The organism is Streptomyces sp. NPDC006691, from assembly GCF_042869955.1.
Lineage (GTDB): Bacteria > Actinomycetota > Actinomycetes > Streptomycetales > Streptomycetaceae > Streptomyces.
Map to the genome: position 1 here is coordinate 1 of NZ_JBIAGW010000027.1, position 57671 is coordinate 57671.

Here is a 57671-nt window from a genome sequence, read left to right on the forward strand (position 1 = left end):
GGCACGGACACCATCCCGCCCCTGCCCGACAACTCACGAATGGCGACACTCCGCAACGCCACGACACGAGCGGCATCCCGCAGAGACAGCACACCCGCCACACACGCCGCAGCGATCTCCCCCTGACTGTGACCCACCACAGCCGACGGCTTCACACCCCCCGCCTGCCACACCGCAGCCAGCGACACCATCACCGCGAACAACACCGGCTGAACCACATCCACCCGGTCAAACCGGTCCCCGCACAACTCCTCAAACAGGTCCCACTCCACGAACTCCGAGAGCGCGTCCGCGCACTCCCGCATGCGGTCCCCGAACACCGGGCTGGAGTCCAGCAGCTCACGCGCCATCCCCGCCCACTGCGAACCCTGCCCCGGAAACACGAACACCGGACGCGCCGAGCCGACCCGGGCCCGCCCGGTGACCACTCCGCCGGCCGCGCCATCGTCCGCAGCCAGCCGCTCAAGCCCGGCGAGCAGTTCCTCACGATCCCGCCCGACGACAACACCCCGGTACTCGAACCGCGCCCGCGAAACCGCCAACGACCAAGCCACATCACCCAGTTCAAGACCGGCATCGGCCAGCAGAAGCTCCCGCATCTGCCCGGCCTGCGCCCGAAGCGCATCCCCACTCTTGGCCGAGAGGGCCAGCGGCACCACGCCCGCCACCACCGCCGGAGCGGCAGCTCCCTCCGTCTCAACGGGAGCCGACTCGTCGACCGCAGGAGCCTGCTCCACGATCACATGCGCGTTCGTCCCACTCATGCCGAAGGAGGAGACACCCGCGCGCCGAGGCAGCCCCGGCTCCCGCTCGGGCCAGTCCCGCGCCTGCGTGAGGAGTTCGACGGTGCCTGCGGACCAGTCGACCTCGGAGGTCGGGCTGTCCACGTGCAACGTCTGCGGAAGGACACCCGCCCGTATCGCCATGACCATCTTGATGACACCGGCGACGCCGGCGGCCGCCTGCGTGTGCCCGATGTTGGACTTCAACGAGCCCAGCCACAGGGGTTGTTCCTCCGAGTGCTCCTTGCCGTAGGTGGCAATGACGGCCTGGGCCTCGATGGGGTCGCCGAGCGTGGTGCCCGTACCGTGTGCCTCGACGGCATCCACATCACCCGCCGCCAGACCCGCGTTCGCCAGCGCGGCCCGGATCACACGCCGCTGGGAAGGGCCGTTCGGCGCGGTCAGGCCGTTACTCGCGCCGTCCTGATTGATCGCGGAACCCCGCACGACCGCAAGCACCCGATGGCCAAGGCGCCGCGCATCCGACAACCGCTCCACCAGCAGCATGCCGACGCCCTCGCCCCAGCCCGTGCCGTCCGCCGCCTCCGCGAACGCCTTGCACCGGCCGTCCGCCGCGAGCCCGCGCTGACGGCTGAACTCCACGAAGGTCTCCGGCGACGACATCACCGTCACGCCGCCCGCGAGCGCCATCGTGCACTCGCCGTTGCGCAGCGCCTGGCCCGCCAGGTGCAGGGCGACCAGGGACGACGAGCATGCCGTGTCGACCGTCACCGCCGGGCCCTGGAGGCCGAGGACGTAGGAGAGGCGGCCGGACATGACGCTGGTGCTGTTGCCGGTGAGCAGGTGCCCCTCGACGCCTTCGGGGGCCTGGCGGACACCCTCGCCGTAGCCCTGGTAGCCGGAGCCCACGAACACGCCGGCGCGGGTGCCGCGCAGGGTGGCGGGGTCGATGCCCGCCCGCTCAAAGGCTTCCCACGCGGTCTCCAGGAGGAGCCGCTGCTGCGGGTCCATGGCCAGGGCCTCGCGGGGCGAGATGCCGAAGAACACGGCGTCGAAGTCGCCCGCTTCGTGCAGGAAGCCGCCGTGGCGGGCATAGAAGGTGCCCTGCTTGTCCGGGTCGGGGTCGTAGAGGCCGTCGAGGTCCCAGCCGCGTCCATCGGGGAGTTCGCCGATGGCGTCGGCGCCGTCGGCGACGAGCCGCCACAGGTCCTCGGGGCCGCGTACGCCGCCGGGGAAGCGGCAGCTCATACCGACGATCGCGATGGGCTCTCTGGAAGCCGCCTTGAGCTGCTGGTTCTGCCGTCGCAGCCGCTCGGTCTCCTTCAGAGACGCGCGCAGCGCTTCAACGACCGTGTCCGAAGGCCTCGTCATGTCCGGCTCCACATCCGTGCTGCGTGAATTCGTGCGGCGTAACTGCGGGCTGCGTCAGGAATCGCTGTTGTCCAGGGCGAGCTGGATCAGGTTGTCCACGTCCATGGCGTCGATCGAGGCGTCCGCGTCGTCGTCATCGGCCGGGGCCGGCGCTGTATCCGGGCTCGCGTGCTGCGCGGCGAGGCGCAGGACGGCGTCCATCAGACCTGCCTCGCGGAGGCGGGCGATGGGTACGGACGCGAGAGCCCTGCGGACTTCGGCGTCGGCTTCGGTGTCCGCCGGGTTGTCGTCCCCGTCACCAGATCCGGCCGCGGAGTCGGGCAGGAGCTCGGCGAGGAGTTGCAGGGACAGTTCCCCGGGGGTCGGGTGGTCGAAGACGAGGGTGCTGGGCAGGCTCAGGCCGGTCGCGGCGTTCAGGCGGGTGCGAAGTTCGACGGCGGTCAGCGAGTCGAAGCCGAAGTCCTTGAACGCGCGGTCCTCGCGGACGGCCTCCGTGCCCGTGTGCCCGAGTACGGCGGCGACCTCCTCGCGTACCAGCTTCAGTACGGTCCGCTCGCGCTCGTCGGCCGAGGCCGCGGCGAGCCGCTCGGCCAGGGCGGCCGCGGCGTCGCCAGTTCCGGCCCCGTCGGCCGAACGCGCGCCGGATACGCCCGACGCGGCGTCGAGGGCCCGGCGGGCGTCCGGCAGGTCGTCGAGCAGCGGGCTCGGCCGCCGCACCGTGAAGGCCGGGGCGAACCGCTCCCAGTCGACATCGGCGACGGTGACCAGGGCGTCGCGGACGCCGAGCGCATGCCGCAGTGCGGCAACGGCCGACTCGGGCCGCATGACGGGCAGGCCCCGCTTGCGCAGGTGCGCCGCCGCCTCGTCGTCCCCGGCCATGCCCGAACCGGCCCACGGCCCCCAGGCCACCGACGTCACCGCACGCCCCTGGGCCCGGCGGCGTTCGGCGAGCCCGTCGAGGAAGGCATTGGCGGCCGCGTACGCCGCCTGGCCGCCGCTGCCCCACACGCCCGCGATGGACGAGAACAGCACGAACGCGTCCAGCGGTGTGCCACCGAGCAGTTCGTCCAGGTGCGCCGCGCCCGCCGTCTTCGCCGTGACGATCTCGGCGAAGTCCGCCGGTCCCGTCTCGTCGATCATGCGGTCCTGTCCCAGGCCCGCCGCGTGTACGACGGCGCTCAGCGGCGCGTCCGCGGGCATCTCGGCCAGCAGCCCGGCGAGCGCGTCCCGGTCGGCCACGTCGCAGGCGGCGATGGTGACCTCGGCGCCCAACTCCTCCAGTTCGGCGCGGAGTTCGGCGGCTCCGGGCGCGTCGGGACCGCGCCTGCTCGTCAGTACGAGATGACGCGCGCCGCCGCCCGCGCACCACCGCGCTACGTGGGCGCCGAGGGCGCCGGTTCCGCCGGTGATCAGTACGGTGCCGCGCGGCTCCCAGCGCCCGGCGGGAGCCGCGCTCCTGGGCGCGCGCACGAGGCGGCGTACGAGGACTCCCGAGGGGCGGACGGCGAGCTGGTCCTCGGCGAAGTCCTCCGTGGCGGTGCGGGAGAGGAGGGTGGTGAGGTGGGTGCGGGCAGAGGCCGGGACGGCCCCTGTGGCCTCGGGGAGGTCGATGATGCCGCCCCACACCTCCGGGTGCTCCAGGCCCACGACCCGCCCGAAGCCCCATGCCTGCGACTGCGCGACACCGCGCACGGACTCGGCGGCGCCTACGGACACCGCGCCGCACGTGGCGATCCACAGTCGTCCACCGACCTCGGCGTCGACGACGGCCTGCGTCAGGGCGAGGGTCGCGGCCATGCCGCGGGTGAAGGATGCCGACTGGGCGAGGGACCCCGAGGGCTCGTACGAGCGCTCGTCCAGGGCCAGCAGGGACAGCACGCCGGCGAGGGGAGCGTCCAGGACCCGCAGGAGCTTCGTCATCTTCGTACGATCGGCGGCCTCGTCCCCGACGACCACGCGCTGGACCTCCGTACCGGCGGCGGCGAACGCCTCCTCGGCGGCCGCGCACCACGGGTGTTCGGCGGCCCCGGCCGGGACCACCAGCGCCCAGGCGCCTTGGAGTGCCGGACCGGCGCCTGGTGCCAAGCCATCAGGCAGCGGCTTCCACGTGATCTGGTAGCGGAGGGCGTCCACCTGCTGCTGTTCCTGCTGCCGGCGCCGCCAGGACGCGAGCGCGGGCAGCACCGACTCAAGGGGCGCGTCCTGGTCGAGCTCCAGCGTCTCCGCAAGGCCTTCGAGGTCCTCACGCTGGACGGCCTCCCAGAACTCCGCGTCCACGCCGGCGCCCTGGCCTTCGGCCGCGTCGGACTCCTTCGGCTGCGGCCAGTAGGTCTGGTGCTGGAAGGCGTACGTGGGGAGGTCCACGCGGCGCCGGGACTCGACCGGGGCGTACAGCGGGGTCCAGTCGACCTCGGCCCCGCGTACGTGGAGCTGGGCGAGGGCGGTCAGGAAGGTGTCCGGCTCCGGGCGGTCCTTGCGCAGGGCACCGACCAGACCCGCTTGCGCGCCCGGGTCGGTGAGCGTGTCGTGCGCCATCGCCGTGAGCACGGAATCCGGGCCCAACTCAAGCAGCGTCGACACACCTTGGGCGGTAAGAGTGGTCAAGCCGTCGTGGAAACGGACCGCCTCACGGACGTGACGGACCCAGTACTCGGGATCCTTCAGCCGAGCCGACTCGGCCAGTTCACCAGTCACGTTGGAGACGACCGGCAGCTTCAGGTCCTGATACGTCAGGCCCCGCGCGATCTCGCGGAAGTCGTCGAGCACCGGGTCCATGAGCGGCGAGTGGAAGGCGTGCGAGACCTTCAGCCACCGCACCTTCCGCCCCTGGCTGCGGAGTGTCCCCTCCAGGCCCTCCAGAACCACGCGGTCACCGGACAGGACCACCTGCGAGGGGCCGTTGACAGCGGCCAGGCCGACCCGATCCGTGACACCTTCCAGCAGCGGCAGCACATCGGCCTCCGCCGCCTGCACCGCCAGCATCGCGCCACCCTCAGGCAGCGACTGCATCAACCGCCCGCGCGCAGCCACCAGTTGGGCCGCGTCCTCCAACGACCACAGCCCGGCTATGTACGCAGCCGTCAACTCACCGATCGAATGACCACCGACGATCTCGGGCCGCAACCCGAACGACTCGGCGAGGCGATACAGAGCCACCTCGACGGCGAACAACGCGGGCTGCGCATACCCCGTCTGCTCCAACAACCCGGCATCCGCACCGAACACCACATCCTTCAGCGGCCGGTCCAGGTGCCCGTCCAAGTGGGCGCACACCTCGTCCAGCGCATCCGCGAACACAGGGAACACCTCGTACAACTCACGGCCCATACCAAGCCGCTGACTGCCCTGACCGGTGAAGACCACACCGAGACGACCCTCAACCACCGACCCCGACACCACACCCGAACCACCGCAGGCGACGGCCACAAGCCCGGACAGGAACTCCACCCGCTCCCGACCCAAGACCACAGCACGGTGCTCATGCACAGCCCGGCCCGACAGCAACGACCAACCCACGTCGACTGGCGCGAGCTCATCGCGCTCAGACACGTACGTACGCAACCGCCCGGCCTGTGCTCGCAGCGCCTCCGCGCTCCGGCCCGACACCAACCACGGCATCGCACTGGACAGAAGGTCCGTTTCAGCGGACTCAGAAGGTTCTGCCACCGGCACCTGCTCCACGATCACGTGAGCATTCGTGCCGCTCACGCCGAACGACGAGACACCCGCGCGACGCGGCGCGCCGTCCGCCCGCTCGGCCCACTCACGAGTCTCCGTCAGCAGCTCGACCGAGCCCGCCGCCCAGTCCACGTGCGTGCTGGGGGCGTCCACGTGGAGTGTCGGCGGCAGCGTCCCGTGGCGCATCGCCATGACCATCTTGATGACGCCCGCGACACCGGCGGCCGCCTGGGTGTGCCCGATGTTCGACTTCACCGATCCCAGCCACAGAGGCCGGTCGGCAGCCCGCTCCTGCCCGTAGGTCGCGAGCAGCGCTTGCGCTTCGATGGGGTCGCCCAAGGACGTGCCGGTGCCGTGTGCCTCGACGGCGTCGACGTCGGCGGGCGTGAGGCGGGCGTTGGCGAGGGCGGCGCGGATGACACGCTGCTGGGACGGTCCGTTCGGGGCGGTGAGCCCGTTGCTCGCGCCGTCCTGGTTGACGGCGGAGCCACGCACGACGGCCAGGATCTGGTGGCCGTTGCGCCGGGCGTCCGACAAGCGCTCCAGCAACAGCAGGCCGACACCCTCACCCCAGCCGGTGCCGTCGGCCGCCTCGGCGAACGCCTTGCAGCGGCCGTCGGCGGCCAGGCCGCGCTGGCGGCTGAACTCGATGAAGGCGCCCGGCGTGGACATCACGGTCACGCCGCCCGCGAGGGCCACGTCGCACTCGCCCTGGCGCAGCGCCTGCGCCGCCAGGTGCAGGGCCACGAGGGCCGACGAGCAGGCCGTGTCGACGGTCATGGCGGGGCCTTCGAGGCCGAAGGCGTACGACAGGCGGCCGGAGACCACGCTGGCGGCGTTGCCCGTGCCGATGTAGCCCTCGGCACCGTCGGGCGCGTCCTTGAGGAGGTCCAGGTAGTCCTGGCCGTTGGTGCCCGCGAACACGCCGGTGCGGCTGCCGTGCAGCGTCGACGGCGCGATGCCGGCGCGCTCGAACAACTCCCACGCGGTCTCCAGGAGGAGCCGCTGCTGCGGGTCCATGGCGAGGGCCTCGCGGGGCGAGATGCCGAAGAAGTCCGCGTCGAACCCGGCCGCGTCCGGCAGGAATCCGCCCTGCCGGGCGTAGGTGGAGCCAGGCGTCGCCGGGTCGGGGTCGTACAGCGTCCCCATGTCCCAGCCACGGTCGGCGGGGAACTCCCCCAGTGCGTCGACGCCGTCCGCGACGAGCCGCCACAGGTCTTCCGGTCCGCGTACGCCGCCGGGGAAGCGGCAGCTCATCGACACGATCGCGATGGGCTCGTCGTCGGCCGCCGTCCCCGTGGACGTCGGTATCACGGCGGCGCTGTCGGTGACGTCGGCGGTGAGGAGGTGTCCGGAGAGGTAGTCGGCGACGGCGCGCGGCGAGGGGTGGTCGAAGACCAGCGTGGCCGGGAGGGTCAGGCCGGTCGCGACGCCGAGGCGGTTGCGGAACTCGACCGAGGTGAGCGAGTCGAACCCGAGTCCCTTGAACGCGCCGTCCCCGGGTACCGCCTGCTTGCCGCCGTGTCCGAGCACGGCCGCCGCCCGAGTCCGGACGAGGTCGAGCAGGGCCCGCTCGGCGTCCGGGCGGGACAGGGCGGCCAACTGCTGTTTCAGGGGCGGGGTTTCGGTGTCGTCCGCGCTGGTGGGGTGTGCCGTGCGGGCGGCTGCCACCTCTGGCAGGTCGTCGAAGAGGGTGCTGCGGCGGGTCGCGGTGAAGCCGTCCGTGAAACGGTCCCAGACGACGTCGGCGACGACGAGCGCGGCCGCCTCCCGAACCGGCACCGGGCTATCCGCGTGACCGCCTTGCGCCGCCGCGTGGAGTGTCGCCCTGCGTAGTGCCTCGGTGGCGCGTGCGGGGTCCATGACCGGCAGCCCGGCCTGGCGCATCCGCTCCTCGGAGCCGTCGGCGGCGGCCATGCCCCCACCGCCCCACGGTCCCCAGGCGAGCGAGACGGCGGGCAGTCCGGCGGCGCGCCGCCGTTCGGCGAGGGCGTCGAGGAAGGCGTTCGCGGCGGCGTAGTTGCCCTGGCCGGGCGCTCCCACGGTGCCGGTGAGGGAGGAGAAGAGGACGAAGGCGGTCAGGTCCGCGTCGCGGGTCAGCTCGTCCAGGTGGCGGGCCGACTCCGCCTTCGCGCGGAACACGGAGGCCATCCGGTCCTCGGTCAGGACGTCGAGCACGCCGTCGTCCAGGACTCCGGCCGTGTGGAAGACACCGGTCAGCGGCGCGTCGCCGGGAATCTTGTCCAGGAGGCGTGCCAGCGCGTCCCGGTCCGCCGCGTCGCACGCTGCGATGGTTGCCCGTGCCCCCAACTCCTCCAGTTCGGCCCTGAGTTCGGCGGCGCCGGGTGCGTCGGTGCCACGGCGGCTCGTCAGCACGAGGTGTTCGGCGCCCTCGCGTGCCAGCCAGCGCGCGACGTGCGCGCCGAGGGCACCCGTGCCACCGGTGACGAGTACCGTGCCGCCGCCCGGGGACCACTCCCCCGCCGACCCGCCGGACACGTCCACGTCGCCGAAGGGCGCGCGTACCAACCGGCGTACGAACACGCCCGACCCGCGCACCGCCACCTGGTCCTCGCCCGATGCGGCCGCGAGGACCTGCGCGAGCCGCAACGCCGCGCGGGCGTCCGCCGTCTCGGGCAGGTCGACCAGGCCGCCCCAGCGCTCCGGGTGTTCGAGGGCCGCGACGCGGCCCAGGCCCCACACCGCCGCGCCGTCCGCATCGGCGGTGGCGTCCGAGGCGCCCACGGAGACGGCGCCGCGCGTCGCCACCCACAGCGGCGCGGCCACGTGCGCGTCGCCCAGGGCCTGGACGAGGGCGAGGGTGCGGAGCACTTCGGCCGGGACGGACTCGCCGTCGACGGCGTGCGTCTTCGAAGGCTCCGGCGTCGGCCCGCAGGCCGGCAGGGACAGGACTCCGGTCACGGAGATGCCCTGGCTCTCGCCGTCGTCCGAGAGGGCATCCCTCAGCTTCTCCAGGAACACGGTTCGGTCCGCGTCCTGTGGCTCAACCCGCAGCACACGCGCCTGCGCCCCGCTCCGCTCCAGCGCCCGTACGGAGGCATCGATCCACGGCTCCGCCTCGTTCCCGGCGGGTGCCACGACCAGCCAGGTGCCCGTGAGCCCGGGTCGCGCCACCTTGGCGAGGGGCTTCCATGCGATGCGGTACTGCCAGCGGTCCAGTTCGGACTGCTCGTGCCGCTGCCGCCGCCATGCCGTCAGCGCGGGCAGCACCGACCGGAACGGCGCCTCCTCGTCGACCTCCAGAGCGCCCGTCAGCGCCGCGAGGTCTTCATCCTCGACGGCCTTCCAGAAACTCGCGTCCACGGCGTCGGCGCCGTCACCCGCCGCAGCCACCGCCGCCTGCTCCAGCGGGTTGAGCCAGTAGTGCTGGTGCTGGAAGGCGTACGTGGGCAGGTCCACGCGGCGTCGGGACTCGACGGGGGCGTACAACGGGGTCCAGTCGACCTCGACGCCGCGCACGTGGGCCTTGGCGAGGGCAGTGAGGAAGGTGTCGGTTTCCGGGCGGTCCTTGCGCAGGGCACCGACCAGACCCGCTTGCGCGCCCGGGTCGGTGAGCGTGTCGTGCGCCATCGCCGTAAGGACGGAATCCGGGCCCAACTCAAGCAGCGTCGACACACCTTGGGCGGTAAGAGTGGTCAAACCGTCGTGGAAACGGACCGCCTCACGGACGTGCCGGACCCAGTACTCGGGATCCTTCAGCCGAGCCGACTCGGCCAGTTCACCAGTCACGTTGGAGACGACCGGCAGCTTCAGATCCTGATACGTCAGGCCCCGCGCGACCTCGCGGAACTCGTCCAGGACCGGGTCCATCAACGGCGAGTGGAAGGCGTGCGAGACCTTCAGCCACCGCACCTTCCGCCCCTGCCCACGAAGGATCTCCCTCAGGCCCTCCAGAACCACGCGGTCGCCAGAGAGCACCACCTGGGCGGGGCCGTTCACGGCCGCCACACCGACACGGTCTGCCGTGCCGTCCAGTAGGGGCAGCACGTCGGCCTCCGCCGCCTGCACGGCCAGCATCGCGCCACCCTCAGGCAGCGACTGCATCAACCGGCCCCTCGCGACCACCAGTTGGGCCGCATCCTCCAACGACCACAGCCCGGCCACGTACGCAGCCGTCAACTCGCCGATCGAATGGCCGCCGACAAGCGCCGGCCGCACTCCGAAGGACTCGGCAAGACGGTACAGGGCCACTTCCACCGCGAACAGCGCGGGCTGCGCGTAGCCCGTCTGCTCCAGCTGCCCGGCGTCCGTGCCGAACATGACGTCCTTGAGCGGGCGTTCCAGGAGGCCGTCCAAGTGGGCGCACACCTCGTCCAGCGCGGTGGCGAAGACGGGGAACGTCTCGTACAACTCCCTTCCCATGCCGACGCGTTGACTGCCCTGGCCGGTGAAGACGACCCCGAGGCGGCCCTCGGCGACCGCGCCCGAGACGACTCCGGGCCCGTCCGACGCCAGCGCCTCAAGGCCGGTCAGGAACTCTTCCCGGTCCCGGCCGAAGACGACCGCGCGGTGCTCGTGCAACGCGCGGGCCGACAGCAGAGTCCAGCCAGCGTCGACGTAGTCGAGGCCGTCGCTCCCCGCCACGTGCTCCCGCAGCTTCCCGGCCTGCGCGCGCAGCGCCTCGGCGCTGCGGGCCGACACCAACCAGGGAAGCTTGCCGGACAGAACGTCCCTCTTAGCGGCAGCAGTTGCATCCTCCACCGGCACCTGCTCCACGATTACGTGGGCATTCGTGCCGCTGACACCGAACGACGACACACCCGCACGACGCGGCACGCCACCCTCTCGCTCGGCCCACTCCCGGGCCTCGGCCAGCAGCTCAACAGCCCCCGCCGACCAGTCCACATGCGAGTTCGGCCGGTCAACGTGCAGCGTGCGAGGCAGCACGCCGTGGTGCATCGCCATCACCATCTTGATGACACCCGCGACACCGGCGGCCGCCTGGGTGTGACCGATGTTGGACTTGACCGAGCCGAGCCACAGCGGCTCGCGGTCGCCGGACGGGCCGGCCGGCCGCTCCTGTCCGTACGTGGCGAGCAGGGCCTGCGCCTCAATGGGGTCGCCGAGCGTGGTGCCCGTGCCGTGCGCCTCGACGGCATCCACGTCGCGCGCCGCCAGGCCCGCGTTCGCCAGCGCCGCGCGGATGACGCGCTGCTGGGCGGGACCGTTCGGGGCGGTCAGACCGCTGCTTGCGCCGTCCTGGTTGACAGCGGTGCCGCGTACGACGGCGAGGACCTGGTGGCCGTTGCGGCGGGCGTCCGACAGGCGCTCAAGGACAAGGAGTCCGACGCCCTCGCCCCAGCCGGTGCCGTCGGCGGCCTCCGCGAACGCCTTGCAGCGGCCGTCGGCCGCGAGGCCGCGCTGGCGGCTGAACTCCACGAAGGTGTCCGGTGTGGACATGACGGTCACGCCCCCCGCGAGCGCGAGGGTGCACTCGCCGTTGCGCAGGGACTGCGCGGCCAGGTGCAGGGCGACGAGCGAGGACGAGCACGCGGTGTCAATGGTGACGGCAGGGCCTTCGAGACCGAAGGTGTAGGAGACGCGCCCGGAAGCGATGCTGCCCGCGCTGCCGTTGCCGAGGTAGCCCTCGAATTCCTCCAGGCCCTCGGGGTTGCTGAGGATGCGGTTGCCGTAGTCGCCGTACATGACGCCGACGAAGACGCCCGTCCGGGAGCCGCGAACGGACAGCGGATCCACGCCCGCCCGCTCGAACGCCTCCCAGGTGGCTTCGAGGAGCAGACGCTGCTGCGGGTCGATGGCGAGGGCCTCGCGTGGGGAGATGCCGAAGAAGGCCGGGTCGAACTGTGCCGCGTCGTGCAGGAAACCGCCCTCGCGCGCATAGCTCTTGCCGGGGCTCGTCGGGTCGGGGTCGTGGAGGTCCGCGTCCCAGCCCCGGTCGTCAGGGAAGGGAGAGATCGCGTCCCCCCCGTCGGCCACGAGCCGCCACAGGTCTTCCGGTCCGGCGACCCCGCCGGGGTAGCGGCAGCTCATCGCGACGATGGCGACGGGCTCCCGGCTCACGGACTCGGCGTCCTGTAGACGCTGCCGGGTCTGGTGCAGATCCGCGGTAACTCGCTTGAGGTACTCGCGGAGTTTCTGCTCGTTCGCCATTTCGGTGCGACTCCTTCAACGCAGAGGGCCGACACCATCACATCGGCGGGAGGGCAGGAGCAACAACCCCTACCCTCCCCCTACGGACCCTTTATGAATTTCTACGAACTGCCCGCGGATTGCCGTGGCGGTGTCGGGCGGCAGTTCCGTGGGATTGCTTCAGGAGACGCCGAGTTCGTTGTCGATGAAGTCGAACATGTCATCGTCGTCGGCTTCTTCCAGCTTGTCCGCGACGGCTTCGGCGGCCAGTCCGTCAGCTCCGCCAGGCTCCGCGGCGTCCAGCCTGCCGAGCAGCGCCCGCAGCCTGCCGCGCACGGCAGCACGTTCGTTGTCGGACGGCGGCCCCGCGGCCAGTGCCGCTTCCAGGCCCGCGAGTTCGGCTACCACGCCTCCGGGGCGTGCCCCCACGGAACTCTCCGCCGCCGCGCCGCCGGCTTGCGGCAGGCTCTCGTCCAGATAGGAGGCGAGCGCCGTGGGCGACGGATAGTCGAAGACGAGGGTAGCGGGAAGACGCAGCCCGAAGAGGGAGTTGAGCCGATTTCGGAGTTCCACCGCGGTAAGCGAATCGACGCCCAATTCCAGGAATCCCCGGGTGGCGCCGACCGCCTCCGGCCCGGAATGGCCGAGCACCGTCGCCACATTTCCGCGCACTGCATCGAGCAGTGCACGCTCGCGGTCCGCTCCCGAAAGTCCCGCCAATTTCTTGACGAGGGCAGGGGTAGCGGGGTCCGCGCCGTTGGCCGCCGCCGGGTTTCCGGAGCGTGCTTGCGCCCTGTCGACGCGGCGGGCCGGGGTGCGGACCAGTTCCGAGAAGACGGGCTGTACGCCGTCGGGGCCCGCCGCGGCCCGCAGGGCGACGGCGTCCAGGCGGAGCGGGACGAGGGTCGCCGGCGCTTCGGGCGCGGTCAGGTTCTGGTCGGTCACCGCGATGTCCAGGAGGGCGAGGCCCTCGTCCGTGGACAGTGCCGCCACACCGCCCCGCGCCATGCGGCCAAGGTCCGTACCGTCCAGCTTGCCAGTCATGTCGCTGTCCTGCGCCCAGAGTCCCCAGGCCAGGGAGGTCGCCGGGAGGCCCTGAGCGCGGCGGATGCCGGCCAGGGCGTCCAGGAGGCTGTTGGCGGCCGCGTAGTTGGCCTGCCCCGGGCTGCCGAGCACCCCGGCGGCGGAGGAGAACAGCACGAAGGCGGACAGGTCGAGGCCGGCCGTCAGCTCGTGCAGGTGGAGTGCCGCGTCCGCCTTCGGACGCAGGACCGTGTCCAGGCGCTCGGGCGTCAGGGACGTGACGATGCCGTCGTCCAGGACTCCCGCCACGTGCACCACCGCTGACAGTTCGCCGCCGGCCTCGTCCAGGAGCGCGGCCAGCGCGTCACGGTCAGCGACGTCGCACGCGGCCACGGTGACCTTGGTACCCGCCGCTTCCAGTTCCGCGCGCAGTTCGTCCGCGCCCGCGGCGGCGTTGCCCCTGCGGGAGACCAGGAGGAGGTCCCGTACGCGGTGGTGTTCGGCGAGATGCCGCGCCACCACGCGCCCGAGGCCGCCGAAGGCGCCGGTGACAAGGACGGTGCCCTCGCCGTACGGGGAGGCCGCGGTTTCGCCGGCCGGTGTGGCGGACACCCTGGCCGTCGGTCGCGTCAGTCGGGGGACCCATACCGCGCCCTCCCGCACGACCACTTCGGGCTCGCCCGCGGCCAAGGCGGCGGCGAGCGCCGGGGCATCGATCGGGTTCGCGCCCGTACCCAAGTCGGCGCCTGGAGCCATCTGCGCGTCCACGAGGACGAAACGTCCCGGATTCTCCACCTGGGCGGAGCGCACAAGGCCCCACAGTGCCGCGCCCGCGGGGTCGAGGTCCGCGCCTGTGCCCTCGGTGTGGGCAGCGCCCCGCGTCACGACCACGAGCCGCGCGCCCTCGAACCGCTCGTCGGCCAGCCATGCCTGCACCACGCCCAGCGCCTCGGCAAGGAACGCGGAGACATCTTCCGGCCTTACGAGGGGACGTACGAGGGGACGTACGAGCCCTTGGGAATCTGCGGCCGACGGCCTGTCCACTGGCGACGGCCGGTCCACCGGCCACACCACCGTCGTCGGAAGCTCCTCCCCCGCTTCGAAAGCCGCGCCCAACGCCGCCAAATCCGCGAACGACCGCGCCCCTGGCACCAGCCCGCCGCCGCCGAGCACCGCCAGCGGCACCGGCTCGGCGGGAGCGGCGGGCTGCCGCTTCCACTCGACGTGGAACATCGAGTCACGGAACGTCCCACCACCGAGTCGGTCGTCGGAGACCGGGCGCGACACGAGCGAGTCGACGGTGGCGACCACCTGGCCGGTCTCGTCCGCCAAGGTCAGGGTCACGGTGTCCGCTCCCGCACTGCTGAGCCGTACGCGGACGGTCGCGGCGCCTGCCCGGCGCAGCCGGACTCCGCTCCAGGCGAAGGGCAGCCCCAGGCCCTGGCGTTCGTCGTCGCCGTCCTGCCGCCGGGGCAGGAGCAGGGTGGAGTGCAGCGCGGCGTCCAGCAGCGCCGGGTGCAGGGTGAAGGCCGCGGCGTCTGCTGCCTCTTCCTCCGGCAGGGCGACTTCGGCGAAGACCTCGTCGCCGCGCCGCCAGGCCGCACGCAGGCCCTGGAAGACCGGTCCGTAACCGTATCCCGTCTCGGCGAGACGGTCGTAGAGGGAGTCCGCGTCATCGATGGGCTCGGCATCCGTCGGCGGCCACTGGGCCAGGCCGCCTTCGGGCTCCTCCTCATCGGCTTCATCCGGCGCGGAGGACAGGAATCCGGCGGCGTGGCGGATCCACGGTTCCTCGGGATCGCCCTCCTCCCGGGAGTGCACACTCACTGCGGATCGCCCGTTCTCGTCCGCCGCTCCGACACTGACCTGGAGCTGTACGGCGCCACGCTCGGGCAGCACGAGGGGCGCGGCCAGCGTCAGCTCCTCAAGGACCCCGCACCCGACCTCGTCACCGGCGCGTACAGCGAGTTCCACGAACGCCGTACCCGGAAGCAGCACCCGCCCCGCCACCGCGTGATCGGCCAGCCACGGATGCGTGGCCACCGACAGGCGACCGGTCAGCAGGTGGCCGCCCGTGTCCATCAGTGGTACCGCCGCCCCGAGCAGCGGGTGCCCGGTCGGCACAAGCCCGGTCGCCGACACATCACCCACGGCACCGGCGCCCGCACGCGGCCAATAGCGCCGCCCTTGGAAGGCGTACGTGGGCAGGTCCACGCGGCGGCGGGACTCGACCGGGGCGTACAGCGGCGCCCAGTCGACCTCGATCCCGCGCACGTGGAGCTGGGCAAGGGCGGCCAGGAAGGTGTCCAGCTCCGGGCGATCCTTGCGTACGGCGGCCACCAGGCCCGCCTGCGCGCCCGGATCGGTGACGGTGTCGTGCGCCATCGCCGTCAGGACGGAGTCAGGGCCGAGCTCAAGGAGCGTCGACACGCCCTGCGCGGTGAGGGCGGTCAGACCGTCGTGGAAGCGGACCGCCTCACGGATGTGGCGGACCCAGTAATCGGGGTCCTTCAACTCGTCGGCAGTGGCGAGCTGCCCGGTCAGGTTCGACACGACCGACAGCGCCGGGTTCCGATACGTCAGGCCCTCCGCCACACGCCGGAACTCGTCGAGCACCGGGTCCATCAGCGGCGAGTGGAAGGCGTGCGAGACCTTCAGCCACCGCACCTTACGGCCCTGCCCACGAAGGATCTCCTCCAGGCCCTCCAGAACCACGCGGTCACCGGACAAGACCACCTGCGAGGGGCCGTTGACAGCCGCCACACCGGCCCGGTCTTCCATGCCCTCCAGCAGCGGCAGCACATCGGCCTCCGCCGCCTGCACCGCCAGCATCGCACCACCCTCAGGCAGCGACTGCATCAACCGCCCCCGCGCAGCCACCAGTTGGGCCGCATCCTCCAACGACCACAGCCCGGCCACATACGCAGCCGTCAACTCACCGATCGAATGACCACCGACAAGCGCCGGCCGCACCCCAAACCACTCGGCAAGGCGATACAGAGCCACCTCGACGGCGAACAACGCGGGCTGCGCATACCCCGTCTGCTCCAAAAGCCCGGCATCCCCACCGAACATCACGTCCTTCAGAGGCTGGTCGAGGTGCCCGTCCAAGTGGGCGCACACCTCGTCCAGCGCATCCGCGAGCACAGGGAACACCTCGTACAACTCACGGCCCATACCAAGCCGCTGACTGCCCTGACCGGTGAAGACCACACCGAGACGGCCCTCGGCAACCGACCCCGAGACCACACCCGAACCACTCCCGGAAGCCAACGCCTCCAACCCGGACAGGAACTCCTCCCGCTCCCGGCCGAAGACCACGGCACGGTGCTCATGCACGGCCCGGCCAGACAGCAGCGACCAACCCACGTCAACGGGCTTGAGCTCGGCGCGTCCGATCACGTGCTCGCGCAGGCGGTCGGCCTGTGCCCGCAACGCCTCCGCGCTCCGGCCCGACACCAACCACGGTGTAGCGGTGGGTAGAGCTCTCGTCGCAGCAGACTCAGTTGCTTCCGCCGCCGGCACCTGCTCCACGATTACGTGGGCATTCGTGCCGCTGACACCGAACGACGACACACCAGCGCGACGCGGCATGCCCTCCTCGCGTTCGGACCATTCGCGTGCCTCGGCCAGCAGCTCAACACCCCCCGCCGACCAGTCCACATGAGAACTCGGCCGGTCAACGTGCAGCGTGCGAGGCAGCACGCCATGGCGCATCGCCATCACCATCTTGATGACACCCGCAACACCGGCGGCCGCCTGCGTGTGACCAATGTTGGACTTGATGGACCCAAGCCACAGCGGCTCGCGGTCGCCGGACGGGCCGGCCGGCCGCTCCTGTCCGTACGTGGCGAGCAGGGCCTGCGCCTCGATCGGGTCGCCGAGGGTGGTGCCCGTGCCGTGCGCCTCGACGGCATCCACGTCACCCGCCGCCAGACCCGCATTCGCCAACGCGGCCCGGATCACCCGCTGTTGGGACGGCCCGTTCGGGGCCGTGAGCCCGTTGCTCGCGCCGTCCTGGTTCACCGCGGAACCCCGTACAACCGCCAGAACCTCGTGCCCGTTGCGGCGGGCATCCGACAACCGCTCAAGGAGGAGCAGACCGACGCCCTCGCCCCAACCCGTCCCGTCCGCCGCCTCCGCGAACGCCTTGCAGCGGCCGTCGACGGCAAGGCCGCGCTGGCGGCTGAACTCCACGAACGTGTCGGGCGTGGACATCACCGTGACACCGCCCGCAAGGGCCATGTCGCACTCGCCCTGGCGCAGCGCCTGCGCGGCCAGATGGAGAGCCACGAGGGACGACGAGCACGCCGTGTCGACCGTCACCGCCGGGCCCTCCAGGCCGAACACGTACGACAGTCGGCCGGAGACGACGCTCGCCGCGTTGCCGGTGCCGAGGTAGCCCTCGCCTCGGTCGGGGGCGGTGCGCAGGATGCCTTCGTAGTCCTGGCCGTTGGTGCCGGAGAAGACGCCGGTACGGCTGCCGCGCAGAGTGGCGGGGTCGATGCCCGCACGCTCGAAGGCTTCCCACGCGGTCTCCAGGAGGAGGCGCTGCTGCGGGTCCATGGCGAGGGCCTCGCGCGGCGAGATCCCGAAGAAGTCCGCGTCGAACTCGGCCATGTCGCGCAGGAATCCGCCCTCGCGGACGTAGCTCGTCCCGGCGTGGTCGGGATCCGGGTGGTAGAGCGCGTCCACGTTCCAGCCGCGGTCGTCCGGCATGTCGCCGATGGCGTCCTTGCCGTCGTGGAGCAGCCGCCACAGGTCCTCCGGGGAGCGTACGTCGCCGGGGAAGCGGCAGCTCATCGCCACGATCGCGATCGGGTCGCCGTCCACCGGCGCGGCCGGGGCTTCGGCGTCCGAGGCGCCCTGCGGGATTGGGCCTTCGAGGAGTTCACCGCGCAGGAATCCGGCGAGGGCCGCCGGTGTCGGGTGGTCGAAGACGAGGGTCGCGGGGAGGTGGAGTCCGCTGGCGGCGCCGATGAGGTTGCGCAGTTCGACCGCGGTCAGCGAGTCGAAGCCGAGGTCCTTGAAAGGTCGGGTGGCGTCCACGGTCTTGGTCGCGGGGTAGCCGAGTACCGTGGCCACGCGCTCGCGCACGAGGTCGAGGAGCGCGCGCTCGCGTTCCGCGGCCGGCAGCGTCGCGAGTTGATCCACCAGGGAGGACGGGGTCGCTCCCCGCCCCGATCGACGATCCGGGCCGGTGGTCGACACCTCCGTCGATACTGGCGGGCCGGTGAGCTGGTCGAAGAGGTGGCAGGGGCGTGCCATGGCGTAGGTCGGCGCATACTGGTCCCACTCGACGTCGGCGAGGGTGATCGCGGCGGACTCCGCCACCGAGTCCGCGGCCGCGGCCGCGAGGAGCGCGCCCATCGCGGCGACGGCCAGGTCCGGTGCCATCGGGGGCATGCCGCTGTCGCGCACCCGCTGCTCCACCACCCCGCCGTCGACCGCCATGCCGCCGCCGGCCCACGGTCCCCAGGCAAGCGACAGGGCGGGCAGGCCGAGTGACCTGCGGTGCTCGGCGAAGGCGTCGAGGAAGGCGTTCGCGGCGGCGTAGTTGCCCTGGCCGCCGATGCCCAGGGAGCCCGCGACGGACGAGAAGAGCACGAAGGCCGTCAGGTGGTCGCTGTCACGCGTCAACTCGTGCAGGTTCAGGGCCGCTTGGGCCTTGGGACGGAAGACCGTGGCGAACCGTTCGGCGGTCAGGCCGTCGAGAATGCCGTCGTCCAGCACACCGGCCGTGTGGAACACCCCGGTCAGCGGCACGTCCTCAGGAATCGCGTCCAGAACTCGGGCCAGGGCCTCCCGGTCCGCCACGTCGCATGCCGCGACAGTGACGCGTACGCCCATCTGCTCCAATTCCGAACGGAGTTCGGCTGCCCCGGGGGCGTTGGGACCGCGACGGCTCGTCAGTACGAGGTGCTCGGCGCCCACACCTGCCAGCCAGCGCGCGACGTGCCCGCCGAGCGCACCGGTACCACCGGTGACCAGTACCGTGCCCCGCGACGACCACTCCGGGGAGCGCCCCGAGGACAGCCCTGGCCGCCGCTCCCCCGTCGCCATGTCAGCCAGGGGCGCACGCACCAACCGGCGTACGAACACCCCGGATCCGCGCACCGCCATCTGATCCTCGCCGGACGGCCCGCCCAGGGCGTCCGCCAGCCGCAGCCCCGCCCGCTCGTCGGGGTGCGCAGGCAGGTCGACGAGCCCGCCCCACCGCTGGGGCTGTTCCAGGGCCGCCACCCTTCCCATGCCCCACACTGCCGCCTGCACGGGCGCCGCCAGGCGGTCCGAGCGGCCCGTGGTCACCGCGCCGCACGTGGCGGCCCACATCGGTGCCGCCACATCCGCATCGCCCAAGGCCTGGAGGAGTACGAGTACTCCCTCAAGGCCCGCAGCGACGGTCGGGTCGGCCGAACCTTCGGAGTCGTCGAGGGCCAGCAGCGAGAGCACTCCCTGGGGGTGACCGACGCCCGACTCGACCTGCTCGACGAGGAGGTCACGCAGCTTCCCGGCCAACACCTCGCGCCGGGCCTCGTCACGACCCACCGCGATCCGGACCACCCGCGCACCGCGTTCCTCCAGCCCGGCGGCCGCGGCGGCCACCCACGGATGCGCGCCCTCGTCGGCCGGGGCGACCACCCACCACGTGCCGTCGAAGGTTGCCGACGCGAGGCCCGCCAGCGGCTTCCAGGACTCGCGGTACATCCACCGCCCGACCGTGGACGTCTTACGCCGCTGCCGTCGCCAGGACGAAAGGACCGGCAGGACCTCCTCCAGCGCACCACCCCTGACATCACCCTCCGCGCCCAACTCGGCGCTCAAGGACTCCAGGTCCTCCCGCTCCACGGCCTCCCAGAAGCGGGCCTCCACCTCGTCGACACCGACGCCGTCCGCACGGGCGGGGGAGTCTGCGGAGGTCGCCGCCAACTCCAGCCAGTAGTGGTCGCGTTGGAAGGCGTACGTGGGCAGGTCCACGCGGCGTCGGGACTCGACCGGGGCGTACAGCGGCGCCCAGTCGACCTCGATCCCGCGCACGTACGCCTTGGCAAGAGCGGTCAGGAAGGCGTCCGCTTCCGGCCGGTCCTTGCGCAGCGCGGCGATCAGGCCCGCCTGCGCAGCCGGGTCGGTAACGGTGTCGTGCGCCATCGCCGTCAAGACGGAATCCGGGCCCAGCTCCAACAGGGTCGACACACCTTGGGCGGTAAGAGTGGTCAGACCGTCGTGGAAGCGCACGGCCTCCCGGATATGCCGGACCCAGTACTCGGGGTCCTTCAACTCGTCGGCAGCGGCGAGCTGCCCGGTCAGGTTAGAGACGACCGGCAGCTTCGGTTCCTGATACGTCAGCGCCTCCGCGACCTTGCGGAAGCCGTCGAGCACCGGGTCCATCAACGGCGAGTGGAAGGCATGGGACACCTTCAGCCACCGCACCTTGCGTCCTTCGCCCCGGAACATCTGTTCCAGGCCCTCCAGAGCCTCCCGCTCACCAGAGAGCACCACCTGGGCGGGTCCGTTCACGGCCGCCACACCGGCCCGGTCTGCCATGCCCTCCAGCAGCGGCAGCACGTCGGCCTCCGCCGCCTGCACGGCCAGCATCGCGCCACCCTCAGGCAGCGACTGCATCAACCGGCCGCGCGCAGCCACCAGTTGGGCCGCATCCTCCAACGACCACAACCCGGCTATGTACGCAGCCGTCAACTCACCGATCGAATGACCACCGACAAGCGCCGGCCGCAACCCGAACGACTCAGCCAGGCGATACAGAGCCACCTCCACCGCGAACAACGCGGGCTGCGCATACCCCGTCTGCTCCAACAACCCGGCATCCCCACCGAACACCACATCCTTCAGCGGCCGCTCCAGGTGCCCGTCCAAGTGGGCGCACACCTCGTCCAGCGCATCCGCGAACACCGGGAACACCTCGTACAACTCACGGCCCATACCAAGCCGCTGACTGCCCTGACCCGTGAACAGAACCCCGAGACGACCCTCAACCACCGACCCCGACACCACACCCGAACCACCGCAGGCGACGGCCTCAAGCCCGGACAGGAACTCCACCCGCTCCCGACCCAAGACCACAGCACGGTGCTCATGCACAGCCCGGCCAGACAGCAACGACCAACCTACGTCGACTGGCGCGAGCTCATCGCGCTCAGACACGTACGTACGCAACCGCCCGGCCTGCGCCCGCAGCGCCTCCGCGCTCCGGCCCGACACCAACCACGGCATCGCACTGGACAGAAGGTCCGTTTCAGCGGACTCAGAAGGTTCCGCCACCGACGACTGCTCCACGATCACATGCGCATTCGTCCCACTCACGCCGAACGACGACACACCCGCACGACGCGGCACGCCACCCTCCCGCTCGGCCCACTCCCGAGCCTCGGCCAGCAGCTCAACACCCCCCGCCGACCAGTCCACATGCGAACTCGGCCGGTCCACGTGCAAGGTCTGCGGCAGGACGCCGTGGCGCATCGCCATCACCATCTTGATGACACCCGCGACACCGGCCGCCGCCTGCGTGTGACCGATGTTGGACTTGATGGACCCGAGCCACAGCGGCCGGCCGTCCTCAGGACGGTCCTGGCCATACGTGGCGAGCAGGGCCTGCGCCTCGATCGGGTCGCCGAGCGTGGTGCCCGTACCGTGCGCCTCGACGGCATCCACGTCACCCGCCGCCAGACCCGCGTTCGCCAACGCGGCCCGGATCACCCGCTGTTGGGACGGCCCGTTCGGGGCCGTGAGCCCGTTGCTCGCGCCGTCCTGGTTTACCGCGGAACCCCGTACGACCGCCAGAACCTCGTGCGCATTGCGCCGCGCATCCGACAACCGCTCAAGGAGGAGCAGACCGACGCCCTCGCCCCAGCCCGTCCCGTCCGCCGCCTCCGCGAACGCCTTGCAGCGGCCGTCGACGGCCAGGCCGCGCTGGCGGCTGAACTGCACGAACGTGTCCGGTGACGCCATGACCGTGACACCGCCCGCAAGGGCCATGTCGCACTCGCCCTGGCGCAGCGCCTGCGCCGCCAGGTGCAGGGCGACCAGGGATGCGGAGCAGGCCGTGTCGACGGTCACCGCCGGGCCTTCGAGACCGAAGGCGTACGAGAGGCGGCCGGACATGACGCTGACGGCGTTGCCGGTGAGGACGTGGCCTTCGATGTCCTGGGGGACGGTGGAATTGCGGGAGATGTAGTCGTCGCCGTTGGAGCCGACGAAGACGCCGGTGCGGGTGCCGCCCAGGGTCGTCGGGTCGATTCCCGCACGCTCGAAGAGTTCCCAGGAGGTTTCCAGGAGGTGGCGCTGCTGCGGGTCCATGGCCAGGGCCTCGCGCGGCGAGATGCCGAAGAAGTCGGCGTCGAACTCGCCCGCGTCGCGCAGGAATCCGCCTTCGCGGACGTAGGTACGGCCCGTGCGGTCGGGGTCCGGGTCGTACAGCTCGGCGAGGTCCCAGCCGCGGTCGGCGGGGAACTCGCCCATGGCGTCGCGGCCGTCGGCGACCAGGCGCCACAAGTCCTCCGGGGAGCGTACGTCGCCGGGGAAGCGGCAGCTCATCGCCACGATCGCGATCGGGTCGCCGTCGTCCGGAGGGGTGTCGGCGGCAGCCCTGGGGGCGCTTGGGGTCGTCTGCGCGGCACCGAAGGCCTCGTCGCCCAAGTAGGCGGCGAGGACGGTCGAGTTGGGGTAGTCGAAGACCAGTGAGGCGGGCAGGCGCAGGCCGCTGGCGGCCTGGACGCGGTTGCGGAGTTCCACGGCGGTGAGCGAGTCGAAGCCCAGCTCGCGGAACGCGCGGGCGGGGTCGATGGCGTCGGGCGCGGAGTGGCCGAGGACGGCGGCGGCCTGGGCGCGTACGAAGGTGACGAGGGCGGCGTCGCGTTCCGCGGCGGGGAGCGGGACGAGCCGTCGTATCCAGTCCGGGCCGGTGACGCCGGCGGCGCCGGAGGGGTCCGCGGTGCCGCCGTCCGCCGGGTCGGCGGTCAGCCGCCGCACTTCGGGGATGGCGTCGAACAGCGGGTTGGGGCGGGCGGCGACGAAGCCCGGCAGGAACGTGTCCCAGTCGACGGCGGCGATGACGACGTTGGCGTCGCCGCGTTCGACGGCGTCCCGCAGGGCGGCGACCGCGGGCTCGGGCGGCATCGGCGGCATGCCGTCGCGCCGTGCCCGGTCGGAGCGTACGGCGGTGTCGGCGAGACCGGCGCCGTCCCAGGTGCCCCAGGCGATGGAGGTCGCGGGCAGTCCGTCGGCGCGGCGCTGTTCGGCGAGGGCGTCGAGGTAGGCGTTGGCGGCGGCGTAGTTCGCCTGGCCGGCGCTGCCGAGGGCGCCGGACGCCGACGAGTACAGGACGAAGGCGTCCAGGTCCAGGTCGCGGGTGAGTTCGTGCAGGACGGCGGCGGCCGGAGACTTGGGGCGCAGCACATCGTCGAAGCGTGCGGGAGTGAGGCCGTCGACGATGCCGTCGTCCAGGACTCCGGCGGTGTGGACGACGGCAGTGAGGGGTGCGTCGGCGGGTATCCGGTCCAGGACGCGGGCCAGCGCCTCGCGGTCCGCGACGTCGCACGCCGCGACGGTCACCCGTGCGCCGTGCCCCTCCAGTTCTGCGCGCAGCTCGGTCGCTCCGGGGGCGTCGAGGCCGCGGCGGCTCATGAGGACGAGGTGCGCGGCGCCCTCGCGGGCCAGATAGCGCGCGACGTGGCCGCCGAGCGCGCCCGTCCCGCCGGTGACCAGGATCGTGCCCCTCGGCGTCCATCGGGTGTGCCGGGTGAGGTCGGCGCCCCTCGCCTCTCCCCTGAGGAGGCGGCGTACGAAGACTCCGGAGCCGCGCACCGCGAGCTGGTCCTCGGCGCTGGTACCGGCCGCAGCGAGGATGCCGGTGAGGCGGGCGCCCGCGCGGGTGTCGTAGGAGAGGGGTACGTCGACGAGTCCGCCCCAGCGGTCGGGGTGTTCGAGGGCGACGGTCCGGCCGAAGCCCCACAGGTGGGCCTGGGCGGGGTGGTCGAGGCGGTCGCTGCGGCCGGTCGACACGGCGCCCTGGGTCAGGGCCCACAGGCGGGCTTCGGACCCGGTGTCGCCGAGCGCCTGCACCAGCGCGACGGTGGCCGCGAGCCCGGCGGGCACGGCGGAGTGGTCGTCGAGGGGGGTTTCGTCGAGCCCGAGCAGCGAGACGATACCGGCGAACGGAACGTCGGCGGACGCGTCACCAGCAATCCCCGCGTCGCCGGCCACCTCCCGCAACCGCTCCGCCAGCGCCGCACGCGTCACCGGTCCCGCGCCCACGCTCAACCGCACCGGCTCGGCGCCCGAGGCGCCCAGCGCGTCGACGACCCCCGTGGCCCACGGGTGATCTCCCGCGCTGTCGGGCACCACGATCAGCCACCGCCCGGACAGTCCCGCCGACGTCAGGCGGCTGCCCGGCAGCGGCTGCCAGGCGACGCGGTGGCGCCAGCTGTCGATGACGGCGCGCTCACGCCGCTGCCGCCGCCACGCGGAGAGGCCGGGCAGCACCTCACTGAGCGCGCCCTGTGCTGCACCGTCGAAGGTTTCGCCGAGGGTGGAGGTCAGTTCGTCGACGTCCTCGCGTTCCACGGCGTCCCAGAAGCGGGTCTCGGCGGCGTCCGCGGCAGCCGGGGTGCCGCCACCACTGGACGTCCTCTCCTCGGTCAGCCAGAAGTGGCGGCGCTGGAAGGGGTACGTGGGCAGGTCCACGACCGTCCGCTCGCCCGGGAAGAGGGCGGACCAGTCCGGCTCCGCGCCCCGGACGTGCGCCTCGGCGAGGGAGGTGAGCAGGCGCCGGGCGCCGCCCTCGTCGCGGCGGAGGGAGCCGAGGGTGGAGGCGGGGCTTTCGGCGTCGTCGATGGTGGCCTGGACCGGGACGGTCAGGACCGGGTGCGGGCTCATCTCGATGAACAGGTCGTGGCCTTCGGCGAGGAGGCCGCGCGTTGCGTGCTCGAAGAGGACGGTCCGGCGCAAGTTGCGGTACCAGTAGTCCGCGTCCATGAGGGTGTCGTCGGCCAGCCAGTCGCCGGTGAGGGTGGAGTACAGCGGCACGTCGGGCGAGCGGGGCGCGACGGGGGCGAGGACTCGCGCCAGGTGCTCCTCGATGGCTTCGACGTGCGCGGAGTGCGAGGCGTAGTCGACGGGAATGGTGCGGGCGCGGATGTCGCGGGCCACGCACTGCGCGACGAGTTCCTCCAGGGCCTGCGAGGCGCCGGAGACGACGACGTGCGCGGGGCCGTTGACGGCGGCCACGGAGAGGTCGTCGCCCCACTGGTCCAGGATGGTGCGCACCTGCTGCTCGGGCAGGGGTACGGAGACCATGCCGCCGCGCCCGGACAGTTCGAGGATGGCCTGGCTGCGCAGCGCCACCACCCAGGCGGCGTCCTCCAGGGACAGCGCGCCCGCGACGCAGGCGGCGGCGATCTCGCCCTGGCTGTGGCCGACCACGGCCGCGGGTTCGACACCGGCCGCACGCCACACGGCGGCAAGCGACACCATCACGGCGAAGAGGACCGGCTGGACGACGTCCACGCGGTCGAAGTTGTCGCCGCTCAGCTCGTCGAACAGGTCCCACTCCACGAACGGGCCGAGCGCGTCCCCGCACTCCCGCATGCGCTCCTCGAACACCGGGCTGGAGTCGAGCAGTTCACGAGCCATGCCCGCCCACTGCGACCCCTGCCCCGGGAACACGAAGACGGGACGGACGCCGCCGCTGCCGGTGCTGCCCAGCGCGCGCCCGGACACCACCTGCGCGGCCGGCCCACCGGACGACACCACCTGCCCCGCCGTGGCGTCGGCCGCCGCCAACGCCCCGAGCCCGGCGAGGAGTTCCTCCCGGCCCCGCCCGACGACGACACCCCGGTGCTCGAACCGCGACCGTGCCACCGCCAGCGACCAGGCCACATCCTCCACGCCCAACTCGTCGTTCGCGAGCAGGTGTTCACGGAGCCGCCCGGCCTGCGCCCGCAGCGCCTGCGGAGTCTTCGCCGACAGGGCCACGGGGACGAGGCCCGCCACGACCGCCGATGCGGCGCTTCCGGAGGACTCGCCCTCCGAGTCGGCGGCGGACACCGGCTCCTCGGCAGGCGGCTGCTCGACGACGACATGCGCGTTCGTACCGCTCATCCCGAACGACGACACGCCCGCGCGCCGCGGCGCGCCGTCGGCCCGCTCGGGCCAGGCCCGCGCCTCGGTCAGCAGTTCGACGGGGCCCTCCGACCAGTCCACGTGCGAGCTGGGCTCGTCCACGTGCAGGGTCTTCGGCAGCAGTCCCTGGTGGATCGCCTGCACCATTTTGATGACGCCGACGACGCCCGCGGCGGCCTGCGTGTGGCCGACGTTGGACTTCAACGAGCCGAGCCACAGTGGCTCCTGGCCCTCGGGCCGGTCCTTGCCGTACGTGGCGATGAGGGCCTGGGCCTCGATGGGGTCGCCGAGCGTGGTGCCCGTACCGTGCGCCTCGACGGCGTCGACATCGGCGGGCGAAAGGCCCGCGTCGGCGAGGGCGGCACGGATGACGCGCTGCTGGGAGGGGCCGTTCGGGGCGGTCAGACCGTTACTCGCGCCGTCCTGATTGACGGCGGAGCCTCGCACGACCGCGAGCACGCGGTGGTCGTTGCGGCGCGCGTCGGAAAGCCGCTCCAGGACGAGCATGCCGACGCCCTCGCCCCACGCCGTGCCGTCCGCGGCCTGCGCGAAGGGCTTGCAGCGGCCGTCGGCGGCCAGGCCGCGCTGGCGGCTGAAGGCGAGGAAGGAGCCGGGGGACGCCATGACCACGGCGCCGCCCGCGATCGCGAGGGCGCACTCGCCCTGCCGCAGCGCCTGAACGGCCAGGTGCAGGGCGACGAGGGAGGACGAGCAGGCCGTGTCGACCGTCATGGCCGGGCCCTGGAGGCCCAGGGTGTAGGCGATGCGTCCGGAGGCGACGCTGGCGGCGGTGCCGGTGACGAGGTAGCCCTCCAAGCCGTCGGCCGCGTCGCTGAGGCGGGGACCGTACTCCTGGGTCTCGGCGCCGACGAAGACGCCGGTGCCGGAGTCGCGCAGCGTGGCGGGGTCGATGCCCGCGCGTTCCAGGGCCTCCCAGGAGGTCTCCAGGAGGAGGCGCTGCTGCGGGTCCGTGGCGAGGGCCTCGCGGGGCGAGAGGCCGAAGAAGTCCGCGTCGAACTCGCCCGCGTCGTGCAGGAATCCGCCCTCGCGGACATAGCTGGTGCCGGGCCGGTCGGGGTCGGTGTCGTACAGGGCGGAGAGGTCCCAGCCGCGGTCGGCCGGGAAGTCGGAGATGGCGTCGACGCCGTCGGCCACCAACTGCCAGAGCGCTTCGGGGGTTTCGACGCCGCCGGGCAGCCGGCAGCTCATGGCGACGATGGCGATGGGCTCGTCGTGGACGCGGCGGGCCGCCGCGGGAACGTACGCGGCGTCGGCGGTGTCGAAGAGTTCGGCCCGCAGATGGCGGGCGAGCGCATCGGCGCTGGGGTGGTCGAAGACGGTGGTGACAGGCAGCTTGAGGCCGGTGGCCCGCTGGAGGCGGCGGTGCAGCTCCACGGCGGTCAGGGAGTCGAGTCCCAGATCCAGGAAGGGGCGGGACAGATCGCCGGCCGGTCGCTCGCCGTCGGCGCCGCCGCCGCCGAGGACCGCGGCGACCTCACCCGCGACAATGGCGCGAAGCCGCCGTTCCTGTTCCGCGCGCGGGCGGCCTTCGAGGGTGTCGCGCAGATCCTCCCGGGGCGGCCGGAACTCCGCTGGAGTCTCCGGGTGGAGCTCCGGGTGAACCGCCGCGGGAGATTCGTCTGCGAATTCCTCGAAGTCGCTCATTGTTCCACTCCGTAGCACCGGCCGTGATGGCTATCAGAAATTCCCTGACTGTACTTCGGGTAAATTCACCGGCCGCGCTTCAGAACACCGCAGAATTCCTGGCCGCACTTCAGATAAATTCGCCCACAATACCGTGGCAGGCTAACAGCGCGTTCCCCGTCCCCCTACCCCTAACCAGCCCCTATGGGGCCGGTGCCGCGGGCGGAGACAGGGGTGTTCGGGAAAGGCAGCCCGGCTTAGGGTCGAGCACGTGGAAAATGCCGTCCGGGTTGAGAATCTGGTGAAACAGTACGCTTCCGACGCACGCCGCGTCGTCGACGGCCTGAGCTTCGATGTGTACAGGGGCGAGGTGTTCGGCCTGCTCGGCCCCAATGGCGCGGGGAAAAGCACCACGGTGGGCATGATGACCACCCGGGTGCGGCCGACCTCGGGCGACGTCGTCATCGGCGGCGTGGACGTGATCGCGCGGCCGAGACAGGCGAAGCGGGTGCTTGCGGTGGTGCCGCAGCGCAACAACCTCGACCGGTCGCTTTCGGTGCGTCAGAACCTGCTGTTCCACGCCACGTACCACGGCATGCCGCGGGCCGAGCGGCACACACGGGCCGATGAGCTCCTGGAGCAGATGGGCCTGGCCGACTACCGCAAGTCGAAGGTCGACGACATGTCCGGCGGTCAGGTGCAGCGCGTGATGATCGCGCGTGCGCTGATGCACCGGCCGAGCGTGCTGTTCCTCGACGAGCCCGCGACCGGACTCGATCCGCAGGCGCGGCTGTTCGTGCACGAGCGGGTCGTCGAACTCTCCGGGCGCGGTGTGACGGTGGTCGTCACCACCCACGACATGGACGAGGCCGCCAAGCTCTGCGACCGCGTCGGCATCGTCGACCGGGGCACCCTGCTGGCCCTCGACACCCCCGAAGGCCTGGGCAAACTGCTGCCCGCTCACTCCACGCTCGCCCTGACCGTGGAATCGGCGCAGGGCCCGGCGCCAGTGGCGAAACTACTCGCGGACCTTCCCGGGGTCCGCCAGGTCGATGAAGTCGACCCGGACGCAACGCCCGTGGACGGTTTCCGGTTCCGCCTCTACACGGACATCGAACCGGTGGCGGCGCTGCAGCCCGCGCTCGCGGCGCTGACGGCCGCGGACCACCGGGTGACAGACGTCGGCGTCGGAAAGGTGTCCCTGGAAGACGTCTTTCTCCATCTCACCGGAAAGAACCTGCGATGACTGCGACGACCGCGACCGAAGCACCCGCCGCGGAAATCGCTGCCGCACCGGCCACGAGCCAACTGCACACCTTCGGCGCCATCCTGTGGCGCGATGTCTTCGTCGCCCTGCGGCAGTTCCCGACGTTCATCGGACAGGCCATCATCCAGCCGTTCTTCACGCTGTTCGTGTTCGGCGTGCTGCTCAGCAACGCGGGATATGTGCACGGCAACTACAGCGCCGTCCTGCTGCCCGGTGTGCTGGCCCTCAACGGATTCCTCGGCGGCATGCAGAACACGGCACTGCCGCTCGTCGTCGATTTCTCGTACACGCGGGAGATCGAGGACCGGCTGCTCTCACCCATCTCGCTGCGCCTGGTGGCCGTGGAGAAGATCCTCTTCGGTGCGCTGTACGGATTCGTGGCATCGCTGCTGATGACGCCGGTCGGCATGATTCTCCTGGACCTGTCGTGGCCGATCAGCAAGACCGTGCCTGCCCTCGGGATCGCGGGGCTCGGCGCGCTCGCCGGTGCGTCGATCGGCCTGTGCCTGGGCACGTCGGTGAGCAGCGACAAGGTGGACGTGATGTTCACCCTCGTCCTGATGCCACTGCTGTTCACGGGCTCCACGCAGTTCCCGCTGGTCGCGCTGGACGAGGTGCGCTGGTTCCAGGTGATCTGCGGCGCCAATCCGCTGTCGTACGCCAGTGAGGGCATGCGGGCCGTGACGTCCCCGAATGTGGAGCACGTGCCGCTGCCGATCACGCTGATCGTGCTCGTCGGCTCCGTCTGTCTGTTCGCGGCGGTGGGGATACGCGGGTTCCTGCGGCGCGCGCAAGCGTGAGACGTACACGGACGCGAGAAGGGCCCCGGAGCGGCCAACGGGATGCGACTCCGGCGGGGATCTCGGCACCCGCCAGCACCGCAGGAACAACGGCTTCGGTCGCGACGACTTCCCCCTCGACGTCGACCGCCGGCAGGTCACCTGCCCGCAGGGCGAGACCGGCGCGGGACGGCACGGCCCCTACCCGACATCCTCGCCCACCGCGGCACCTCTGATCGTGGCACGGTTCACCGAGAGCCCGTGCCGTCCCTGCCCGGTCCGCATCCACATCCGCATCCGCATCCGCTGCACGACCACCACCGACAGCGCCCGGAGTGTGGGCTTTCCCCCGCGAGAACTCCGTGACCTGCAACTCCGCGTCCGCGCCGAGCAGCAGACACCCGAATGGCAGGCCCGCTACGCGGTCCGCTCCGGAGCGGAAGGCACCATCGACGAGCTCGCCCACGGACACGGCACGCGCCGCTGCCGCTGCCGCTACCGCTACCGCTACCGCTACCGCTACCGAGGACAGCACAAAACCCACCTACAGCCCGAGTGCACAGCCATCGCCGCGAACATCGAGCGCCTCAGCCGACGGCCGCCGACCGGAGAACCACCTCCGGCCCGGCCGCCGACCGCCTTCCAGAACTTCCTGGACCAGCACGGAATCACCCGGCCGAGGTCCTGGCGATCCGCCGGACACTGAGCAGACCGCCAAGCTCCCCGACAGAGTCAGCACCCGGTCAACACCCGCTCCGGGGCCGTTCTCGTCCTTGGCGTACTCAGTCCTCGGGCAGCTCCATGGGCGCGAGCTCCGCGAACAGGTCCCCAGGGCCGGGGTTCAACGGCATGGTGGCGCCGCCGAGATGGCGCTGGACGCCCCAGAGGGCGTTGAGGCCGGTCGTCACGGCGCCCTCGGCGAAGCCCGCCGTCCAGGAGACGTCGTCACCGGCGAGGAAGAATCCGCGCTGGGTCCGCGCCAGGTCCTCCTGCATGAAGTGGGTGAACAGCCGCCGCTGGTAGCGGTAGTGGCCCGGCAGGTTGGCCTTGAAGGCGCCCTGGAAGTGCGGGTCGGTCTCCCAGGTGATCGTGCGCGGAGGCGCGATGACGCGGGAGCGGATGTCGACACCGGGGTAGATGCCGGCGAGCGCGTCGAGGACGCCGTCCAGGCGCTCCTCGGGCGTCAGCGGGGCCATCTTCAGGGAGTCGTCGTTCCAGGTGTACGACAGGCACATGACGCCGGGGCGGTCCCGGCCCTCGTCGAAGAGGTAGACGCCACGGGGCATACGGTCGGTGAGCGTCGTACTCATCACGTCGCGGCCGGTGAGCGGGTCGCGTTCGCGCCAGAAGGGGCGGTCGACGAGGACGAACAGCTTGGACGAGCCCATGTAGTGGCTGCGTTCCACCGCGGTCCACACAGGCGTGGGCAGCAGTGCCTGGTCGCAGCGGATGTTGGTGACGAGCGTCCGCTTGTGCGGGGTGAAGACGGCCACCGGGAAGGCGCTGGCCGTGCCGTTCCTGTCGTGGACGGTGATGCCGCGGGCGGTGCGCTCGATGCGGGCGACGCCGCCGCGCGGGCCGCCGCGGTGCAGGGTCTCCAGGGAGGTGCCGGCGGGCCAGTGCACGAGGTCGTCGGGCGTGTGGGACCAGAGCCGCTGGGGAAGCTGCTGGGAGCCGCCGACGACGAGCCGGTGGTCGTCCTCGGCGCCGGTGTAGACGACGCGAAGGATCTCCAGCATGGAGTTGGGGAAGTCGGTGTCCCAGCCGCCGGCGCCGAAGCCGACCTGCCCGAATATCTCGCGGTACTTGAAGGACTGGAAGGACGGCGAGCGGGCCAGGAAGCCGTAGAAGGACTCGTCGTCCAGGGCGCGCACCAGCGGGTTCCAGATGGCCTTGATGGCGGCGGTGTCGCGGCGGCGGATCGCGTCGTTCATGGCGAACAGCTCGGCGTGCTCCTGGAGGGTCTTGTCCCAGGCCATGCCGACTTCCTGGTAGATGTCCGGGAGTTCAGCGGCGTGCCGGGCGTAGTGCCGGGTGCCGTTGAGGGCGACGACGGTGCTGCCGCTCGCGGCGGTCAGCGGGTTGGGGAAGGGCCGCGTCCGGAGGCCGACGAGATCCAGGTAGTGCCGCAGTGCGGTCGCCGACGCGGGGAAGCGCATGGCGCCGAGCTCGGCCACGGCGTCCGGGCCGCCGTCGAAGGCCGCCGAGCGCATCCGGCCGCCCACCTGCCCGGCCTCGTAGACCACGGGGCGCAGCCCGAGGCGCATGAGCTCGTAGGCGGTGACGAGGCCCGATATGCCCGCCCCGATCACCGCGACGGGCGTCCCGAACTCGCCTTCCGGAATTTCGCCGAGGCCGTGCGGACTCGCCAGCCATTCGTCGTACGCGAAGGGAAAGTCCGGGCCGAGCATGGTGATGGAATCTGTTGTTCCGAGACGCGAACTGCCGTTGAGGGCAACCAACGGATACTCCTCTGACCGTGGTGGAGGCCGGCCCGGGGTTACATTGCAGACGGCCGCGGTGAACCGGGCTGCGGCAGCAGGAGAAGGGTCCGCGATCGGCACGGCCGAGCCTCGCCCCGTGGGGCCGGTTGGATCCGCGAATCGCCCTCGAATCGACGGCACGTCTGACGGTGCCCTTGATTATGGCGACGGCCGCGGGGCGCTCGGATACCCCTCAACGTCCCCTTACGCCTCCTACGTTGCGCAGGGGCGTCGCCTGGTCCGTGCGGTCGCGCCGGGAGGGAGGGCCGAAGATTCGTGCGCCACGAAATGAGTACTTTAGTAGCCAAGTCTCGATCCTGAAGACAGTACGAAAGGCAGCGGAAACCTTGAAATGATCTAAGGTGTCCGCACCGCGCGCCCCCACAGTCCCCGCGTGCCCGCACCCAGCACCATTCGCCAGAAAGGGAAGACTCCATGCATTCAGGGTCGGACGGCCGGAGGTTCGCGGTGCATGACCACCGGCCGGGTGCCACACCCGGCGGATCTCCGCCGGAGCCCATGGCCCTGGAGGTGCGGCGCACGGCGGACGAGGCGTCCGGAGCCCTCGACGCCCGCGCGGCACGCCCCCTGCTGATCGAGCCCCACGCGTGCGTGGCGGCGGTCTCCGACGACAGCGCGGCGGACCGGTTCCTGGCCCGGCTGCTGCGCGGCGACATGCCGGGACGTTCCGTGTCGGTGTACGGCGTGGACGTGCGCGCCGACCGCGCGGCCGTGCAACGGCTGGTCGGCGTGGTGTCCGTGGGCATGCCGCTGCCCGAAGTCCCGGTCCGTGACGCGTTGATGACGGCGGGTAGACACAAAGGACTGTCCCCGGAGACTACGTCGCAGCGCACGGCGGACTTGACGGATGTGCTCGGCCTGCGGGCGGTCGAGCACGCCGCCACGTCCGGCCTCTCCCCCGGCCAGCGCTGCCGCGTGGCCCTCGGCTGCGCGCTGCTGCACGTACCGAAGCTGCTGCTGCTGTGTCGGCCGCTGGACGAGGTGGACAGCGCGTCGGAGAAGATCATCTGTCGTGTGCTGAGCCACTATACGGCGTCGACCGGGACCGCGGTGTTCTCCACCCGGTCCCGGTCGACCGCACACCGCATCGCGGGCCGGGTGTTCTCGGTCCACGACGACGAGGTGTGCTTCACGTGCCCGCGTCCCCACTGAGGGCGGCGGTCGCGGCCTGCCGGGCCCTCGGCACGCCGTGTCCGCGGCTCAGCACGCGGAATCGGCTCAGCACGCCGTGTCCGCGAGCAGGTCGTGCGGCAGGTCCTTGCGGCGCGTAACGTTCAACTTCCGGTAGACACGCGTCAGATGCTGCTCGACGGTGCTGACCGTGATGAACAGTTTCCGCGCTATTTCGCGGTTGCTGTGCCCGAAGGAGGCCAGGGAGGCCACGCGCCGCTCCGCGTCGGTCAGTTCCTCCGAGGGGCAGCTCTCCCCGTCCCGCGCGGGGCGATCCGGTGTGCTCACTTCACCATCGGTGTACGGCAGGAGGTGTTCGCACAGCGACTCCGCCCCGGCATCGCGGGCGATGCGCCAGGCCCGCCGCGCCATCATGCGGGCCTGGCCCAGCTCGCCCAGGGCGTGGTGGGAGCGGCTGAGAGCGCCGAGGACCCGCACCAGTTCGAGCCGGTCCTCGCACTCCTCCAGTTCCTCGATCGCCTCGTGCAGGGCCTGGTGGTGCCGCCGCAGTCCGGCGACCTCGGCGAGCACGCGCAGCGTCAGCGCGCGCGTACGGGACTGCCCCGAGCCGCACTTGGAGAGCTGTTCCTTGACGAGCCGATCGGCCTCGGCCTCGCCTCCGGTGCGCAGGTGCATCTCGGCGGCCTCGGACCGCCACGGCACGAGTGCCGGCTGGTCGATACCCCAGCGCGTCATCAGCTCGCCACACGTGAGGAAGTCATCGAGGGCCGGGCGGTCCCTTCCGGTGGCCGCGTGGAGCTGGCCGCGGGCGTGCAGCAGTTCCAGGCCGTAGCGGGTTTCCGGGGGGCCGTCGGAGACGTGGCGGTCCAGGTAGGTCATGGCCTGCTCGTACTGGCCCATCGCTGTGTGCGCGGAGACCAGAGTGGCGAGGACCGAGCTGATGCCGACGCCCCAGCCGAGCGGTGTCATCCACGACAGCGCGTTGGTGCCGTAGCGGACGGCGTCGACGGCGTTGCCCTGGCGCAGCGCGATGTTGGCTCTGAGCGCGGACAGGGGTGCCTGCCAGCCGGGGCCGCCGAGCTTGGTGGCTTCGCGCAGCAGCGCGTCGCACCAGTGCGCGGCGCGGGTGAGCCGGTCGGAGTAGATGAGGGTGGACAGGGAGCAGGTGAGCGCCTCCAGATTGGCGTCGCTCAGCGGAGTGCCCTGCAGGACGGTCTCGGCGAGGTCGGCGGCGTGCTGGTTGACGCCTCGGGTGAGGACCGCGTTGAGGGCGGCGCCCGCGCGGCTGCGCGGGCCGTGGCCGCGCGCCGCCGTGAAGTCGGCGGGGCCTTGTGCGGCGGGCCAGTTGTCGGCGCCGACGCGTTCGCGCAGGGTGGGGTAGGTGGTGCGCACCGCGCCGGTGGCCAGGTAGGCCGCGACAGCGGAGGGACCTTCGTACGCGTCCTGGCACTTGCGGACGATTTCGGCGGCCTCGTCGAACCTGCCCTGCCAGAGCAGCCCGGCGAGGAGCACCGGCACGGCCTGCTCGCTGAGCCAGCCCTCGTCGAACGCGGCGCGCAGCGCGGCCAGGTGGGGTCCGAGGGTGGAGGGGCTCACCCGCCAGACACAACGGGTGAGTTCGGCCAGGATCTCGCTGCGGCGTGCCCCCCGCGGGCAGGCCTGGTCGGCGAGTTGGAGGCAGGCGATGGCGAGCGAGACGTCTTCGTCGCGCCGGGCACGAGTGGCGGTCTCCCAGAGTGTGTCGAGGGATTCGGCGTCGGTGACTTCGCCGGCGGCGACGATGTGCCGGGCGACGACGGGCGGTTCGGCGCCGCCGCGGCGCAGCAGGACGGCCGCGCGGCGGTGCAGGGCGAGGCGGTCCTCGCGGGTGAGGTCGTTCAGGACGGCCGTGGTGGCCACGGGGTGGCGGAACGTTCCTGCCTGGGTCAGTCCGGCGGATTCGAGAGCGCGTCGGCTCAACGCGACGGTCTCGTGGTCGAGTTCGAGCAGTCCGGCGAGTGAGGCGTCGGACGCGGCGTCGTCCAGGATCGCGAGGCCGCGGGCCACGGCGAGGACGGCGTCGTCGCCGCGGTGCAGGCAGCTGAGCACGGACTGCCGGTAGGCGTCGCCGACGGTGAGGGTGTGCAGGGCGGGCAGGGAGGTGTCGGAGCTGGGGCCGTGGGCGAGGATGTCGTGGGTCAGGGCGCGGATGAGGAGCGGGTTGCCGCCGCTGATCCGGTGGACGTCGGGGGCGAGGTGGCGTGCGGTGGCCTCGTCGACGTGGTCGCGCAGCATTTCGGCCGTGGCCCGCTCGCCGAGGGTACCGAGCCGCAGTTGGGTCAGGCGCGGGTGGCGCAGCAGTTCCGCGCTGAACATGGGCCGTTCCGCGTGCGGTCCGGTGCGCAGGCCGAGGACGATCACCACGGGCTTGGCCCGTAGTTCACGCATCACGTGCTGGAGGCATTGCAGGGACGGGATGTCGGCGTACTGGACGTCGTCGATGAGGACCGCGAGGGGGCCGCCGCCGGCCATGGCGTGCAGGGCGGCGGTCAGTGAGCGCATCACATGCGCGCGTACGTGCTCCTCTCGCTCGCTCGCGGGGTCGCGCAGCATCGCGGTGAACCGGGCGTCGTCGAGGAGGCGCTCCACGCGCTCGGCGGCACCGCTCTCTCGCTCCTCCAATTGGTCGGTACCCAGGAGCAGTTGGCCGAAGAGCGCCATAGGGGTCCGACGCTCGGCTCGTAAACCCGTCGCCTTGAGGACCGTGAGGCCGCGCGCCTCGGCCTGCTCAGCGACGCCGTTGAGGAGCTCGCTCTTGCCAGTGGCCACTGGCCCTCTCACCACGACGACCCGGGAGGGCCGTTCGGCACTGCGCCCCAGAACCTCCTCCAACAGAGCCCATTCATCGACTCGCTCGACCAGGCTCATAGTGTATTTCCTCCCCGTAAGAAAATTTCACAAACTACCCTGGTTGCATTATTCGCATAACGCACTCAACAAGTTATTCGCATGACGCACCCATCAAGTAACCAACTGGAGCCGCTTTGCAGGATACCAGGGCATATTCCTGATATCCTGACCGACGGCTTCTCGCGACCCCCGAGCAACAACACAACTATGACTGAATCTTGACGGCGAGGTAGCCCCGAAAGAAGCGAGCCCACCCTCCAAATCCATGACGACTCGCAACGTTCAGCCCTCCCCACTCCGGCCTCGGGTGTGGTATTGAACGCGACGCCGGCCTCATCCACATGCGGAACTTTGAATTCCAATTAAAGAGAAGGCGAAGAGGAATCGGCCATACCGGTCTACGTGCGGAGATCATCAAGCCACCCTGTCCGGAAACACCCAGGCCACGCGCTCACCCGAGGATCTCACCCGAGGATGTGACGGGTGGGATCACGCCGACCGCCACCGCCCCTCAACACCGCCTGGACACACGCCCGTCGGCCTCCGAGCCGCCCCTCCGGACCCTGCCCGGGGTCCGCTCCGCACTCCTCCTCGGTGCCCCAGTCGGGCACCTCGCCCCCCTCCGAGGGCAGCGCCCTTAAGGATCCGTTGGGCGTTGGCGGCGGGGGGAAAGTCCCGCCGTGAGTCGCCGAAACCGTGAACTGAACACAATCCAACGGCAATATGACGTCGAAATTCACCAAGGAAGTCCAGAGCGTTCTGGGCGCCCCGGCCGCGCCCCGGCGGTGAACCCTGCCCGAAGTCAAGGGGCGTGCCGGTACGTGCACCTGCAGGGTCTGCCAGATACGTCACATTGTTACGCCCCCGTTTCGGGCACGGTCCGTTCCGTGGCTGGTGAACGCATCGCAACTCGGCATGGCCGCCGCCGCGCCGGGCCGAGGGCCACGACGCGCCCTGACGAGTTCGCGCATGGTGGGTGGTGGCGCGTCAGCGGCCTGCTCGTTGATCATGTCCGTGTGGTGGGGGACCGAGCACGTGCAGCGATCATCCGAAGTCGGCGCATCACGGGTCTGACGCCCGAGGCGATTGCCGAACTCGTCGCCGAGGTCGGCCTGTTGTGGCACGAGCGGCACCAGGCCGTGAGCGACACCGTCCAAGCCGCCGCAGGGCTGCTCTCCCACCAGCAGGCTGCGATGGCCGGCCCTGCACGAACGTGAACACAACCGCCAGTCCGCGGCCTCCGGCGCGCCACCACCAACCAGGCACGAGCTCGCTAGGGGACGGATAGGGGTGGAGGGCGGCACGACCCCCGGATAGCCTCCGGCAGCGGGCAGCCATCCGTGATCCTCCCGGGACTCGGCTCTCCTTCCCGCACGACGCGCTCCAGGACGCCGGACCACACACCCCCGGGACGACGGCCACCCCTCGCACGACGGCGACCTCTCCGCCCGGCCGCCACAGTTCCCGTGCACGGCGGTTGCTGTGCACAGCAGACAGGCACGACACGTTCACGCCCGTCCCCGGCCACCGCCGGCCAGGGCACGCCGATGTGACGCGCACCCGCGCAGACCCGTAGAGGACGACGATGGCGAGAAATCACCCCACAGCGAGCGCATTCCGTCCCGGGAGCGTGCCCCGATGACCGTGTTCGGTACCGGCGCCGAGGAGACCGAGGGGCAGGATCACGCCGCCCCCGACAGGGCACCCGCCGACGCGGGCCCCTCGGCGCGCACCACCGTCACCGTGATCATCCCGACCTTCAACGAGGCCGGGAACGTGGAGGAGTTGCTGATGCGGCTCGCCGCCGCCCTGCCCGCGCACCTGGACTGTGCGGCCCTGTTCGTCGACGACAGCACCGACGACACCCCGGCCGCCATCGAACGCGCCGCCCTCACCTGCCCGTTCCCCGTGAACGTCATCCACCGCGAGGTCGCGACGGGCGGCCTGAGCGGAGCCGTGGTCGAGGGCCTGAAGGCCGCCACGTCGGAGTGGATCGTCGTCATGGACGCCGACCTCCAGCACCCGCCGTCCCTGATGCCCGCGCTGGTGCAGACGGGGCGCCGCGCGGACGCCGACCTCGTGGTCGCGAGCCGGTATGCGGGCGGCGGCAGCCACGCCGGTCTCTCCGGCCGCTACCGCGTCGCGGTGTCGCGCGCCTCGACGCTGTTGACGAAGGGCCTCTTCCCGTCGGCGCTGCGCGGCATCAGCGACCCGATGAGCGGTTTCTTCGCGATCCGCCGCAGCACGGTGCACGCCCACGCCGACATCCTCAAGCCGCTCGGCTACAAGATCCTGCTCGAACTGGCCATCCGCTGCCGCCCGCGCGCCGTCGCCGAGATGCCGTTCTCCTTCCAGGAGCGGTACGCGGGCGAGTCGAAGTCGACCGTGCGCGAGGGGATGCGGTTCCTCGCGCACCTGGTGTCGCTGCGCACCGCGACTCCGGTGGTCCGGATGGTGGTCTTCGGCCTCATCGGCCTGACCGGCTTCCTGCCGAACCTGGGCGCCCTCTCCGCGCTCACGGCCGCGGGCCTGCACTATCTGCCCGCCGAGGTGCTCGCCAACCAGTTCGGCGTGCTGTGGAACTTCCTCTTCATCGATCTGCTGCTGTTCCGCGACCGGCGCGGGCACCGCCACTGGGCCGACCGCCTCGGCCGGTTCGCACTGCTCGCCAACGCCGACCTCGTGCTGCGCATTCCGCTGATCGCGCTGCTCGTCGACGGCATGGGCATGGCGGTGCTGCCCGCGACAGCCGTCGCACTCCTCACGACGTTCGTCGTCCGCTTCGCCGCCACCGAGCTGTTGATCTACCTCCCCCGGCGCGGCGGCCAGGCGAAGGAAGCGGGCGCGGACGCCTCGCTCGCGTCCGGGAAGAGGGAGAAGGAAGGCACACCGTGAACACGGCCGTCCAGCACGGCGGTACGCACCCGGCGGCGCCGCACCCCGACCCATCACCGGCAGCCCTGCTGGCGCGGATCGTGCCCGAAGACGTCGTGTGCCACGAGCTCTTGGGCGACCCTGACGGCATTGTCCTGCACCCCGACGAGCAAGCCCTGATCGCGCGGTCCGTGGAGAGCCGGCGCCGCGAGTTCACCACGGGCCGCCACTGCGCGCACCGCGCCCTGGAGGACCTCGGGCACCCCGTCGAGCCGATCCTTCCCGACGCCAAGGGCAGTCCTCGGTGGCCCGCTTCGGTCGTCGGCAGCATCACGCACTGCGACGGCTACCGCGCGGCCGCCGTCGCCCACTCCGACCACGTCCGGGCGCTCGGCGTCGACGCCGAGCCCGGCAGGCCGCTCCCCGACGGCGTACTGGAAGCGGTGGCCCTGCCCGGCGAACAGCGGCGGGTGGGCGAACAGTTGGCCCGGTGGCCCGCGGTGCGCTGGGACCGGCTGCTGTTCAGCGCCAAGGAGAGCATCTACAAGACCTGGTATCCACTGATGCGCGCGCCCCTCGGGTTCGAGGAGGCCGACATCGTGCTCCACCGGTCGGCGGAGGCGGACACGGAGCCGGAGACAGGCGCGGACATGGGGAGCTTCACCGCGCGGATTCTTCCTCCGGTACGCGAACGGGGATTCCCCCAGCAGCTCACGGGCCGCTGGCTCGCGCGGGACGGCCTGGTGCTCACCGCGATCACGCTGCGCGCAGCACCCGCGCCGAGAGCTCCTCGATGAGCTTGTCGGTCGAGAACGGCGCGAGCAGGAAGGACGCCGTCAGGTCGTCGACGATCAGGCCCAGCATGGCGATGACCACGGTCAGGCCGGCGCGGACGCCGTCAGGTCGTCGACGGTCAGGCCCAGCATGGCGAGGTCGAGCAGCACGACGCCGGTGCGGTCGCTGGGCGGTTTCGCGCCCGGGTGGAAGTCGATGTCGGCTTCGAGGGCTCGGTCGGGCCCAGGACCCGCATCAGCTGCCGGACCAGCTCCAGGCCAGCAGCGTCAACGCCCTGCGCAACGCCCGGCGAGCCGGCCTCTCCCTGTCGGACCAAGCCCGCCTCGCCGACCAGGCCGTCCACGGCCACCACCACGGCGACGCGTACCCCTCCACCCTGCTGCTCCGCTTCGAGCTCGACACCGGGCGGGCCGAAATCGTCGACGCGGGGTCCCCCCGGATGTGGCCGTCCGCGGCACGGCAAGGCCGAACAGATCCAGCCCGAAGCCCAACTGCCGCTCGGCATGGTCGTCTGCCTCGACTGGCACGGGCGGCGCCAAGACTGACCCCTGGCCTGGCCCCGACACAGCCGGGCCCCGCTGCGGCCGGCGCCCTGGCCGGGTCTACGCGACCGAAGGAACCACCGAAGCGTTCCGGGCCGTGGCCGCCGGATCAGGGGAACGCGTCCGCTTCGCGGCCACCGCGCGCCCGTGCCCCTTCTCCGCCGGACCGCGTCCACCCGCTCTCCGGGGAAATCACCCCCGGCACTGAACGCCCCGTGTCCCCCTCCCGTACTCCCCCACGCAGTCATGCACTCAGTCAAGCGTCGTACGTCGAGAGGACCGTCAGCATGAGCACCGAATCGCAGTCCGTACCCGTCCAGGTGCCGGCGCGCCGGACCGTCATCGCGTGTGTCGGCGCGGCCGGGCTCGCCGCCGCGCTGACCGCGTGCGGGGGCGGCTCGGACGGCGCGGCCGCGGCCGACCCGGGCACGCCCGCCGGGGACGGCGGTGCCAAGGGGGGCGGGAGCGTGCTCGGCACCACGTCGGAGGTGCCGCAGGGCGGCGGAAAGATCTTCGCCAAGGAGGGGGTCGTGGTCACCCAGCCCACCGCCGGCCAGTTCAAGGCGTTCTCCGCGAAGTGCACGCATCAGGGCTGTGCCGTGTCGTCCGTGTCGGGCGGGACCATCAACTGCCCTTGCCACGGGAGCAAGTTCGACGTCACGGACGGCAGCGTCAAGGGCGGCCCCGCGCCCTCCCCGCTGGCCCCCGCCGCGATCAAGGTCGAAGGGGGCTCCATCAAGCTCGCGTGACGCGGCGGCCCGGCGCGAGGCAGCCCAGGATGTCGTCCGTGGTCGCCACCGTGGCCACCAGGGCCAGGGTGTGCCGGATCATCGCGGGGGTGTAGTCGGCAGGCACTCCCGCGATCGCGTCCGCCGCGACCACCGCCGTGTAGCCGAGGTTGACCGCGTCGAAGACCGCGTTGGGGATCGCCACGTTCGCCGAGACCCCGGTGACGATCAGTGTGCGGCAGCCGAGGTTGCGCAGGAGCGGGTCCACGTCGGTGCCCGAGACGGGTGAGAGGCCGTGCAGACGGCGCACGACGAGGTCCTCGTCGGCCACCTCGATCGGCTCGGCGATCCGCACCGCCCGCGAACCGGAGTACTGCTGCACGGGCAGTCGCTCGGCGGCGCGGAAGAGCCGGGCGTTGCGGCTGGCCCCGCGCCCGTCGGGGCGGCGCTCCGCGACCGCGTGCAGCACCTGGACGCCCGCCTGGTGCGCGCCGGCCACCAGTCGGGCCACGTTGTGCAGGACCCCCGACTCCCTTGCCTGCTTGGCGAGTTCGGGCAGTGCGCTGTCCGTGCCGACCACGCCCTGCTGGCACTCGACGGTCATCAGGACCGTGGTGGCGGGGTCGAGCTGTTCCGCGAGGAGTTCCTTCTTCGCCATGGCGCGGGAGGCTAACCGCCATTGCGTGCCGAGGGAAGGGCACGTCATGATTTCTGACGTAACGTCAGAATGCTGCTGGGCAGCGGACCGTGGACACAGCGAAGGGGAGGCGTCATGACCGCCACACAGCGTCGGGGCCGACGGATCATGATGAGCGACGAGGAGCGCGATGCCTTCCTCGGCGGGCAGCGCACCTGCCGGGTCGCCACCGTGTCGGCGGACGGGAGCCCGCACGTCGCGCCGCTCTGGTACGTCTGGCACGGCGGCTCGCTCTGGCTGTACTCGATCACTCGCAGCCGCCGCTGGGCCCAGCTCGGCAAGGATCCGCGCGTCGCGGTGGTGGTGGACGACGGCACCGAGTACGGGGAACTGCGCGGGGTGGAGCTCAGCGGCAGCGTCGTCCCGGTCGGCGAGGCGCCGCGCACCGGCGGGCCGTGCCCCGAACTCGCGCCGGTGGAGGCGCTGTTCGCCGCCAAGAACTTCGGCCTCCAGGAGATGGTCCACGACGGGCGCCACGCCTGGCTGCGTCTGACGCCGGACACCGTTGTCTCCTGGGACTTCCGCAAACTGGGCGGCGACTTCGGTCGCTGACCCCTTGCTCAGTGCCCCCCGGCCAGCGCCTCCCCCGCCGCCGCCAGGGCGTCGACCGCCGCCCGGATCGAGGGCCTGCGGTCGGCGTCGGCACGCCACACCGCGTATACGTGGCGGCTCATCGCGGCGCGCACCGGCACCACCCTGACCCCGGCGGGGACCGGGTCGCGGCCGAGCCGAGGGGCGATGCTGACACCCAACCCGGCTTCCACCAGGGCGAGTTGGGTGGCGTGCTCGCGGGCGACATGGGAGACCTTCGGCTCGACCCCCTTGCCTCGCAGGGTGAACATCAGCCACTCGTTGCAGAACTCGCCCTCGGGCCAGGTGATCCACTCGTCGTCGGCGAACTCCTCCAGATCCACCGCCGAGCGGCCGGCCAGCGTATGGCCGGCCGGCAGGGCCACGTCCGCGAGGTCGTCGAGGACGGCCCGCTTGGCGAGCCCCTCGGGCAGCGGCAGCGGCTTGTTGTACCAGTCGAGTACGAGCGCGAGGTCGAGGTCGCCGAGCAGCACGCCCCGCACCGACTCGTCGGCCTCCAGCTCCTCGGAGCGCACCACGAGCTGGGGGTGCTCGGCGCGCAGCGAGGCGAGGGCGGCGGGGAGGAGGCCGCGCACGGCGGTGGCGAAGCCCGCGATCCGCAGCTCGCCGACGACGCGGTCCCGCTGGGCCTCCAACTCGGCCTGGGCGAGCTGGACTTGGGAGAGGATGCGGGCGGCGTGCTCGGCCAGGAGGCGGCCGGCGTCGGTGAGCCGCACCCCGCGCCCGTTCTTGGCGAGCAGCGGCTGGCCCGCCTCCCGCTCCAGCTTGGCGAGCTGCTGGGAGACGGCCGAGGTGGTCACGTGCAGGGTGTCGGCGGCGCCGCCCACCGAGCCGTGCCGGGCCACCGCGTCGAGGGTGCGCAGGCGCTCCAGGTTCAACATGTAAGTGATGCTAACCGATGACCGCTACCAAATCTCGCTTGTGCTACGAGGTCCAGGGTCCCATCGTGGTCGTCATGACCACCCCCGCCCCTCCCCGGCCCGCCTCCTCCACCCCGCTCCCGTCACCCGAGCTCCCCGCCCCGGTCGCCGGACGCCGCCCCGCACTGGACTGGCGCCTCCGGTTCGCCGGGCTCTCGCTGATCTGGGGCTTCAGCTTTCTGCTGATCAAGGTCGGCACGGATGGCTACGCCCCGTTCCAGGTCACCTTCGGACGGCTGCTCTTCGGCACACTGGTGCTGGCGGTGGCGATGGCGGTCAAGCGCGAGCGGCTGCCGCACGGGCGGCGCACCTGGCTGCATCTGACGGTGGCGGCACTGCTCCTCAACGCCGCGCCCTTCTCCCTTTTCGCGTACGCGGAACTCACCATCCCCTCGACCCTGGCCGGCATCTGCAACGCGACCTCGCCGTTGTGGGGCATGGCGCTGTCGATGGTGGCGCTCTCCGAGGACCGCCCCACCCGCCGCCGGGTCGCGGGGCTCGGGCTCGGCTTCCTCGGCGTGCTCACGGTGCTCGGCGCCTGGCAGGGCTTCCACGGACTGGACGTCACGGGGACGGCGTTGGCCCTGCTCGCCTCGTTCTGCTACCCCATCGGCTGGATCTACGTGCGGCGCACCCTGGCGGGCGGCGGGCACTCCAACCTGTCCCTGATCGGCTCCCAGCTCGGCGTCGCGACTCTCCAACTGGCCCTGGTCACACCGCTGTTCGCGGGTTTCCCGCGATCCTTCCCGGTCGTTCCGCTGCTGGCCGTCGCGGCCCTCGGCGCACTCGGCACGGGACTCGCGGTCCTGGTCCAGTACGGGCTCGTCAACGAGGTCGGTCCGACGACGGCCCAGATGGTCACGTACTTCATCCCGGTGATCGCCACGGCCGCCGGGGTCGCGGTCCTCGGCGAGAGCCTGAGCTGGAACACCCCGGTCGGGGCGGCCGTCGTGCTCGCGGGCGCCGCCCTCACCCAGAGCCGGCGAGGCGCGAAGGGGCGGGAGGCGCGGGTTCAGTAGGCGAAGCGGACGCCCGGGCCCGGGCCGACCGCGGAGGCCACGGCATCCGCGAGCGGCCCGATCTCGTCCGGGCCGAGGCTCGACACGGTGATCCGCACCCCGGGCCCCGAGGCCATCCGGAAACGCGCCCCGGGGGCCACCGCCCAGCCCGCGTGCAGCAGCCGGGACACCGCCCCCGTCTCCTCGGGCACCGGCACCCACACCACGAACCCGCTCCGGCCGTGGGCCCGGACCCCGCGCTCGCGCAGCGCCCGCAGCAATGCCTCGCGCCGCTCGCGGTAGGAGCGGGCGACCTCCGCCGGGTCGACCGCGCCGGAGGTCCACAGCTCGACCACGGCCCGCTGGAGCAGGCGGCTGACCCAGCCGGGCCCCAGCCGCTGGCGCCCGCGCACCCGGTCGAGCGTGACGGCGTCGCCGGTGAGGAGGGCGAGCCGCAGATCCGGCCCGTACGCCTTCGCCACCGACCTCACGAACGCCCAGTGTTCGGTCGCCGGGGCGACGGGGTGCAGCGGCAGGTCGACCATGCCGTGGCCGTGGTCGTCCTCGATGAGCAGCACGCCCGGGTGAGCGGCGAGGACGTCGCGCAGGGCGCGGGCGCGGGCCGCGCTCACCGCGGCTCCGGTGGGATTCTGCGCCCGGCAGGTGATCACCACGGCCCGGGCGCCCGCCTCCAGGGCCCGTTCGAGCCCCTCGGGCAGCGGCCCCTCGTCGTCGAGCGGCATGGGTTCGGGCCGCAGACCGAGCGCCGGTACGAGGTCGAGCAGCGCGCTCCAGCCCGGGTCCTCGATCGCGACCGCGTCGCCGGGCCTCAGGTGCGCGGTGAGCACGCGCTCGATGGCGTCGAGCGAGCCGGAGAGCACCCCGACCGGCCCGTCCGGCACGCCCTGGTCGTCGAAGCCGGCGCGGGCGAGGCGGGCCAGCTCCTCGTCCACGGGCTCCTGCCCGTACAGGAAGCGGCCCGGCCGCTCGGCGTTGGCGCGGGCGGCGGCCGCCAGCGCGTCGGCGAGCGGCGGGAGCAGCCGCGCGTCCGGATTCCCGTCGGAGATGTCCCGGACGCCTTCGGGCACGTCGGCGCGGATGAGGTCGCGGGCCGAGCTCGCGGGCCTCGGGCGCACCCGGCTGCCGCGCCGGCCCGCCGTCTCGATCACCCCGCGGTCGCGCAGCAGCCGGTAGGCGGCCGCGACGGTATTGGGATTGACACCGAGCTCGGTGGCCAACTCCCTGAGCGGGGGCAGCAGTTGACCCGGTTCGAGCCCGCCGGAACCCACCGCGCGTTCGACGCTCTCGGCAATCTCCGATGCGCGACGCCCTTCGATCCGATATTCTCCTAGCACAAACCAGATTATGCACTAGTGCAATGGAGAACGCAATGTCGGACACCGCGCCCGCAGCCCCCTACCAGGCGACCGACCGCACCGTACCGACCCGTTCGCGTGAGCGGGCCTCGTACGACCGCGAGCTGGTGCACGGCATCCTCGACACGGCGTACGTCTGCCACCTGGGCTTCGTCCGCGACGGCGCCCCCGTGGTGCTGCCGACGCTGTTCGCCCGGGTCGGCGAGCGGCTGTACATACACGGCTCGACCGGCTCGCGTCCGCTGCGCGCGGCCGGGCAGGCGGACCCCGGGCTGGCCGTCTGCCTGACGGTCACCCACGTCGACGGGCTCGTGCTCGCCCGGTCCGCCTTCCACCACTCCATCAACTACCGCTCGGCCGTGGTGCACGGCATCGCCCACGAGGTCACCGACCCCGAGGAGAAGCGGACCGCGCTCGACGCGATCGTGGACCACGTCGTCCCCGGCCGCTCCCTCGACTCGCGCCCGGCGAACGCCAAGGAGCTGGCGGCGACCGCGGTGGTCAGCCTCGACCTGAACGAGGTCTCGGCGAAGCTCCGCGCCGGCGGCCCGAACGACGACGCCGAGGACCTCTCGCTGCCGCACTGGGCCGGCGTCCTGCCGCTCGCCCCGGGCTACGGCGCGCCCCTCCCGGCCGACGACCTCGACCCGTCGGTGGCCGTCCCGGATTACCTCACCGTGATGTGAGCCGGCCGGTGGCCGCCCCGGGTGGGGCCCCGTCATGCGGCGGGGCCCCACCCGTCCGTCTCTCGGCGGACCGCCCGCGCCCTACAGGAGAACCGCCTCGCGGCGGCTCCTGGCCGCCTGCCGCGTCTCGGCCGCCGCGAGCCCGAGCACCGCGAGGAGCAGCAGCGCGGTGCCGACCGCGGTGGCCGCGGTGATCCGCTCGCCCAGCACGGACACGGCGAGTACGGCCGCGCTCACCGGCTCCAGGAGCATGATCACGGAGACGGTCGCGGCCCGGACGACCGCGGCGCCCGCGAAGTAGAGGGCGTACGCGAACGCGGTGGGCACGGCCGCCACGTACAGCAGCAGGACGAACACCCGCACCGGGTCCCCGGTGTGCGGCAGCAGGCCCTCCGAGCCCGCGAGGGGCAGCAGGCACAGGGCCGCCACGCCGAAGGCCCAGGCCGTGGTGGCCGAGGGGTCGCCGGCCCCGCCGTCGCGGCCGAGCCACCTGGTCAGCAGGGTGATGGCCGCGTATCCGGCGGCCGAGACCAGCGCGAGCAGGACCCCGGCGGGCCGGACGGTACCGCCGCCGTTGCCGATCCACAGGACCGCGAGCCCCGCGAGTGCCCCGGAGACGGCGGCTGCGCCCGCCCACCCGATCCGTTCACCCAGGGCGAGTCGGGCACCGAGCGCGATCAGGACGGGGCCCGCGCCGAGCGTCACTACGGTCGCGACCGCGAGCCCGGTGGCCTCGACCGCCGCGAAGTACGCGCTCTGGAAGACCATCAGGCCGACGCCGTTCCCGAGGATGCGCAGCAGCCTGCGAGCGCGCGGTTCGGCGATCCTGGGGGCGGGTCGGCGGCGCAGCGCCATCGCGCCGAGCAGCAGGACGAGCCCGCCGGCGCAGCGCCAGAAGGACAGGGCGAGCGGTCCGAGGTCGCTGGCCCCGAAGACCAGGGCGGCCGCGCCGCCCGCGGTGCCCCACGCGACTCCGGCGAAGGCGAGGTACAGCAGACCGCGGCCCACGGGCAGGGCGGCGGCGGGGGCCGTGGCAAGGCCCGTTGAGGAATTCGACACGTACGTACTCCGAGGATGAAGACGGCTGGCTGGTCGCTGGCGTGGAGTACGCGGGCAGCGACGAGCCGCTCGGGGACTGCCCGAGCCGGGTCTTCGTCGGGAGTGCGGCCGCCCGCGTTACGCGGCGGGAGGCGGCAGTACGGTCATCGGCACGTTCGTCACCCTAGGCGGCCGAGTGTCCGGGCGACAACTCCCCTTCGGCGGGGAGCGGTCCGCCCGCGGCGGCCGGGGGCAAGGGGGCCGAGGGCGCCTCGGGGGACTCGGGGTCCTTGGGGGCCGCCGACTGGGCGATGAACGCGCCCGTCAGGACGATGGCGCCGCCGATGATCTGCGGCGCGGAGAGGTGTTCGCCGAGCAGGACCCAGGCGAACACGGTCGCCAGCACCGCCTCCAGGCAGGCGACCACACCGGCGACCTGCGGGGAGAGCCGGCGCACCGAGATGACACCGGTGACGTAGGCGAGCACCGTGGCGATGAGCACGATCCAGCAGAGCAGCAGTACGGCGGGGACCCGGGAGCCGTCCATGTCGGCGCTGCCGGCGAGCACCGACCACTTCATGGCCCAGGGGCGGGCCACCGCGGTCAGGACGAGCGAACCGATGAGCAGCCCGTACGCGATGACGCCGATCGGGTCGGCCGCGCCCTCGCCCTCGCCGCCCTGGTCGGACAGGACGAAGTAGCCGACCTGGCAGCAGGCCGCGCCGAGCGCGAGGAGCAGTCCGACCGCGTCGAAACTGAGCCCGGACCAGACCTCGACGACACAGGCGAGTCCGCCGACGGCGAGCACCACGCCGACCGCGGCGGACCGGGTGACCTGCCTGCGCTGGACGAACCGGACCCAGCCGAGGACGAGCGCGGGCGCCAGATATTCGACGAGCAGCGCGACACCCACCGGGATGCGGGAGATCGAGGCGAAGTAGCAGGCCTGGACGCCGGCGACGGCGAGGAGTCCGAACCCGGCGAGCAGCGCGGGCCTGCGCAGCACCAGGGCCCGGTGGCGCCAGGCCACCGGGAGCATGACGAGCGCGGCGCCGGTCACCCGCAGCCACACCACGTGCAGCGGGTCGAGCCCCGCTTCGATGAGCGGCTTGGCCGCCACCCCTGAACCACCGAACGCGAAGGCCGACGCCAAGGCGAGTCCCAGGCCGACGCTTCTTCCCTGAGACGCGTGCATCGGCACATCATGACAGCCGCGGTCAGCACCTTCATCCGCGTGACACCTGTCGAGACGGCGCCCCCGCGTCAGACCGCGCCCGACGGCCCGACTCGGCCCCGGCGCAGGTCCTTCGGGCCCGCTGGTTGCCACCGCGGGCTTCACGCCTGCCGGGTCACCCCGCCCCGGCGTCGGGTCAGGCCCGGTGCATCCGGCCGTGCGAGGCGGTCGGCTGCGCGAGGCGGTCGGCGAGGGCGCCCGCGTCCACACCCGCGTGCCGCAGCACCTCGACGGCGCGGCACTCCGGATCCGCCGCGAGCGCGGCGAGCACATCGCGGCCCGCGACCGGCTCGCCGCCACGGGCCTCGGCTCGGCCGAGCGCGTACTCCATCGCCGTCAGGGCGCTGGGCGACCAGCCGGGCTGTGTCATCAGGGGCACCGCCCCCGAGTCCTCCACGGATCCCTGCCAGCGGAGCCCGTATCCGATGCTGCGCTGCACCAAATAGCCGAGGACGCGCGCCACTTGAGGGCCGTCGTCGAAGGCGGACCGCACCTCGGGGTCGCTCTCCATCAGGGAGTGCAGCAGGTGCGCGGTGTCGAGCTGGCGGTCCCCGTCGCGCAGCGCACGCCTGCGCGCGCCCGCGACCACGGAGGCCAGCTCCGCGGTGAGCCGGACTTCGATGTCTGCGGGAGGAGCCGGGTGAGCTGCTCCTGAGGTAGGACGGTGCACCATCCCACCTCATCAGCCGCCGACGCGCGGCACATCCCCGTGCGGAAGCATTTCGATCTCCCACAGAAGGTGGGCACGGATGACCGGCTTCTCCTCCTTACGGATGAGATCTCGCAAATCTCCCGCGCGAGGGGAACTCTGGACGGCGCGAGACGTACCGGCCCACGCCCCCGGCGCAACCGGTCCGCCGCGCGGGCTCGTCCTTCCCTCCGGACACAGCCGTCCCCACCCGCCCGCCGAGGGAGCGCAGATGTGCTGGATGGTCGCCCTGCTGGCCCAGGACGGACAGCAGTACGTGTACCGGGTGTACGCGCCGTGCGACGCGCTCCCGGGCGACCTGTTCTGGGCGGCGTTCCACTGCCACGACGAGTCCGCGCGGCCGCGCGCCTGCGATCTGTTCGACTCCGCCGAGATCTGGGCCTTGGAGACCCAGCAGATCTGACGGCCCAGCGGATCCGACGGTCCGACCGGTCTGACGGTCCGACCGATCTGACGGTCCGACCGATCTGACGGTTCGTCAGCCTTGAATGTTCGCCCGGCTCCGGCTACGTTCCGCGCACGTTCCCGTCACCGTTCCCTGTAGCCCCATGAAGGAGTGGTCATATGGCCGAGGTCAGCGCGGAGGCACGTATCGAGGCTCCGGCCGAGAAGGTCTGGGCACAGCTCACCGACTTCTCCTCGTACGGCGAGTGGAACGCCACGCACACCAGCTTCCCGGCGGGCGGGCCCGACAAGCTGGAGCTGGGCGCAACCTACGCGGAGAACATGAAGCTCATGGGCTTCCCGGCCGAAGTGGCCTGGACGGTGGACGAGTTCGAGGCCGGGCGGGTGTTCGGCGTCCGCGGCAAGGGCCCGATGGGCGTGAGCGTCTTCAACCGGTACACGGTCGTCCCCGACGGCGGGGCCACCACGGTGCGCATCGACGGCGAGTTCACGGGGGCCGCCGTCTCGCTCATGGCGGGCAAGCTCAAGGACTCGGCCACGGCCGCCCTCAACGAGTCGCTGCGCAAGCTCGGGGGGCTCTGCGCCTGAACCGGACGCGCGAAGCCCCGCGGCCGGTGACCGCGGGGCTTCGCCATGACGAGGTTCAGGCCTCGTCGGCAAGGATCAGATAGAGCTTCTTGCGGGCGTCGTTGATGACGGTGAGCGCCTTCTGGCGCTGGTCGGCGGAGCCGGTCTTCCAGACCTGGCCGAACGCTTCCATCAGGCCGAAGCCGGCCTGCCGGATCTCGTGCATGGCCTCCCAGTCGACTCCGCGCCCGGCGTCCTCCCAGGGAGCCTCGGCTCCCGATTCGGCTTCCGTGCGCCCGGCGTCGGTGAGCGTGAACAGCTTCTTGCCGCCCTCGCTCTCGCTGGTGATCAGACCCTCGTCCTCCAGGAGCTGGAGGGTGGGATAGACCGAGCCGGGACTGGGCTTCCAGGCCCCGCCGCTGCGCTCGCCGATCTCCTGGATCATCTCGTAGCCGTGCATCGGCCGGTCCTTGAGCAGGGCCAGGATCGACGCGCGGACATCCCCGCGCCGGGCCCTGCCCCTGGGACCACCCCGGCCGCCACGACCGCCGGGGCCACCACCCCACGGTCCCCCGCCGAAGCCGGGACCGAAAGGCCCGAAGGCGGCACGCCGCCCCTCGAAGTCGCCCCGACCGCGATGGCCGGGTCCTTGCTGTCCGTATCCATGTGAACGCATGGTTCGCTTCCTTCCATCGTTGATCTGTCGCGATGCGTCAACGATATATCGGTAGCTTTCTCTTGGCAAGCCCCCTGCGCGATGGGCGTCGTGCTGGGACGGCGGCGGCCCCTGTACCGGCTGCCACCCAGGCTGGACCGGCAACGCGTGACAGCGAAGGCTCCGGGGATCGGTGTCCCTGGGCGAGCGGCCCCTCCCGTTCCTGGTCGCCTCCCGCCCCGCGGAGGCGCACGATGGAGGGAGCGGAGCTGGAGCCGGCACAGAACGTGGCGGCCTCGAACGCCCCGGTGCGGAACGCCGGAAGGGGGTGCGACGTCATGTCCCGGTTCATGGACGTCCACCACGGGATGACGGGCATCACAGCAGATCAGTTGAAGCAGGCGCACCAGGCGGATCTCGACATCGAGGGCGAGGAAGGCGTCCACTTCGAGAAGGCCTGGGCGGACCCGAAGTCGGGCACGGTCTACTGCCTCTCCGAGGCGCCGTCGGCCGAGGCCGTACAACGCGTCCACCAGCGGGCGGGCCACCCCGCCGACGAGGTGCACGCCGTTCCCTTGGCCGTGTGACCCGGGGGCGCCGGCGGAGCGAGGCTTCCCAGGTCCTTCCGGCCGTCCACGGCCGCGGGCGGTCCAGTCGGCGCGGATTGGCCTTGGCGCACGGAATTTCCGGTCCCGTACGGTGCGGACATGCGCATCCGAATCGTCGACGCCTTCACCGACCGCCCGTTCGCCGGCAACCCCGCCGGGGTGCTGCTCCTCGACGCCTTCCCGGCCGACGCGTGGCTCCAGGACGTGGCACGCGAGGTCAACCACGCCGAGACCGCCTTCGCGCATCCGCTGCCGCCGGGCGGCGACGCGGACTGGGCGCTGCGCTGGTTCACTCCGGCCACCGAGGTCGACATGTGCGGCCACGCGACCCTGGCCGCCGCGCACGTACTGCACTCCACGGGAGCGGCGACCGGAACGGTCCGGTTCGCCGCACGCTGCGGCATCCTCACCGCGACCGCGGCGGAGGACGGCACGATCACCCTGGACTTTCCCACCTCGGACCTCGTGGCCGAGCCGGTCCCGGCCGGCCTCGCCGAGGCGCTCGGCGCCCCGGTCCGCTCCGTCCACGGCACCTCGGCCCACGTCGGCGACCTCCTGGTCGAGCTTTCCGACGAGGCGGCCGTACGCGGCCTCGCCCCCGACCTGCGGGCGCTCGGGCGCCACTCCCGGCGCGGCATCATCGCGACGGCCGCGGCCGCCGATCCGGCCTCCGGTCACGACTACGTCTCACGCTGCTTCTTCCCCAACGTCGGTATCGACGAGGACCCGGTGACGGGCAGCGCCCACACCGCACTCGCCCCGTTCTGGTCGGCGCGCCTGGGCCGCGACGAGCTGACCGGCCTCCAGGCCTCGGCCCGCTCCGGCCTCGTGCGTACCGAGGTGCGCGGCGGGCGCACCCTGCTCACCGGCCGGGCCGTCACAGTGATCGACGGCGAGCTGTTGACCGCACCCCGGCCGACCGCGCAATAAGTCACGCGCCAGGAGATCCCCACGAGATGCCGTAGCGCGGTAAGAGGCGCAGGCAATGGCCGTACGCCCCTTACCCACTGCCACTCCGGGTGCCCCACTGCCACGGCGGCACCCGCCCGCCGCCCCTCCGGCACCCACCCCCTCCGTCGCTCACATCGTCGGCAGCCAGCTCACCTTCCCCGCGAGCAGTGCGTATCCGACGAAGGCACCGATGTCGAGCAGCGCATGGGCGACGACGAGCGGGCCGACCCGCTGCCAGCGCCGGTAGAGCAGCACGAAGACCACGCCCATCACCATGTTGCCGAGGAAGCCGCCGACGCCCTGGTAGAGGTGGTACGAGCCGCGCAGCACGGAGCTCGCGACGAGCGCGGCCATCGGGGTCCACCCCAACTGGCCGAGTCTGCGCAGCAGGTACCCCACGACGACGACTTCTTCGAGCACCGCGTTCTGCAGCGCCGACAGGATCAGCACCGGGTACTTCCACCACACGCCGGGCAGCGACTCGGGGACCACGGTCAGATTGCCGCCCACCGCCCGGGCCACCAGGTAGAAGGCAAGCCCCGCGCTGCCGATCCCGGCCGCGATGAGCACCCCGCGGCCGAGGTCCGGCCACGGCCGGGTCCGGTCGAAACCGATCACCCGCAGTCCGCCGGTGCGTTCGCGCAGCAGCAGATGTGCCACGAGCGCGACCGGCACGAGCGCCGTCGCGATGCCGAAGAGCTGCCAGGCGAGATCGAGCCATGGCCGCCCGGGGGCGTACGACGTGTTGAGGTTGGCCGCCTGGTGCTTGAGGCCGCCCGGTTTGGTGAGCGATCCGATGAAGCTGATCAGCGCCGACACTCCGCTCGCACCCAGCGAGAGTGCCAGGACAAGCACGGTCTCGGACCGCAGGATTCGCGGTGAAGTCCCCTCTTCGGGAAGAGAATCAGCCACGCGCCCGGCCTCCACCTGCACACCTGCCTCCAGTTGACGAATCCCGTCCCGTCCCCGCCACCGCCCCGCTAGGGTCTCGGAAGAAATTATGAAGATCGCGCGCGACAGGCCGGGGGACGGGCGCCATTACAAGGGTGCGGTCCCCCTTTTTCCTTGTTCGGATTCAAGGAGGGGCACCACCGCCATGGGACGTCACAGCTTGCCCGACGATGCCGCGCACGGGAGCACCGGGGCCGCCGCCCCGGCATCGGGCCGACGGCGGACGGTGGCCCTGGCCACCGCGCTCGTCCTCGCCGTGGCCGGGGGGACCGCCGTCGCCGTACAGCGCGGGCTGCTGTCCTTCGGCCACTCGTGCGCCGCCACCGCCGTACGACTGGATCTGGTCGCCTCGCCCGATGTGGCGCCCGCCGTCGAGGCCGTGGCCGAGCGGGCCCGCAAGGAGAAGATCACCTCGGACGGCTCCTGCATGGACGTCCGGGTGACCGCCCGCGACTCCTACAAGGTGGCCGCCTCCTTCACCTCGCGCTCCAGACCCGACTTCGCGGTCTGGATACCCGATGCCTCGATGTGGGTGGACCGCGCGAAGGACGCCGCGGGCTCCGCGACTGTCGTCACCGCGGGCCACGTCGCGGACTCCCCCGTCGCCCTCGGTGTGGTGCCCGCGTCCGCGAAGGCGCTCGGCTGGCCGCAGAAGACGTACACCTGGGCCGAGTTGGCGACGGCCACCGCCGGTGACGACAAGGTGCGCCTCGGCGCGGCCGACCCGGCACACAGCGCCGCGGGCCTGCTCGCGCTGAGCTGCATCGGCAAGTCGGCGGGCCGGGACGCGGCGGGCAGCACCCGGACCGCAGCACTCGCGAAGGTGCTCTCACAGCGGGTCTCCGACGGTGACGGACAGGTGACGGACGCCCTGGGCACCGCCAACTCCCGTCAGACGGGCGGCAGTTCACACACCAGCGGGGCCGTGGTCCTGTCCGAGCAGGCCGCCTTCGCCTACAACGCGGGCCGCCACGCGCAGGGTACGGACCAAGGGGTGCGGCTCTTCTATCCCAAGGACGGTGCGCCGCAGCTGGACTACCCGTACACGATGGTGCGCGAGTCGGGCATGAGCACCGACGAGAGCCGGGCGGCGATGCGCTTCCTGACCCTGCTCGGTGACTCCGAGTCAGTCCAGGTCCTGGCGGGTCACGGGTTCCGGGCGCCGGGCCAGCCCGTCGCCGGTGCCGTTCCCCCGGCCGCCGGCGGCAGCTCCCCGCAGCCGTACGCGGGTACCAGCGCCGACCCGCCCTCGGCCCAGGAGCTCCAGGACGCGCTCGGGATGTGGACGATCACCGTGCAGAGCGCGCGCCTCACGACGGTCGTGGACGCCTCGGGTTCGATGGCAGCCACGGTGCCCGGATCGGGCGGCCACTCCCGGATGGACGTCACCAAGGCCTCGCTGCTCCAGGCGCTCGCGCAGTTCACCGCCGAGGACGAGATCGGTCTGTGGGACTTCGCGACCCATCTGGACGGCTCGCGCGACTACCGCCGTCTGGTGCCCACGGCCCGGCTGGGCGACCCGTCGCCCGGCGGCCGCACCCAGCGCGACAAGCTGTCCGCCGCGTTCGCCGCGCTGCAACCGGTGCCGGACGGCGCGACCGGCCTGTTCGACACGACGCTCGCCGCGTACAAGGAGGCGACCTCGACGTACGCGAGCGGCAAGTTCAACGCGGTGGTGCTGCTCACCGACGGCGCCAACGAGGACCCGGGCAGCATCTCGCGGGCCGACCTCGTCGCGCAGTTGCAGAAGCTCACCGACCCGTCGAGGCCGGTGCCGCTGATCGCCATCGCGGTCGGCCCGCAGGCCGACGAGGCCGAGGTACGGGAGATCGCCAGGGCGACCGGCGGCGCCGGTTACCAGGTGACCGACCCGGCCGACATCCAGGCCGTGATCCTCCAGGCGATCATGGCCCTCGGCCGGGCCCGGCAGCACGGCTGACGCGAGGCATCCGGTCACGCCGGGACCCCTTGCGCCGGGCCGAGCACCCGGCCCGGCGGCGGCCGGCCACGCCGGGCACCCTCAAGCCAGGCCGGGCACCTCGGCTAGCGGCGGCGCGCCTCGGGGCCCGGGAAGCCCGTCGGCCAGGTGTGCACCGGCTCGCCCTCCAGCATCAGCTCCCGGTAGCGCCGGGTGGTGGCGGCCAGCGCGGCCTCCCGGCCGAGGCCCGCCGCCAGCGCCCGGTGGTAGGTGTCGACCTGCCAGGACGACCCGTTGACCCGGCGGCGGCAGCGCTCCTCGATGATGCCGAGATAGTGGTCCCGGTCGGCCGCCTCGATGCCCCACGCGTCGAGCCCGGCCGCCGCGAGCGGCAGCAGCTCCTCGCGTACGAGCTTGATCGCGGGCACTCGGGTGACACCGCCGCCGCGCCGCGGCGCCGGCCACAGCAGCTCGGCGTCGATGCCGTAGCGGCAGGCGGCGTCGAAGTTGGAGGCCGCCGACTCGAAGGGCAGCCGCGTCCACACCGGGCGCTGCTCCTCCGCGAGGGCGCGCACCAGGCCGTAGTAGAAGGCCGCGTTGGCGAGCACGTCCACCACGGTGGGCCCGGCCGGGAGCACCCGGTTCTCCACGCGGAGGTGCGGCACACCGTCGGCGATCCCGTACACCGGGCGGTTCCAGCGGTAGATCGTGCCGTTGTGCAGCACGAGTTCCTTCAGGCCCGGCACGCCGCCGTCGGCGATGACGCGCAGCGGCTCCTCCTCGTCGCAGATGGGCAGCAGCGGCGGGAAGAACCGCAGGTTCTCCTCGAAGAGTTCATAGGCGGACGACACCCAGCGCTCCCCGAACCAGGTGCGCGGACGCACTCCCTGGGCGCGCAGCTCGGCCGGCCTGGTGTCGGTGGCCTGCTCGAACAGGGGCGGCCGCGACTCGCGCCACAGCTCGCGCCCGAACAGGAAGGGCGCGTTGGCACCCACCGCGATCTGCACGGCCGCGACGGCCTGGGCCGCGTTCCACACCGCGGCGAAGCGCGCGGGCGTCACCTGCAGATGCAACTGCACGGAGGTACAGGCGGCTTCGGGGGTGATCGACGCCGACGTGCAGACGAGCCGTTCCACCCCTTGGATGTCGAGGGTGAAATCCTCTCCGCGAGCGGCCACTATCTGATCGTTCAGCAACTGGTAGCGGTCGACGTCGGAGAGATTTCCGGAGACCAGATCGTCCTGCGTCAGGGTCGGCAGAATTCCGATCATGAGGATGCCCGCGTCGACCTCGGCGGCCTTGCGATCGGCATAGCCGAGCCCGGTGCGCAGCTCCTCGGCGAGCTGGTCGAAAACCCGGCCGCTGAGCCGGTGGGGCGCGATGTTCACTTCCAGGTTGAACATTCCGAGTTCGGTCTGGAAATCCCGGCTCGCGATCCGCTCCAGCACCTCGCCATTCATCATGCGGGGCATGCCGTCGGGGCCCGCGAGATTCAGTTCCAGCTCCAGCCCCATCAAGTTCCTGGGACGGTCGAACCGCTTCTGGGCCAGCAGCTTCCCGAGGCCCTCCAGGCACTGCTGAAGCTTGTCCCGGTAGCGGTGCCGATCGGACAGGTCGAATCCGCCTGCCACGACCTTCTCCCCCATCGAAGGGTCCCTCCTCGAATGGGCGGCCGGGACACCGGCCGCTCGCGTCATGGTCGATAATGCCCAGACTGACTGATCCATAACGCCTGCGCGCGCAGTGCCGATGGAGTAGCGTCGACGCCTGGGGCCTCCGGCACATTCAGCGGGCATACGGCAACGTGCAGTTACCGCCCACTCGTCAATGGTGAAAAACACCGACGAGAATCGGCCGACCACCGGAGGGAAATCCTTCCAGGTCGGGACCTCGCACCGGGCATTTTCCCGGGTGAAACGCCTGCCCAGGAGGACCGGATACCGACTTGCGGGCAATATCGACGACAGCTAGCTGAAACACTGCGTGAACACGTGTCGTATAAACTCCGCAAACGAGGCAGAGAGTTGGCGCCCCCGGCCATCCATCGTCGGCCCCCCTCTGACCCCGCACCGCAGACAGCGCCGTCCGCACTGCCCCCGCATCACCGTGTCTCCCGAAGTGAGAGGCGACCCACCATGCCGCTGCATGTCC

The 57671-nt window shown here is 72.0% G+C and carries 28 protein-coding genes and 3 pseudogenes (1 of these 31 running past the window's edge); 17 read left to right on the forward strand and 14 right to left on the reverse strand.

The annotated features are described in order from the left end of the window. From ACFYNP_RS34905 to ACFYNP_RS34915, 3 genes and pseudogenes are all read right to left on the reverse strand, one after another. On the reverse strand, window positions 1-2114 hold a 2114-nt coding region (locus ACFYNP_RS34905), incomplete at its 3' end, for a type I polyketide synthase (protein ID WP_388791215.1). A 54-nt stretch (window positions 2115-2168) separates the two neighbouring features. Continuing rightward, window positions 2169-11882, reverse strand: a pseudogene (locus tag ACFYNP_RS34910) (type I polyketide synthase); the annotation flags it as partial. Between the two features lie 201 nt (window positions 11883-12083). After that, window positions 12084-27629: pseudogene (locus ACFYNP_RS34915) on the reverse strand (type I polyketide synthase); the annotation flags it as partial. Window positions 27630-28008: 379 nt separating this feature from the next. Between ACFYNP_RS34915 and ACFYNP_RS34920 the strand changes: the two are divergent. The 3 genes and pseudogenes from ACFYNP_RS34920 to ACFYNP_RS34930 all read left to right on the forward strand — a co-directional run. Then, on the forward strand, window positions 28009-28953 hold the full coding sequence (locus tag ACFYNP_RS34920) for an ABC transporter ATP-binding protein (RefSeq protein WP_388791217.1): 945 nt from the start codon (window positions 28009-28011) through the stop codon (window positions 28951-28953). Beyond that, a complete protein-coding gene (locus tag ACFYNP_RS34925) occupies window positions 28950-29774 on the forward strand; it encodes an ABC transporter permease (RefSeq protein WP_388418687.1) in 825 nt (274 codons plus the stop codon). Before ACFYNP_RS34920 ends, ACFYNP_RS34925 begins: the two co-directional genes overlap by 4 nt. A gap of 151 nt (window positions 29775-29925) precedes the next feature. Beyond that, a pseudogene (locus ACFYNP_RS34930) lies at window positions 29926-30459 on the forward strand (transposase); the annotation flags it as partial. Between the two features lie 76 nt (window positions 30460-30535). Here ACFYNP_RS34930 and ACFYNP_RS34935 read toward each other — a convergent pair. After that, window positions 30536-32164 (reverse strand): flavin monoamine oxidase family protein, encoded by a 1629-nt coding sequence (locus ACFYNP_RS34935; RefSeq protein ID WP_388791219.1) that lies wholly within the window; start codon window positions 32162-32164, stop codon window positions 30536-30538. A 591-nt stretch (window positions 32165-32755) separates the two neighbouring features. On the opposite strand from ACFYNP_RS34935, the gene ACFYNP_RS34940 reads away from it, so the two are divergent. After that, the gene (locus tag ACFYNP_RS34940) at window positions 32756-33409 is read left to right on the forward strand and encodes a hypothetical protein (RefSeq protein ID WP_388791221.1); all 654 of its coding nucleotides are present in this window, start codon (window positions 32756-32758) and stop codon (window positions 33407-33409) included. A gap of 66 nt (window positions 33410-33475) precedes the next feature. Here the strand turns inward: ACFYNP_RS34940 and ACFYNP_RS34945 are convergent, their stop codons facing one another. Beyond that, window positions 33476-36295: an AAA family ATPase gene (locus ACFYNP_RS34945; protein WP_388791223.1), complete on the reverse strand. Its 2820-nt coding sequence runs from the start codon at window positions 36293-36295 to the stop codon at window positions 33476-33478. A gap of 869 nt (window positions 36296-37164) precedes the next feature. Here ACFYNP_RS34945 and ACFYNP_RS34950 point away from each other — a divergent pair. The 4 genes from ACFYNP_RS34950 (at window position 37165) to ACFYNP_RS34965 (ending at window position 41237) form a co-directional block, all read left to right on the forward strand. Next, the gene (locus ACFYNP_RS34950; RefSeq protein ID WP_388791225.1) at window positions 37165-37494 is read left to right on the forward strand and encodes a hypothetical protein; all 330 of its coding nucleotides are present in this window, start codon (window positions 37165-37167) and stop codon (window positions 37492-37494) included. A 421-nt stretch (window positions 37495-37915) separates the two neighbouring features. Then, entirely contained in the window at window positions 37916-39172 is a 1257-nt protein-coding gene (locus tag ACFYNP_RS34955) for a glycosyltransferase (protein ID WP_388791227.1), read from the forward strand. Then, window positions 39169-39948 carry a 4'-phosphopantetheinyl transferase gene (locus tag ACFYNP_RS34960; RefSeq protein ID WP_388791229.1) on the forward strand — a complete coding sequence of 260 codons (780 nt, stop codon included), beginning with the start codon at window positions 39169-39171 and terminating at the stop codon, window positions 39946-39948. The genes ACFYNP_RS34955 and ACFYNP_RS34960 overlap by 4 nt, the downstream gene beginning before the upstream one ends. 827 nt (window positions 39949-40775) lie before the next feature. Further along, on the forward strand, window positions 40776-41237 hold the full coding sequence (locus ACFYNP_RS34965) for a Rieske (2Fe-2S) protein (protein WP_388791231.1): 462 nt from the start codon (window positions 40776-40778) through the stop codon (window positions 41235-41237). Here the strand turns inward: ACFYNP_RS34965 and ACFYNP_RS34970 are convergent. After that, window positions 41224-41874 carry an isochorismatase family protein gene (locus tag ACFYNP_RS34970; RefSeq protein ID WP_388418709.1) on the reverse strand — a complete coding sequence of 217 codons (651 nt, stop codon included), beginning with the start codon at window positions 41872-41874 and terminating at the stop codon, window positions 41224-41226. The two genes, ACFYNP_RS34965 and ACFYNP_RS34970, sit on opposite strands and share 14 nt — an antisense overlap. 114 nt (window positions 41875-41988) lie before the next feature. Here ACFYNP_RS34970 and ACFYNP_RS34975 point away from each other — a divergent pair, with 114 nt between their 5' ends. Then, the gene (locus ACFYNP_RS34975; RefSeq protein WP_388791233.1) at window positions 41989-42465 is read left to right on the forward strand and encodes a pyridoxamine 5'-phosphate oxidase family protein; all 477 of its coding nucleotides are present in this window, start codon (window positions 41989-41991) and stop codon (window positions 42463-42465) included. Window positions 42466-42473: 8 nt separating this feature from the next. Here ACFYNP_RS34975 and ACFYNP_RS34980 read toward each other — a convergent pair whose 3' ends face one another. Beyond that, window positions 42474-43385, reverse strand: a complete 912-nt coding sequence (locus tag ACFYNP_RS34980; protein WP_388791235.1) for a LysR family transcriptional regulator — start codon at window positions 43383-43385, stop codon at window positions 42474-42476. Window positions 43386-43423: 38 nt separating this feature from the next. Here ACFYNP_RS34980 and ACFYNP_RS34985 point away from each other — a divergent pair, with 38 nt between their 5' ends. Next, window positions 43424-44443: a DMT family transporter gene (locus ACFYNP_RS34985; RefSeq protein WP_388791237.1), complete on the forward strand. Its 1020-nt coding sequence runs from the start codon at window positions 43424-43426 to the stop codon at window positions 44441-44443. Here the strand turns inward: ACFYNP_RS34985 and ACFYNP_RS34990 are convergent. Continuing rightward, window positions 44437-45777 carry an aminotransferase class I/II-fold pyridoxal phosphate-dependent enzyme gene (locus ACFYNP_RS34990; RefSeq protein ID WP_388791239.1) on the reverse strand — a complete coding sequence of 447 codons (1341 nt, stop codon included), beginning with the start codon at window positions 45775-45777 and terminating at the stop codon, window positions 44437-44439. The genes ACFYNP_RS34985 and ACFYNP_RS34990 overlap by 7 nt on opposite strands. A gap of 23 nt (window positions 45778-45800) precedes the next feature. Here ACFYNP_RS34990 and ACFYNP_RS34995 point away from each other — a divergent pair, with 23 nt between their 5' ends. Further along, complete coding sequence (locus tag ACFYNP_RS34995; protein WP_388791241.1) at window positions 45801-46484, forward strand: pyridoxamine 5'-phosphate oxidase family protein; 684 nt, start codon at window positions 45801-45803, stop codon at window positions 46482-46484. Window positions 46485-46565: 81 nt separating this feature from the next. On the opposite strand, the gene ACFYNP_RS35000 is transcribed toward ACFYNP_RS34995, so the two are convergent. From ACFYNP_RS35000 to ACFYNP_RS35010, 3 genes are all read right to left on the reverse strand, one after another. Then, entirely contained in the window at window positions 46566-47543 is a 978-nt protein-coding gene (locus tag ACFYNP_RS35000) for a DMT family transporter (protein WP_388418727.1), read from the reverse strand. 163 nt (window positions 47544-47706) lie between these two features. After that, window positions 47707-48717, reverse strand: a complete 1011-nt coding sequence (locus tag ACFYNP_RS35005) for a DMT family transporter (RefSeq protein ID WP_388791243.1) — start codon at window positions 48715-48717, stop codon at window positions 47707-47709. A 175-nt stretch (window positions 48718-48892) separates the two neighbouring features. Beyond that, window positions 48893-49429, reverse strand: coding sequence for a Clp protease N-terminal domain-containing protein (locus tag ACFYNP_RS35010; protein WP_388418733.1), 537 nt, complete (start codon window positions 49427-49429; stop codon window positions 48893-48895). A gap of 247 nt (window positions 49430-49676) precedes the next feature. On the opposite strand from ACFYNP_RS35010, the gene ACFYNP_RS35015 reads away from it, so the two are divergent. After that, window positions 49677-49868, forward strand: coding sequence for a hypothetical protein (locus tag ACFYNP_RS35015; protein WP_100572782.1), 192 nt, complete (start codon window positions 49677-49679; stop codon window positions 49866-49868). 161 nt (window positions 49869-50029) lie between these two features. Continuing rightward, entirely contained in the window at window positions 50030-50458 is a 429-nt protein-coding gene (locus ACFYNP_RS35020; RefSeq protein ID WP_388791246.1) for an SRPBCC family protein, read from the forward strand. A gap of 55 nt (window positions 50459-50513) precedes the next feature. Here ACFYNP_RS35020 and ACFYNP_RS35025 read toward each other — a convergent pair whose 3' ends face one another. Beyond that, window positions 50514-51113, reverse strand: coding sequence for a PadR family transcriptional regulator (locus ACFYNP_RS35025; protein WP_388418737.1), 600 nt, complete (start codon window positions 51111-51113; stop codon window positions 50514-50516). 317 nt (window positions 51114-51430) lie between these two features. On the opposite strand from ACFYNP_RS35025, the gene ACFYNP_RS35030 reads away from it, so the two are divergent. Both ACFYNP_RS35030 and ACFYNP_RS35035 read left to right on the forward strand, forming a co-directional pair. Continuing rightward, window positions 51431-51679: an SCO4226 family nickel-binding protein gene (locus tag ACFYNP_RS35030; protein ID WP_388791248.1), complete on the forward strand. Its 249-nt coding sequence runs from the start codon at window positions 51431-51433 to the stop codon at window positions 51677-51679. 120 nt (window positions 51680-51799) lie between these two features. After that, complete coding sequence (locus tag ACFYNP_RS35035) at window positions 51800-52630, forward strand: PhzF family phenazine biosynthesis protein (protein WP_388791250.1); 831 nt, start codon at window positions 51800-51802, stop codon at window positions 52628-52630. 150 nt (window positions 52631-52780) lie between these two features. Here the strand turns inward: ACFYNP_RS35035 and ACFYNP_RS35040 are convergent, their stop codons facing one another. Then, window positions 52781-53584 carry a CPBP family intramembrane glutamic endopeptidase gene (locus ACFYNP_RS35040; RefSeq protein WP_388418748.1) on the reverse strand — a complete coding sequence of 268 codons (804 nt, stop codon included), beginning with the start codon at window positions 53582-53584 and terminating at the stop codon, window positions 52781-52783. 163 nt (window positions 53585-53747) lie between these two features. Between ACFYNP_RS35040 and ACFYNP_RS35045 the strand changes: the two genes are divergently transcribed. Continuing rightward, on the forward strand, window positions 53748-55541 hold the full coding sequence (locus ACFYNP_RS35045) for a substrate-binding domain-containing protein (RefSeq protein WP_388791252.1): 1794 nt from the start codon (window positions 53748-53750) through the stop codon (window positions 55539-55541). A 104-nt stretch (window positions 55542-55645) separates the two neighbouring features. Here ACFYNP_RS35045 and ACFYNP_RS35050 read toward each other — a convergent pair whose 3' ends face one another. After that, window positions 55646-57166 carry a glutamate--cysteine ligase gene (locus tag ACFYNP_RS35050; protein ID WP_388418754.1) on the reverse strand — a complete coding sequence of 507 codons (1521 nt, stop codon included), beginning with the start codon at window positions 57164-57166 and terminating at the stop codon, window positions 55646-55648. Between the two features lie 489 nt (window positions 57167-57655). On the opposite strand from ACFYNP_RS35050, the gene ACFYNP_RS35055 reads away from it, so the two are divergent. Further along, window positions 57656-57671 carry the 5' portion of a hypothetical protein gene (locus ACFYNP_RS35055; RefSeq protein WP_388418757.1) on the forward strand. It continues 572 nt past the right edge of the window, so only the first 16 of its 588 coding nucleotides appear in the window; its start codon is at window positions 57656-57658; its stop codon lies beyond the right edge, outside the window.

Excerpts from the sequence above, each read along its gene's own strand:
- ACFYNP_RS35025 (WP_388418737.1), bottom strand. The coding sequence starts at position 51,113 with ATGCGTTCACATGGATACGGACAGCAAGGACCCGGCCATCGCGGTCGG.
- ACFYNP_RS35035 (WP_388791250.1), top strand. The coding sequence starts at position 51,800 with ATGCGCATCCGAATCGTCGACGCCTTCACCGACCGCCCGTTCGCCGGC.
- ACFYNP_RS34945 (WP_388791223.1), bottom strand. The coding sequence starts at position 36,295 with ATGAGCCTGGTCGAGCGAGTCGATGAATGGGCTCTGTTGGAGGAGGTT.
- ACFYNP_RS34940 (WP_388791221.1), top strand. The coding sequence starts at position 32,756 with ATGGCCCTGGAGGTGCGGCGCACGGCGGACGAGGCGTCCGGAGCCCTC.
- ACFYNP_RS35020 (WP_388791246.1), top strand. The coding sequence starts at position 50,030 with ATGGCCGAGGTCAGCGCGGAGGCACGTATCGAGGCTCCGGCCGAGAAG.
- ACFYNP_RS34925 (WP_388418687.1), top strand. The coding sequence starts at position 28,950 with ATGACTGCGACGACCGCGACCGAAGCACCCGCCGCGGAAATCGCTGCC.
- ACFYNP_RS35015 (WP_100572782.1), top strand. The coding sequence starts at position 49,677 with ATGTGCTGGATGGTCGCCCTGCTGGCCCAGGACGGACAGCAGTACGTG.
- ACFYNP_RS34970 (WP_388418709.1), bottom strand. The coding sequence starts at position 41,874 with ATGGCGAAGAAGGAACTCCTCGCGGAACAGCTCGACCCCGCCACCACG.
- ACFYNP_RS34995 (WP_388791241.1), top strand. The coding sequence starts at position 45,801 with ATGGAGAACGCAATGTCGGACACCGCGCCCGCAGCCCCCTACCAGGCG.
- ACFYNP_RS35010 (WP_388418733.1), bottom strand. The coding sequence starts at position 49,429 with ATGGTGCACCGTCCTACCTCAGGAGCAGCTCACCCGGCTCCTCCCGCA.
- ACFYNP_RS34935 (WP_388791219.1), bottom strand. The coding sequence starts at position 32,164 with ATGCTCGGCCCGGACTTTCCCTTCGCGTACGACGAATGGCTGGCGAGT.
- ACFYNP_RS35050 (WP_388418754.1), bottom strand. The coding sequence starts at position 57,166 with ATGGGGGAGAAGGTCGTGGCAGGCGGATTCGACCTGTCCGATCGGCAC.
- ACFYNP_RS34980 (WP_388791235.1), bottom strand. The coding sequence starts at position 43,385 with ATGTTGAACCTGGAGCGCCTGCGCACCCTCGACGCGGTGGCCCGGCAC.
- ACFYNP_RS34965 (WP_388791231.1), top strand. The coding sequence starts at position 40,776 with ATGAGCACCGAATCGCAGTCCGTACCCGTCCAGGTGCCGGCGCGCCGG.
- ACFYNP_RS35045 (WP_388791252.1), top strand. The coding sequence starts at position 53,748 with ATGGGACGTCACAGCTTGCCCGACGATGCCGCGCACGGGAGCACCGGG.
- ACFYNP_RS34975 (WP_388791233.1), top strand. The coding sequence starts at position 41,989 with ATGACCGCCACACAGCGTCGGGGCCGACGGATCATGATGAGCGACGAG.
- ACFYNP_RS35030 (WP_388791248.1), top strand. The coding sequence starts at position 51,431 with ATGTCCCGGTTCATGGACGTCCACCACGGGATGACGGGCATCACAGCA.
- ACFYNP_RS35005 (WP_388791243.1), bottom strand. The coding sequence starts at position 48,717 with ATGCACGCGTCTCAGGGAAGAAGCGTCGGCCTGGGACTCGCCTTGGCG.
- ACFYNP_RS34955 (WP_388791227.1), top strand. The coding sequence starts at position 37,916 with ATGACCGTGTTCGGTACCGGCGCCGAGGAGACCGAGGGGCAGGATCAC.